Source organism: Bacillus sp. CECT 9360 (genome assembly GCF_918741275.1).
Classification (GTDB): Bacteria; Bacillota; Bacilli; order Bacillales; family DSM-1321; genus Peribacillus.
Map to the genome: position 1 here is coordinate 173,014 of NZ_CAKKNA010000003.1, position 57,671 is coordinate 230,684.

At 40.2% G+C, this 57,671-nt stretch carries 53 protein-coding genes, 1 tRNA gene, 1 other RNA gene, 1 pseudogene and 1 riboswitch (2 of these 57 only partly in view); of the genes and pseudogenes, 14 read left to right on the top strand and 42 right to left on the bottom strand.

What is annotated here, in order from left to right; genetic code table 11:
* The 5 genes in view from LQ216_RS04750 to LQ216_RS04770 are tightly spaced (at most 57 nt apart) and all read right to left on the bottom strand, a layout consistent with a single transcriptional unit that may run on beyond the window.
* A protein-coding gene (locus tag LQ216_RS04750; RefSeq protein ID WP_230127211.1) for an arsenic transporter crosses the window boundary here: on the bottom strand, positions 1 to 1,282 show its 5' portion. The gene continues 17 nt to the left of window position 1, outside the view; only the first 1,282 of its 1,299 coding nucleotides appear in the window; its start codon is at positions 1,280 to 1,282; its stop codon lies beyond the left edge, outside the window.
* Between the two features lie 5 nt (positions 1,283 to 1,287).
* Entirely contained in the window at positions 1,288 to 1,815 is a 528-nt protein-coding gene (locus tag LQ216_RS04755) for an arsinothricin resistance N-acetyltransferase ArsN1 family A (RefSeq protein WP_230127213.1), read from the bottom strand.
* A gap of 23 nt (positions 1,816 to 1,838) precedes the next feature.
* On the bottom strand, positions 1,839 to 2,036 hold the full coding sequence (locus LQ216_RS04760; RefSeq protein WP_230127215.1) for a hypothetical protein: 198 nt from the start codon (positions 2,034 to 2,036) through the stop codon (positions 1,839 to 1,841).
* Complete coding sequence (locus LQ216_RS04765) at positions 2,033 to 3,427, bottom strand: NAD(P)/FAD-dependent oxidoreductase (protein WP_230127217.1); 1,395 nt, start codon at positions 3,425 to 3,427, stop codon at positions 2,033 to 2,035. The genes LQ216_RS04760 and LQ216_RS04765 overlap by 4 nt, the downstream gene beginning before the upstream one ends.
* Before the next feature lie 57 nt (positions 3,428 to 3,484).
* Positions 3,485 to 3,802, bottom strand: coding sequence for a metalloregulator ArsR/SmtB family transcription factor (locus tag LQ216_RS04770; protein WP_290369224.1), 318 nt, complete (start codon positions 3,800 to 3,802; stop codon positions 3,485 to 3,487).
* A 195-nt stretch (positions 3,803 to 3,997) separates the two neighbouring features.
* Between LQ216_RS04770 and LQ216_RS04775 the strand changes: the two genes are divergently transcribed.
* Together LQ216_RS04775 and LQ216_RS04780 are read left to right on the top strand one after the other, a co-directional pair.
* Entirely contained in the window at positions 3,998 to 4,615 is a 618-nt protein-coding gene (locus tag LQ216_RS04775; RefSeq protein ID WP_230127219.1) for an RraA family protein, read from the top strand.
* A gap of 550 nt (positions 4,616 to 5,165) precedes the next feature.
* A complete protein-coding gene (locus tag LQ216_RS04780; protein ID WP_230127221.1) occupies positions 5,166 to 6,065 on the top strand; it encodes a YitT family protein in 900 nt (299 codons plus the stop codon).
* Positions 6,066 to 6,108: 43 nt separating this feature from the next.
* Here LQ216_RS04780 and LQ216_RS04785 read toward each other — a convergent pair whose 3' ends face one another.
* Positions 6,109 to 6,996, bottom strand: a complete 888-nt coding sequence (locus LQ216_RS04785; RefSeq protein ID WP_230127223.1) for a PhzF family phenazine biosynthesis protein — start codon at positions 6,994 to 6,996, stop codon at positions 6,109 to 6,111.
* Between the two features lie 392 nt (positions 6,997 to 7,388).
* On the opposite strand from LQ216_RS04785, the gene LQ216_RS04790 reads away from it, so the two are divergent.
* Together LQ216_RS04790 and LQ216_RS04795 are read left to right on the top strand one after the other, a co-directional pair.
* Complete coding sequence (locus LQ216_RS04790; RefSeq protein WP_290369230.1) at positions 7,389 to 7,769, top strand: MerR family transcriptional regulator; 381 nt, start codon at positions 7,389 to 7,391, stop codon at positions 7,767 to 7,769.
* 210 nt (positions 7,770 to 7,979) lie between these two features.
* Positions 7,980 to 9,275 carry a hemolysin family protein gene (locus tag LQ216_RS04795; protein WP_230127224.1) on the top strand — a complete coding sequence of 432 codons (1,296 nt, stop codon included), beginning with the start codon at positions 7,980 to 7,982 and terminating at the stop codon, positions 9,273 to 9,275.
* 60 nt (positions 9,276 to 9,335) lie between these two features.
* Here the strand turns inward: LQ216_RS04795 and LQ216_RS04800 are convergent, their stop codons facing one another.
* Both LQ216_RS04800 and LQ216_RS04805 read right to left on the bottom strand, forming a co-directional pair.
* Complete coding sequence (locus tag LQ216_RS04800; RefSeq protein ID WP_230127226.1) at positions 9,336 to 11,162, bottom strand: APC family permease; 1,827 nt, start codon at positions 11,160 to 11,162, stop codon at positions 9,336 to 9,338.
* 131 nt (positions 11,163 to 11,293) lie between these two features.
* Positions 11,294 to 11,443: riboswitch (cyclic di-AMP (ydaO/yuaA leader) on the bottom strand.
* A gap of 64 nt (positions 11,444 to 11,507) precedes the next feature.
* Positions 11,508 to 12,218 (bottom strand): peptidase E, encoded by a 711-nt coding sequence (locus LQ216_RS04805; RefSeq protein WP_230127228.1) that lies wholly within the window; start codon positions 12,216 to 12,218, stop codon positions 11,508 to 11,510.
* 175 nt (positions 12,219 to 12,393) lie between these two features.
* On the opposite strand from LQ216_RS04805, the gene LQ216_RS04810 reads away from it, so the two are divergent.
* Complete coding sequence (locus tag LQ216_RS04810; protein WP_230127230.1) at positions 12,394 to 13,725, top strand: amino acid permease; 1,332 nt, start codon at positions 12,394 to 12,396, stop codon at positions 13,723 to 13,725.
* Positions 13,726 to 13,803: 78 nt separating this feature from the next.
* On the opposite strand, the gene LQ216_RS04815 is transcribed toward LQ216_RS04810, so the two are convergent.
* The 5 genes from LQ216_RS04815 to LQ216_RS04835 form a co-directional block, all read right to left on the bottom strand.
* Entirely contained in the window at positions 13,804 to 14,133 is a 330-nt protein-coding gene (locus LQ216_RS04815) for a MerR family transcriptional regulator (protein WP_230127232.1), read from the bottom strand.
* 357 nt (positions 14,134 to 14,490) lie between these two features.
* Positions 14,491 to 14,847: a hypothetical protein gene (locus LQ216_RS04820; RefSeq protein WP_230127234.1), complete on the bottom strand. Its 357-nt coding sequence runs from the start codon at positions 14,845 to 14,847 to the stop codon at positions 14,491 to 14,493.
* A 139-nt stretch (positions 14,848 to 14,986) separates the two neighbouring features.
* A complete protein-coding gene (locus LQ216_RS04825) occupies positions 14,987 to 16,234 on the bottom strand; it encodes a DUF445 domain-containing protein (protein WP_230127236.1) in 1,248 nt (415 codons plus the stop codon).
* Positions 16,235 to 16,525: 291 nt separating this feature from the next.
* Positions 16,526 to 17,425 (bottom strand): aldo/keto reductase, encoded by a 900-nt coding sequence (locus LQ216_RS04830; protein WP_230127237.1) that lies wholly within the window; start codon positions 17,423 to 17,425, stop codon positions 16,526 to 16,528.
* A 142-nt stretch (positions 17,426 to 17,567) separates the two neighbouring features.
* On the bottom strand, positions 17,568 to 17,882 hold the full coding sequence (locus LQ216_RS04835; RefSeq protein ID WP_230127239.1) for an iron-sulfur cluster biosynthesis family protein: 315 nt from the start codon (positions 17,880 to 17,882) through the stop codon (positions 17,568 to 17,570).
* Positions 17,883 to 18,087: 205 nt separating this feature from the next.
* Here LQ216_RS04835 and LQ216_RS04840 point away from each other — a divergent pair, with 205 nt between their 5' ends.
* Positions 18,088 to 19,722 carry an alkaline phosphatase gene (locus LQ216_RS04840; RefSeq protein WP_230127495.1) on the top strand — a complete coding sequence of 545 codons (1,635 nt, stop codon included), beginning with the start codon at positions 18,088 to 18,090 and terminating at the stop codon, positions 19,720 to 19,722.
* Positions 19,723 to 19,901: 179 nt separating this feature from the next.
* Here the strand turns inward: LQ216_RS04840 and LQ216_RS04845 are convergent, their stop codons facing one another.
* Positions 19,902 to 21,659, bottom strand: coding sequence for a methyl-accepting chemotaxis protein (locus LQ216_RS04845; RefSeq protein ID WP_230127241.1), 1,758 nt, complete (start codon positions 21,657 to 21,659; stop codon positions 19,902 to 19,904).
* A 176-nt stretch (positions 21,660 to 21,835) separates the two neighbouring features.
* Complete coding sequence (locus LQ216_RS04850) at positions 21,836 to 22,372, bottom strand: PilZ domain-containing protein (RefSeq protein ID WP_230127244.1); 537 nt, start codon at positions 22,370 to 22,372, stop codon at positions 21,836 to 21,838.
* Between the two features lie 280 nt (positions 22,373 to 22,652).
* Between LQ216_RS04850 and LQ216_RS04855 the strand changes: the two genes are divergently transcribed.
* Together LQ216_RS04855 and LQ216_RS04860 are read left to right on the top strand one after the other, a co-directional pair.
* On the top strand, positions 22,653 to 23,198 hold the full coding sequence (locus LQ216_RS04855; protein ID WP_230127246.1) for a PadR family transcriptional regulator: 546 nt from the start codon (positions 22,653 to 22,655) through the stop codon (positions 23,196 to 23,198).
* Positions 23,199 to 23,213: 15 nt separating this feature from the next.
* Positions 23,214 to 23,681, top strand: coding sequence for a DUF4188 domain-containing protein (locus tag LQ216_RS04860; RefSeq protein ID WP_230127248.1), 468 nt, complete (start codon positions 23,214 to 23,216; stop codon positions 23,679 to 23,681).
* 8 nt (positions 23,682 to 23,689) lie between these two features.
* Here LQ216_RS04860 and LQ216_RS04865 read toward each other — a convergent pair whose 3' ends face one another.
* From LQ216_RS04865 to LQ216_RS04900, 8 genes are all read right to left on the bottom strand, one after another.
* Positions 23,690 to 24,289, bottom strand: a complete 600-nt coding sequence (locus LQ216_RS04865) for a response regulator transcription factor (protein ID WP_230127250.1) — start codon at positions 24,287 to 24,289, stop codon at positions 23,690 to 23,692.
* Positions 24,286 to 25,422, bottom strand: a complete 1,137-nt coding sequence (locus LQ216_RS04870; protein WP_230127252.1) for a sensor histidine kinase — start codon at positions 25,420 to 25,422, stop codon at positions 24,286 to 24,288. Before LQ216_RS04870 ends, LQ216_RS04865 begins: the two co-directional genes overlap by 4 nt.
* A 99-nt stretch (positions 25,423 to 25,521) precedes the next feature.
* Positions 25,522 to 26,511, bottom strand: coding sequence for a fatty acid desaturase (locus LQ216_RS04875; RefSeq protein WP_230127254.1), 990 nt, complete (start codon positions 26,509 to 26,511; stop codon positions 25,522 to 25,524).
* Positions 26,512 to 26,651: 140 nt separating this feature from the next.
* Positions 26,652 to 27,686, bottom strand: a complete 1,035-nt coding sequence (locus tag LQ216_RS04880) for a GGDEF domain-containing protein (RefSeq protein WP_230127256.1) — start codon at positions 27,684 to 27,686, stop codon at positions 26,652 to 26,654.
* A gap of 168 nt (positions 27,687 to 27,854) precedes the next feature.
* Positions 27,855 to 28,571, bottom strand: coding sequence for a trehalose operon repressor (treR, locus tag LQ216_RS04885; RefSeq protein ID WP_230127258.1), 717 nt, complete (start codon positions 28,569 to 28,571; stop codon positions 27,855 to 27,857).
* Between the two features lie 125 nt (positions 28,572 to 28,696).
* Positions 28,697 to 30,130 carry a PTS system trehalose-specific EIIBC component gene (treP, locus tag LQ216_RS04890; RefSeq protein WP_230127260.1) on the bottom strand — a complete coding sequence of 478 codons (1,434 nt, stop codon included), beginning with the start codon at positions 30,128 to 30,130 and terminating at the stop codon, positions 28,697 to 28,699.
* Between the two features lie 680 nt (positions 30,131 to 30,810).
* Positions 30,811 to 31,653, bottom strand: a complete 843-nt coding sequence (locus tag LQ216_RS04895; RefSeq protein ID WP_230127262.1) for an aldo/keto reductase — start codon at positions 31,651 to 31,653, stop codon at positions 30,811 to 30,813.
* 68 nt (positions 31,654 to 31,721) lie between these two features.
* Complete coding sequence (locus LQ216_RS04900) at positions 31,722 to 32,957, bottom strand: MFS transporter (protein WP_230127264.1); 1,236 nt, start codon at positions 32,955 to 32,957, stop codon at positions 31,722 to 31,724.
* A 295-nt stretch (positions 32,958 to 33,252) separates the two neighbouring features.
* Between LQ216_RS04900 and LQ216_RS04905 the strand changes: the two genes are divergently transcribed.
* From LQ216_RS04905 to LQ216_RS04915, 3 genes are all read left to right on the top strand, one after another.
* Entirely contained in the window at positions 33,253 to 33,579 is a 327-nt protein-coding gene (locus LQ216_RS04905) for a helix-turn-helix domain-containing protein (protein ID WP_230127266.1), read from the top strand.
* A 531-nt stretch (positions 33,580 to 34,110) separates the two neighbouring features.
* Positions 34,111 to 34,248, top strand: a complete 138-nt coding sequence (locus tag LQ216_RS04910; protein WP_230127268.1) for a hypothetical protein — start codon at positions 34,111 to 34,113, stop codon at positions 34,246 to 34,248.
* An 18-nt stretch (positions 34,249 to 34,266) separates the two neighbouring features.
* Positions 34,267 to 34,437, top strand: coding sequence for a Fur-regulated basic protein FbpA (locus LQ216_RS04915; protein ID WP_230127270.1), 171 nt, complete (start codon positions 34,267 to 34,269; stop codon positions 34,435 to 34,437).
* Positions 34,438 to 34,440: 3 nt separating this feature from the next.
* On the opposite strand, the gene LQ216_RS04920 is transcribed toward LQ216_RS04915, so the two are convergent.
* Together LQ216_RS04920 and LQ216_RS04925 are read right to left on the bottom strand one after the other, a co-directional pair.
* Positions 34,441 to 35,403, bottom strand: a complete 963-nt coding sequence (locus LQ216_RS04920; protein ID WP_230127272.1) for a nuclease-related domain-containing protein — start codon at positions 35,401 to 35,403, stop codon at positions 34,441 to 34,443.
* Between the two features lie 672 nt (positions 35,404 to 36,075).
* Positions 36,076 to 36,408: pseudogene (locus LQ216_RS04925) on the bottom strand (IS1595 family transposase); the annotation flags it as partial.
* A 140-nt stretch (positions 36,409 to 36,548) separates the two neighbouring features.
* Here LQ216_RS04925 and LQ216_RS04930 point away from each other — a divergent pair.
* A complete protein-coding gene (locus tag LQ216_RS04930; RefSeq protein WP_230127273.1) occupies positions 36,549 to 39,077 on the top strand; it encodes a DEAD/DEAH box helicase family protein in 2,529 nt (842 codons plus the stop codon).
* A 449-nt stretch (positions 39,078 to 39,526) separates the two neighbouring features.
* On the opposite strand, the gene ssrA is transcribed toward LQ216_RS04930, so the two are convergent.
* The 5 genes from ssrA to secG all read right to left on the bottom strand — a co-directional run bounded on the left by ssrA (position 39,527) and on the right by secG (position 44,340).
* Positions 39,527 to 39,865, bottom strand: a transfer-messenger RNA (tmRNA) gene (ssrA, locus tag LQ216_RS04935).
* Between the two features lie 131 nt (positions 39,866 to 39,996).
* A complete protein-coding gene (gene smpB, locus LQ216_RS04940) occupies positions 39,997 to 40,464 on the bottom strand; it encodes an SsrA-binding protein SmpB (protein ID WP_230127275.1) in 468 nt (155 codons plus the stop codon).
* An 80-nt stretch (positions 40,465 to 40,544) separates the two neighbouring features.
* Positions 40,545 to 42,899, bottom strand: coding sequence for a ribonuclease R (gene rnr, locus LQ216_RS04945; RefSeq protein WP_230127277.1), 2,355 nt, complete (start codon positions 42,897 to 42,899; stop codon positions 40,545 to 40,547).
* A gap of 72 nt (positions 42,900 to 42,971) precedes the next feature.
* Positions 42,972 to 43,712: a carboxylesterase gene (locus tag LQ216_RS04950; RefSeq protein WP_230127279.1), complete on the bottom strand. Its 741-nt coding sequence runs from the start codon at positions 43,710 to 43,712 to the stop codon at positions 42,972 to 42,974.
* 394 nt (positions 43,713 to 44,106) lie between these two features.
* Positions 44,107 to 44,340 (bottom strand): preprotein translocase subunit SecG, encoded by a 234-nt coding sequence (secG, locus tag LQ216_RS04955; RefSeq protein ID WP_230127281.1) that lies wholly within the window; start codon positions 44,338 to 44,340, stop codon positions 44,107 to 44,109.
* Between the two features lie 193 nt (positions 44,341 to 44,533).
* Here secG and LQ216_RS04960 point away from each other — a divergent pair, with 193 nt between their 5' ends.
* Complete coding sequence (locus LQ216_RS04960) at positions 44,534 to 45,307, top strand: M15 family metallopeptidase (protein ID WP_230127283.1); 774 nt, start codon at positions 44,534 to 44,536, stop codon at positions 45,305 to 45,307.
* A gap of 361 nt (positions 45,308 to 45,668) precedes the next feature.
* Here the strand turns inward: LQ216_RS04960 and eno are convergent, their stop codons facing one another.
* The 9 genes from eno to LQ216_RS05005 all read right to left on the bottom strand — a co-directional run bounded on the left by eno (position 45,669) and on the right by LQ216_RS05005 (position 54,732).
* On the bottom strand, positions 45,669 to 46,964 hold the full coding sequence (gene eno / locus LQ216_RS04965) for a phosphopyruvate hydratase (RefSeq protein ID WP_230127285.1): 1,296 nt from the start codon (positions 46,962 to 46,964) through the stop codon (positions 45,669 to 45,671).
* 27 nt (positions 46,965 to 46,991) lie between these two features.
* A complete protein-coding gene (gene gpmI / locus LQ216_RS04970; RefSeq protein WP_230127287.1) occupies positions 46,992 to 48,527 on the bottom strand; it encodes a 2,3-bisphosphoglycerate-independent phosphoglycerate mutase in 1,536 nt (511 codons plus the stop codon).
* Positions 48,520 to 49,281 (bottom strand): triose-phosphate isomerase, encoded by a 762-nt coding sequence (gene tpiA, locus LQ216_RS04975; protein ID WP_230127290.1) that lies wholly within the window; start codon positions 49,279 to 49,281, stop codon positions 48,520 to 48,522. The genes gpmI and tpiA overlap by 8 nt, the downstream gene beginning before the upstream one ends.
* 55 nt (positions 49,282 to 49,336) lie before the next feature.
* On the bottom strand, positions 49,337 to 50,521 hold the full coding sequence (locus LQ216_RS04980) for a phosphoglycerate kinase (RefSeq protein WP_230127292.1): 1,185 nt from the start codon (positions 50,519 to 50,521) through the stop codon (positions 49,337 to 49,339).
* Positions 50,522 to 50,698: 177 nt separating this feature from the next.
* Positions 50,699 to 51,706, bottom strand: a complete 1,008-nt coding sequence (gene gap, locus LQ216_RS04985; protein ID WP_230127294.1) for a type I glyceraldehyde-3-phosphate dehydrogenase — start codon at positions 51,704 to 51,706, stop codon at positions 50,699 to 50,701.
* A 55-nt stretch (positions 51,707 to 51,761) separates the two neighbouring features.
* Positions 51,762 to 52,784 carry a sugar-binding domain-containing protein gene (locus LQ216_RS04990; RefSeq protein ID WP_230127295.1) on the bottom strand — a complete coding sequence of 341 codons (1,023 nt, stop codon included), beginning with the start codon at positions 52,782 to 52,784 and terminating at the stop codon, positions 51,762 to 51,764.
* A 139-nt stretch (positions 52,785 to 52,923) separates the two neighbouring features.
* Positions 52,924 to 53,172 carry a glutaredoxin family protein gene (locus tag LQ216_RS04995; protein WP_230127297.1) on the bottom strand — a complete coding sequence of 83 codons (249 nt, stop codon included), beginning with the start codon at positions 53,170 to 53,172 and terminating at the stop codon, positions 52,924 to 52,926.
* A gap of 19 nt (positions 53,173 to 53,191) precedes the next feature.
* Entirely contained in the window at positions 53,192 to 54,490 is a 1,299-nt protein-coding gene (rpoN, locus tag LQ216_RS05000; RefSeq protein ID WP_230127299.1) for an RNA polymerase factor sigma-54, read from the bottom strand.
* A gap of 170 nt (positions 54,491 to 54,660) precedes the next feature.
* Positions 54,661 to 54,732: transfer RNA gene (locus tag LQ216_RS05005), tRNA-Arg, on the bottom strand.
* 255 nt (positions 54,733 to 54,987) lie between these two features.
* Here LQ216_RS05005 and clpP point away from each other — a divergent pair.
* Positions 54,988 to 55,587: an ATP-dependent Clp endopeptidase proteolytic subunit ClpP gene (clpP, locus tag LQ216_RS05010; RefSeq protein ID WP_230127301.1), complete on the top strand. Its 600-nt coding sequence runs from the start codon at positions 54,988 to 54,990 to the stop codon at positions 55,585 to 55,587.
* 63 nt (positions 55,588 to 55,650) lie between these two features.
* Here the strand turns inward: clpP and LQ216_RS05015 are convergent, their stop codons facing one another.
* The 3 genes from LQ216_RS05015 to LQ216_RS05025 form a co-directional block, all read right to left on the bottom strand.
* Positions 55,651 to 55,908 (bottom strand): HPr family phosphocarrier protein, encoded by a 258-nt coding sequence (locus LQ216_RS05015; RefSeq protein WP_230127303.1) that lies wholly within the window; start codon positions 55,906 to 55,908, stop codon positions 55,651 to 55,653.
* 29 nt (positions 55,909 to 55,937) lie between these two features.
* The gene (gene whiA, locus LQ216_RS05020) at positions 55,938 to 56,897 is read right to left on the bottom strand and encodes a DNA-binding protein WhiA (protein ID WP_230127305.1); all 960 of its coding nucleotides are present in this window, start codon (positions 56,895 to 56,897) and stop codon (positions 55,938 to 55,940) included.
* A gap of 67 nt (positions 56,898 to 56,964) precedes the next feature.
* A protein-coding gene (locus tag LQ216_RS05025; protein WP_290369225.1) for a YvcK family protein crosses the window boundary here: on the bottom strand, positions 56,965 to 57,671 show its 3' portion. 271 nt of this gene lie beyond the right edge of the window; the window shows 707 of its 978 coding nt (coding positions 272-978); its start codon lies beyond the right edge, outside the window; the stop codon is at positions 56,965 to 56,967.

Genomic DNA, 57,671 nt, shown 5'->3' on the forward strand with positions numbered 1-57,671 from the left:
ACCATACATACAGTCCAACAAGTGTAATGAACAATGTTGGAATAGTTAAGATAATTCCTGTTTTAAAATAAGTACCCCATGAGATTTTTACACCTTTTAATGATAATACATGTAACCACAATAACGTTGCTAATGAACCAATTGGCGTAATTTTTGGACCTAAGTCCGAACCAATCACATTAGCATATATAAGTGCTTCTCTAATTACTCCAGTTGTATTCGTATCGGAAATAGCAAGTGCGTCAATCATCACGGTTGGCATATTATTCATAACGGATGAGAGGATCGCTGCAATGAATCCCATCCCAATCGTGGCGGCGAACAAACCTTGATCGGCTGTCCGTTGAATGAGCGCAGCTAAAACATCCGTTAGCCCCTCATTTCGTAAGCTATACACAACCACGTACATCCCGATCGAGAAAAAGACAATGGCCCACGGTGCACCTTTTATCACAGTTTCAGTATTAACGGCAGGGCTTCTTCTAGCCATCAGAAGGAAAAAAATAGCGACAATACCCGCAATGATGGAGACAGGAATTCCTGTGAACTCACTGGCAAAATAACCGATAAGCAAAACCCCTAATACAATCCATGATAATTTAAACATCTTTTCATCCCGAATGGCTTCGACAGGCTTTTTCAAGTCTGATACATCATAATTTTTCGGTATACTCTTACGGAAGAAAAGGTATAAGACCAAGATACTCGCTGCTAGTGAGAACAAGTTGGGCACGATCATTCTTGAAGCAAACTCGACAAAACCAATACCGAAAAAGTCTGCAGATACAATATTTACAAGATTGCTTACAACTAAAGGCAGGGAAGTTGTATCCGCAATGAAACCACTAGCCATGATAAATGGGAAGACCATTTTTTCACTGAAATTCAAGTTGCGGACCATAGCTAAAACAATGGGTGTAAGAATAAGAGCCGCACCATCGTTTGCGAATAAGGCAGCAACTAATGCTCCCAAAATACTTACATACACAAACATTCTGACGCCATTTCCCTTAGCTGCACGAGCCATATGTAAAGCTGACCATTCAAAGAAACCAATTTCATCTAGAATAAGCGAAATAATGATAATGGCAATAAACGCTAACGTGGCATTCCATACAATTGATGTCACATCTAGTACATCACTAAAATCAACTACGCCGACAAGCAGAGCTAAAATAGCACCTCCACATGCCGACCAGCCAATACCTAACCCTTTCGGCTGCCAGATGACTAGCGTTAAAGTGGCTAAAAAGATTAGAATGGCTAAAATCGTAGAAACCATTATTGTTAAACCTCCGCTGTTTTGTCTTCTACCTGAGATATTATTTTTTCCATCGCAAGTACATCGACAAATTTACCTTCGAGAATTCCATGCTCTTTAAAAACTCCAACCTCCTGGTATCCTAAACGTCGATACAGGTTTTGTCCCAATGCATTGAAAGGGAAGGTGAAGAGAACAATTTTATGGAATTGGTTTTCCATCGCTTTTTCTTCCATGGATGATAATAGCACCTTTCCGATTCCCTTGCCACGTTCATCACGGTTTATGTAGATGGATAGATCTGCAACCCCTGCATAAGCACATCGATTATTATAAGGATTCAACGATGCCCATCCTACCACTTTGTTGCCGAGTTCTGCGACAATCACCTTGTACCTTTCCTGATGATCGTTGAACCAATCGTTCATATAAGCCACATCTTTTTTCTCTGTTTCTAATGTAGCGATGTGATCCTCAATCCCTTGGTTATAAATGTCCAGGATATACGGTACATCGGATAGTTCTGCTTCTCTGATAATTAGCGATTCACCCATAATCTTCTCTCCTCACCTCTCTATTATTGAACACATTCACTAACAGCTTTCATAAAATTTCCATAGGTGATTTCCCCTAATGAAGTATGGTCACCTTGAAAAAAACGGTCGAAAGTAAATTCTTTCGCTTCTTCCATGCTAAACTCTCTTCCACGAATAACCAAGTTAATATAGGCTGCAAAAAATTCACAGCCTAGATTCCCACTGCGGTGAACTCTCATTTTGGTATCTCCTTTTCATTAAAGCCAGGTGAAGCTACGCTGATAGGTATACTACAGGATGGTTTTTCAGGACCATCGAAAACAATCGGAGCGCAACATGATGAACTTTCACTTTGTACCAGTCTCGAATTATTTATACTGCATACGCCGGTTTCCGGCAAAATCAATTCAACTTTTGCTGATGATTCGACATCCCCTGAAATATAAGCAGCAATTGATCGAACTTGCTCATATCCGGTGGCCATAAGAAAGGTGGGTGCCCTTCCATAGCTTTTCATGCCCGCAATATAAAACCCATCTTCGTTGTGCCTTAGTTCTTTCTCTCCATGAGGGCGTACAGTACCACAGCTATGTACATTCGGGTCAATAAGCTGGGCAATCCCTTCAACACTTTCGGTTGTTTGATCAATACTTAGCCTAAGCTCGCGTAGGAACGAGAAATCCGGACGGTTGCCGGTATTTACAATGATTTCTTCAACATTTACCTCTTCTATTTGTCCCCCCGCCTCACCTATAAGTTTTATGTTGCCATTCTCTGATTCTATTACTTGTTGTACACGGAATGGTGTAATGACTCTGACCGTACCTGTATTAACAAGCTCATGAATTCGGGTCCCGAGTTCCCCTCGTGCTTCTAATTGGTCATTTGCTTCTCCACCATAAGCTTCTTCGGCATTTCGTTTTCTCATAATCCAAATAAGTTCAGTTTGCGGGTCATTTTCTTTTAGTTTAGCAAGGTCAATTAAGGTATTAAGGGCTGAGTGTCCTCCGCCTATAACAGCAATACGCTTACCTTTGTATTGATTTCCGGCCTCGCCTTTTACATTTGGAATACCATAATAAATATGTTCGCCTAAAACTCTCTCTCGGCTAGTCCAAACTCCCTCGGAATTAACCGGATTAGGATTGCTCCATGTACCTGTGGCATCAATAACTGCCTTTGCCTCGATACGTTCGGTTACATTATTTTTTTCAACATAAAGAATAAATGGCTGTTCCGCGCGTTGATCTGTTTTCATTTTATCGATGCCTTTTCTGCTGATAGAAACTACTTTTGTATTCAAAGATAGGACAGGTGCTATCTCTGGTAATGCGGCCAAAGGTTCTAGATACTCATTTATGATTTCCTTCCCAAGCGGCAAATCATCTTTATTTGGCGCTTTCCAATTATGTCTTAGCAGCAATTCCCTCGATGCCTGATCAACGTTAAATTCCCATGGAGAGAATAATCGGACATGTTCCCACTTCCGGATATTATCGGCAATTCTCGAGCCAGCCTCAAGTAAAATGAATTTTTTTCCTCGAAGAGCTAAATGTGAGGCCGCAGCTAACCCTATAGGACCAGCACCAATAATAGCAACAGGCAACTCTTTAGATATAGCTTTATCCATCTGTCATTCCTCCTATCTTTTAATCAAAAAAGTTTGATTTATAGGTTGATAAAATAATTATCTTCGAAATAGACAACAAAGTTCCTCCGACAATAGATGCTCCACTTCTTGGTTATTTAAGGAATAATAACTCCATGTTCCTCTTGTTTCTTTTTCAATAAGTCCGGCATCCAATAGTATTTTTAAATGATAGGAAAGTTTGGACTGAGGCATATCGATGAGAGGGATCAGATCGCATACGCATATCTTTCCCTTTTCTGTCAGAATGTTCATGATATGAAGACGTTTTTTATCGGAAAGAGCTTTAAACTTTGATTCATACTTTTCGAAAGCTGAATCCAGACTGATATCCAACAAAGGAATTTCGTTATTCAATGTTTTCACTCCTTCATCAACTTTTCTTGATTTAAGGAAAATATATATCATCAAGAAAATTATGGCAAACGAATTAATCAAAAAAATTGGATATGAATATTTTTTATTGTAGTTTATAGGATTTATTTATTATTCTCCATCATCATACAGGTTGTATAATAAAGATATTCAAAATTTTTCAAAAAGGAGAATTATATGGAATCCATTATTAATGAGTTTAGAAGTATACCGACAACTTGTATTTCTGATGCAATGCAGGGCCTTAACAATCTTGACCCTGCCATTAAACCTTTAAAAGAGGAATACAGATTTGCAGGGAGGGCTTTGACTGTAAAAACTGCGGTTGGCGATAATCTCGCCGTATTGAAGGCAATAAGAGAAGCTAAGCCAGGCGATGTAGTCATCGTCGATGTAAAAGGGGACCAATATCGGGCGGTAGCAGGAGATTTTGTCGTCGGAATGGCCCAAACCATGGGTATTAGTGCATTAGTCGTCGACGGAGTAATAAGGGATATTGTTGCCATTAAAGAGTTGGATTTCCCTGTCTTCAGCAGAGGGACAACCGTGGCTTCTAGTGGGAAAGCGGGGAACGGGGAAATCAATGTACCAATCTCGTGTGGCAGCGTTTCGGTTCAACCGGGAGACATTATTGTAGGGGATGCGGACGGTGTTATCGCCATCCCGCAATCGATTGAACAAGAGGTCTTGAAGAAGTCGTTGGACAAGCTGGCGAAGGATGAAGAACGAGAAAATAAGATTTCCGGAAATCCTGAAGAAATAAGAAAGTACATAGATGGGATGCTGGCGAAATAATATCCCTGATCGGTAAAGTCAAATTACAGAGACCGGAAAATCCTGCATCCAATCGTCAAAAGATTAATGCGAATTTTTTTATTATCCAAACTGCGGGGTTTATTATCCAAACCCGGAATTTATCATCCAAACTGCAGACTTATTATCCCTATCCAAAAACGGACTTCCAACAAGTCCGTTTTTCAATCTCCTTGGCTTGACGTCGAAAATCCATTTTATTTTTAAGCTACTTAATAGTTTTATTTTCTTATATCTTGATATAATCATATTAGATATTTCTTCGATAATCAGAAGGTCCCCCTTTTTTCACACATCCTGGTTTAAAAATCGATTTTATGCAGGACATTAAGCTAAAGAATATAATGAAGGATCATAGCATATTTTCTTTAGCGAAAAGTAAAAAGGACTTCTAGAATTTATACTTTACGCACATTTATAAGAATGGATGATTTTTTATCACCGAAAAATATTACCCATCCTCTTTTCATGCAGCATATCGCTCCCTAATGCAAAATTTTTTTCAGAAAACTAATTAATCAAGAGGTGGACAATGATCAATACAATTCAACAACAAGAAGGTTTAACGAAAAAGCAGCATCGCCGACGTTCAAAAATTTTACTTTTGCGGAGGATCTTGCTTATTACGTTTGGTGCTATTTTAATGGCAGTGGGCCTTGAAATCTTCCTTGTACCCAATCAGGTCATTGACGGTGGAGTGACAGGTATATCGATTATGCTCTCCTCCATCACAGACTGGGGAATCGGTGTGTTCTTATTTATTTTAAACTTGCCTTTTATCTTTATTGGCTACAAACAGATCGGAAAAACATTTGCTTTATCGACTTTCTATGGAATCATCATCCTTTCGATATCTACGACAATACTTCATCCGGTACCACCTTTTACCGATGATCTGCTTTTGGCCACCGTATTCGGTGGGATTGCGATTGGAGTTGGAATCGGTATCGTTATTCGAAACGGCGGCTCTCTTGATGGAACCGAGGTATTGGCCATCCTTGCCAATAACAAGCTCCCGTTCTCAGTTGGGGAGATCATCATGTTCATCAATATTTTCATTCTTGGCAGTGCTGGTTTTGTATTCTCTTGGGATAGAGCCATGTATTCACTTATTGCCTATTTTATTGCTTTTAAAGCAATCGATGTTACAATTACTGGTTTAGAAGAGTCAAAATCCGTTTGGATCATCAGCGACCATTATCAGGATATTGGTGATGCCATACTGCATCGCTTGGGCCGCGGAGTTACTTACTTAAATGGAGAAGGCGCTTTTTCAGGAGACGATAAAAAAGTCATTTTTTGCGTAATCACCCGATTGGAAGAAGCCAAGCTAAAAGATATTGTAGATGAGGCTGATCCAAATGCCTTTTTATCAATAGCAGATATTGCTGAAGTGAAAGGCGGACGTTTCAAAAAGAAAGGCATTCATTAAGTATAGCTAGAGGCCAACTCAGATATATTGGCCCCTAGCTTATTTAAATGGTAACTTCAAATTCTTTCACATACACAGCCTTCCCTGTAATCTCTACCTCAAATGACCCATTCTTTTTCGTAACTGTTACGTGCACTCTTCCATCTCTCCCCATTTCAAGACCTTGCTCTATAACCAAGTCTAACTGTTTATCAAATTCATTGGTTATATAGGTTGCAAAGTAAGCCCCCATTACTCCTGAGGCAGTTCCAGTCACCGGATCTTCAATCGTACCGGAAAACGGCGATGAGAAATGGCGGGCATGCATATGTGCAAGATTATCATAGGTTTCCAAACAGAACGGATGGACAGATGCTTTTGGCATTTCTTTTAAGATGTTTGGAAAAAGCTGATTATTGGGTTTCATTCTTTTAAAAGCACTGAGTTTTCTAATTGGAATTAATAATGTCCATATCCCTGTGCTTCCGTACAAAATAGGGAAATCCGGCTCAATATCACTTGCTTTTAGGCCGATTGAAGTTGCGAGCTCTATAACAGAGCCGTGGAATTCTTGAAACTGTGGAGTTGCCTGTTTCATCGTAATAGCTGGACCATCGTCCAGAGACTGAATCCTTATTGGCAATATTCCTGCTTTCGTTTCAATCGTTAAGTTATTTTTTTTTAATAGGCCTTTAGACTTTAAGGCATAAATCGTCGCCATTGTTGCGTGGCCGCACAGGTCCATTTCATGCCCCGGAGTAAAATAACGAATCGTGATATCAGCTGCATCCGAACGAATAGGAAAAGATGTTTCATTAAAGCCCACTTTGAATGCGATCTCTTGCATTTCTTTCTCTGTCAGGCCGCTTCCTTCTAAAACAATCCCCGCCGGATTCCCTTTATTCGGCAGATTGCTAAAAGCATCGTATTGATAAACCTTTACAGTTTTCACCTAAACATCCCCTAATCGACATCTATATAAGTTGAATTAATAATTTAATTTTGGCTCATTCATGTGAAACCAGAGTTTCACATGCCTTTCAGCAAAGCTGAAAGGTTGCTCCAACGGGATAGGCCGTGGAGAAAGCTCGCTTTCTCCACGGCCTATTCCGTTGGAGCTTAAATGAGCCAAAAATTTATTAATGCGTAATCTTTAGTTGAACTTATATAGAAATTAATATAGATAAATTTCTAGATCATTCGTAAAATACCTTTTTCTTTAAAGTGAAACATTTTAAGTCTAAGTCTAATATTTTGTAATGAGTTTAGTATTTCCATATGATATAACAAAACCATCACGTTCTAGTTAAGGGGGGGGATCTCCATGGGGCTGCGGGACTAAGAATTGGGGAATTCGCTGAATTAGCTAACGTTACTAAGCGAACCATTGACTATTACACTCGGATTGGATTATTAAAAGCTGAACGTTCCAGTTCAAATTACCGGTACTATAGCATGGAGGCAATTTCCCGCCTTCGCTATATCGAAGAATTAAAGAAAAAACATTTATCGCTGAATGAAATTAAAGCGGAAATAAAACAACAAGAAACTGAAAGCCTGGATTTAGATGAGCTTAAAGACAGAATAAAGGATTTGGAACAAGACGTATCCGCCATTGCTTCCTTATTAAAGGAAAAAGGAATCCAAAATCCTGACATGATCAAAAAACATCTTTCCCACGAGACCATGACACTCATTCAGTCTTTGTTGATGTTATTAGTATAAGGGAACAAACATAAAATGATTTTCCTTAAATGGATCTTCTTTTATTGTTAGCGTTAGGTCTAACAATTTGTGGACCATTCAGAGTAAACCGCTTTAATGTCACTTTTTGAATGAATTAAGTTTGTGACAATCTTCTTTCAGGGTAATCAAGAAGAAGACTAATATTTTGTACCACATGGAGGTGAACGCCTTACTTAGTAAGGCTACTTTTTGAATATTGTTAATATAATCTTATTGATCGTGTTAATTGCTTTGACCGCATTTTTCGTAGCAACCGAATTTGCGATTATCAGAATTAGAAGCTCAAGGATAGAACAACTTATACTTGAGGGCAAGACAGGAGCCGTTGCTGCAAAAAGGGTAACTTCACATTTGGATGAATATTTATCCGCCTGCCAATTAGGAATTACTGTTACAGCACTGGGAATTGGTTGGCTGGGCGAACCCACAATAGCAGATTTCTTGGAACCGATTTTCCTTAATTATAATATCGGGGAAAATACATCCCATATCATTGCTCTAATTATCGCTTTTTCCCTCGTAACATTTTTGCATGTGGTAGTGGGTGAACTTGCTCCGAAAACGGTGGCTATCCAAAAGTCTGAGGCTGTTACTCTTGCATTCTCTAAACCAATTATTTTGTTTTATAAAATCATGTATCCCTTTATTTGGGTTCTGAATGGATCAGCCCGTTTCATAGTAGGTCTGTTTGGATTGAAACCAGCTTCAGAGCATGAGTTGGCGCATTCGGAAGAGGAACTCCGTTTTCTTCTTTCTGAGAGTTATAAAAGCGGGGAAATTAATCAAAATGAACTAAAATATGTAAACAATATCTTTGAATTCGATGAACGAATCGCTAAAGAAATCATGGTGCCCCGCACTGAAATCATCAGCTTTTCGATCGATGACAATCTTGATAACATCCTGGCAACCATTCGGGACGAAAAGTATACCCGGTACCCAGTAGTTGACGGCGATAAAGATAATATATTAGGGATCGTTAATATTAAAGAAATACTCACAGCTAAGATTTCGAGAGAATCTTTGATGGAGGAAATCCCGTTAAAGCCGTTTATTAAACCGATTATCCGCGTCATTGAAACGATACCGATTCACGACTTATTGGTTAAAATGCAAAAAGAACAGACCCATATGGCCGTTCTTTTTGATGAATATGGTGGAACATCAGGCATTGTGACAGTTGAGGATATCCTTGAAGAGATTGTCGGCGAAATCCGCGATGAATTTGACGCAGATGAAATCTCAGATGTTCGTAAACTAAATCAAAATCATTACATCTTTAACTCCAAAGTGTTAATCAACGAGGTGAATGACACCCTCGGAATCCATATATCTGAAGAAGATGTCGATACGCTCGGAGGATGGTTCCTAACCCACAGCTATGATGTCAAACTTGGTGATGAATTAAAAGCAGAAAGTTATACCTTCAAAGTTAAAGAGGTAGACGGCCACCATATCTCGTTTATTGAAGTTAAAAAAATCTAAATTATTCTTTATCAAAAAGGGCCCCCTCGTATGAAATCTACGAAGGGGGCCCCCTTTTTATTATTTCTTTAGATGATAAGGTACGGTCGTCACAATTATATTCCTTCTATAAAGGAGATAGGCACGAATTAATAAACTGGATTGATTGTGAAGAATATTATGCCAGCCTTTTTTCGGGATAAATTGCGGGATGATTACCGTTACCCGGTATTTCGATTCCCTGGCTTTTTTTTCCACTTTGTCTATAAATTTAGTCAGCGGTTGAATGATGCTTCGATAAGATGAGTGTAAGGTGACAAGCCTAACATCTGGCTGCCATTTATTCCATCGCTCTTCAAATCGTTTTTCATCTTCCCTATCAAAAGCAACGTATACAGCTATAATCTGATTGGCTGACAGGGATTTTGTATAATTCAATGAGTTTTCAACCACATGAGTAATCCCAGCAACAGGCACAATAACGATGTTCCCCTCAATCGGGACAGCCGGTTCACAACTTTGTATACTCAATTGTTCACCAACGGATTGATAATGCTTTTTCACCCGGTGAAAGGCAAAAACAATCAGTGGCAAAAAGATTAATACGGGCCATACCTGGCCGAACTTTGTCAAAAAGAAAATCATCATGACGGTAAAGCTAATCAAGGCCCCAACAAAGTTGATCGCTAATTTAACCATCCATCCCTTCGGTTTTTCACGGATCCATTTTACAAGCATTCCTGTCTGCGATAGAGTGAATGGAATGAACACTCCAACTGCATAGAGAGGAATAAGCTGTTCGGTTTGTCCGTTAAAAACAACAATCAAAAGGATAGATGTGACTCCCAGCGTAATGATTCCATTTGAGTAGCCCAATCGATCTCCTCTGATCGTGAACATTCTAGGAATGTACTTATCTCTCGCCAGATTGAACGCAAGTAAAGGAAAGGCAGAGTATCCGGTATTAGCAGCAAGGACCAGGATTAACGCTGTTGTACCTTGTATAAAGAAATACATGAGGTTCCTTCCAAAAGTTTCAGATGCAATCTGGGATATGACCGTTTCTTCTACTTGAGGAGAAATTCCGTAATAATACGCTAAGACAACAATCCCTGAAAATAATACGGCAAGCAAGCCACCCATAGCAAGCAATGTTTTGGATGCATTATTTGGAGCCGGATCCTTGAAATTCGGAATGGCATTGGATATGGCTTCAACCCCGGTTAACGCAGAACTTCCGGATGCAAACGCCCTTAATAATAAAAACAAAGTGATGCCTGCAACCGGTGTGCCGATTGGAGCATGCAGATCCGGCGAGACATCACCGGTAATGATTTTATACAACCCTACACCGATTAAGATAAATAGCGCCAAAACAAATAGATAGACCGGGTATGCCAGAATAGAAGCCGACTCGGTTATCCCCCTTAGGTTTAGAATTGTAATGAAAACGACCAGTATGCTGGCAATCCCTACATTATGGTTGTGCATTGCAGGAAATGCCGAAGTAATAGCATCGGTGCCGGCTGAGACACTCACCGCAACGGTCAGAATATAATCGACCAGAAGAGAGCCGCCTGCTATCAACCCCGGATTCTCTCCGAGATTTTCCTTAGACACCACATATGCTCCGCCGCCCTGTGAATAAGAAAATATAATTTGCCTGTATGAAAGAATAAGAGCCGTCAAGAGTAAGAGCACTCCGATTGCAATCGGAATCGAATACCAAAAAGCAACTGTGCCTACTGTAATTAAAACGAGCAAGATCTGTTCCGGACCGTAAGCAACTGATGAAAGAGCATCCGAAGAAAGGATAGCCAGTGCTTTCCGTTTATTTAATTTTTGTTCCCCTAGTTCTGTTGATTTTAATGGCCGACCGATTAAAAATCTTTTTAATGCGGATATCATAATCCCATCACCATCATTCTGTTTTTGTATGTTTCCTGCTGATTAAACAAATTCCCCAACAACAAAAAGCCCACAAGGCACAGTAAACAGCCTAGTGGACAATTAAGCAATTTTTGTCTCACCAGCTCCATATCCACTCTCAAGAACGCTTACGGAGTTAGCTGTCGGATTCGGGCCAAAAGAGTAGCCCTACCTACGTTAATAGGATTCACCCCAGGTGAAAAAAGTCACCTTAAAAAGTGGGTCCCCCGCTCCAAAAAAGGATTAAGCGATATAGAAATCTGAAACTGATGATAACTATACTCCTGTGTACAAAATTTGTAAATAACTATTTTTTTAATTCTTTTAAGGCTTGTTTCCCTGACCTAAATAATGTGTTTCAATCACTTCTTCTACTAATTTATCCTTAACTTTCATGACTCTAAAAGCCTTTGCATCTTGTCTGGAGCTTACGGCCCTTTTAAACCCTCCTTCTATAAAATGGAGAGCAACCCCATCATCCGCCGCTATACCGCCCTTGATTTCTTCAGAAAGAATCAGCCTATGGTATGATGGCCTTCGCTCCGATTCTCCATCATAGTGAGGGCAATTGCTTCCTTGCAAAAACCCTAAACAAGTAATGGATGAGAGACCGTCCCCATAGGAATCCGTCACTCCTTCTTCAAACCAGCAAAGCGAGCCGGCACTAATTCCAGCGAGGATGATTCCACGCTCATATGCCTTTTTTAAAATGAGATCCAACCCCCATTCCTTCCAAACCGCCAAAAGATTCTTCGTATTTCCGCCACCGACATATATGATGTCTTTTTCCATTATATAATCCTCTATATTTCTTGTTGGTGGCCTGAACAATGAAAGATGTGATGGTTCACAGTCCATTTTCTCAAAGAAATCATAAAATCTCGCTATATAATCTTCTGAATCGCCACTCGCAGTGGGGATAAAACAAATTTTCGGACTTGGCTTTTTTGCTTGGTCAAGAATATAGGTATCCATTAATGGATTGTCAGGCTCCATTGAAAACCCGCCACCCCCTAAAGCAATGATCTGTCTCATTTTCCACACCTCCCTTTATTTCCTATAGAAATTCTATAACGACTCGAGGAATCCTGTTTTAATGACACATGTTGACATCTTCCATTAATATGTTATTTTAATATAATGTACTTTAACACCCAAAAGCACGAAAGTGTGTATAGATAACGATTTTAAGAAAGGCAGGAATACCCATATGGAAGAAAGGCATCATGATTTACAAAAGGGGTTATTGCCCAGGCATGTGATGTTTATTGCACTGGCGGGCATGATTGGAACCGGTATTTTTAAAGGCAGCTCAGATACATTAAATATGGCAGGCCCAAGTGTCGTCTTTGCCTATTTAGCCGGGGGGATCCTACTATTCATTGTCATGGCTGCTTTAGGAGAAATGGCGATGGCTTTTCCGGACTCAAACGTTCAAAACCTTGTTAATAAAGCGTTTGGTTTTCGGATATCCTTTGTCGTTGGATGGCTCTATTGGTTTAATTGGATCATTGTAATCATTGTCGAATTGCTGGCAGCAGGAAGCTTCTTGCAATACTGGTACCCCTCTGTTCCGTTATGGCTGTTCAGCTTACTTTGTGCTGCGGTAGTAATCGGGATTAATTTGTTTCATGTAAAATTTTATGGAGAACTTGAGTTTTGGTTTGCAGGAATTAAGATAATTGCAATTATTGCTTTTATTGTTCTAGGACTTCTGATCATATTAGGTATTTTTCCCAGCTCCACTCCCGATCCCTTCTCAAACTATACGGCACATGGCGGATTTTTCCCTAATGGGCTCAACGGAATTTTTAGCGCGCTATTGGTTGTTATGTTTTCCTATGGGGGCGCTGAATTAATTGGGGTGGCCGTGACAGAAACGAGAGATGCTAAGAAGGTGCTCCCCAAAATAATCAAAGGGGCCGTTTGGCGGGTTATCTTTTTTTACATCCTTCCGATTCTTATCATCTGCGGGATCATGCCCTGGAACCAAGTTTCGGGCGAAGACAGTCCTTTCGTTCAGGTTTTCAGTTTATCAGGACTCCCCGGGGCCGCTCATATTATGAATTTCGTTCTGTTAACAGCTGTACTTTCAGCCGCTAACTCGGGCATCTACGCCACATCTCGAACATTGTATTCAATGGCCCAAAGCGGAGAAGCGCCAAAAGGCTTGTTGCAAACAACTAAAAAAGGCATTCCTCTCAAAGGAATTCTGCTAGCTGCAACATGCCTATTGATCGGTGTGTTCTTGGCTTATATGTCACCCGAACGAATCATAAGTTATTTAATGACTATTCCGGGTTTTACGGTTCTTCTGTTATGGATAAGTATTTGTTCAGCTCAACTAAAGCTCCGGACGGGGTACAAAGAACAACCTGACTTCCGGGTGAAATGGCATCCATATACGACCTTATTTGCGATCGTCTCGTTATCGCTTATCTTTCTTGCTTTTATTTTTAATCCAAATAATCTCATCGGATCTGCCGTCTGTCTGGTGACTGTATCAATACTTGCAATACTCTCGTTCATTGTCCGAAAATGAAAAGGAAAAAGTCTTAAAAAACACTTTGAAACCTTATTCAAAGTGTTTTTACTTTTTTAGATATCTGCCATGTTTATTTCATTTTTTTCGCATGCCAAATTGGGCATTCAACTGGCCTCTGAGCATTCTTTCACGGGTTGTTCGCCGATCTTCCTTCTTGCCCTCTCTTATCATTTCCTGCCTGATTTCGTATGTTTGTACACCATCTTCTATTTTATTCGCGATATCCATTAAGGCTTCAACATCGGCAAAAGAGTACTTGCGGTTACCCTTTTCCGCTCTTTCGGGAAAAATGAGATTTCTTTCTTCATAATATCGAATCTGCCTTTCGGACAGACCCGTTAACTCGCTGACCACTCCTATTGAAATCACCTTTTTATCTTTATAAGATGCATCTCCGCTTCCCATATCATCACCTCGGACAGAAAGTTTATTAAAAAAAGGTTTACATTCTAAATATTCGAATAATTTATGTTAGGTAATATAACATAAAAATTCCATAATGAACATATGTCCAAAGAATTATCCGTACTTTTTTATAAAAATACGCTCAAAAAACGAAAACCATGTTAGATATTCTGACAAACATAATAATGATTCATACTTATAATTCTAATAACTCCCGATTACGGAATTAATCCTTCTTTTTACGGGATAATCCAAATTTTTACGGAATAAATGAAAATTTTACGGAATTATCAAGAAGAGGGTAAGGTCCCCGTCCATTTTTAGGCGGAGAACCTTACCCTCTTTTAATGAACATAACTATTCATCCAGCTTATAACGAATATAATCATAGTTCGAGGTAGGAATCACTTTCTTAACATTTCCTTCCCGGTCTTCATAGAGCTCATACTCCCGGTACGTTTCCACAAGATATCCGTCTACCTCTTCACGATCGACTAGTCTTTGATCCAGCTGTAGTATCAAATTTTCTTCAGATGCATTCTTTTTTTCTCCAGGTGTGGCCATGGTGGTTTCATTAATAGCACCACCCGCTTGTCCAAGTAATATAGGTTCTGTGTCATACAAAGTTTTCACATAATCAGATTCAAAATAAGCTACTGGAACCAAAACCATAGCAAGTAAAAGCAGAGGGTAAATCTTCACTTTTTTTTTCAAAGATATTTCTTCCTTCCTTGTCCTATCGTGATTTCTATCTATTCTATGTACGGTTATTTAGGGAAATGTCGGGATCATTCAATTTCTTTAAAAGCGCAAAAAAGCCTCTCAGCATAATGAGAGACTTCTTTAAATACAATTATACGAGCATTGTAAATCCTGTTAAGAATAACCCGATAATAAATCCGCAAACCGCTCCGTTTACCCTGATCCATTGCAGATCTTTTCCAACACTGTTTTCAATCATCTCTATGAGCATCTTATCATCCAGCTTATCCAGGTTTTCCTCTACAAGCTTGCCAATTTTCGAGTGATTGCCTTCAATAAGAACGCTAGCTTGTTCCTGAATCCAGTCTTCAACCCGAGTGATTTTTTGTTCATCCGTCTTTATCTCATTTAATAAATTTGTGATAAGCGGAAGGAAATATTCATCCATGAATCGGCTGTCCTGGACAAAGGACAATGCGTGCTGACGAACTTTTTCGACGATACCAGTTACCTGATCAGCCGGTTCCCAATCTGAAATAAGACGATCCTTCAGATTTTGTATTTCTCCTACTAATGGCTTGTTCTCTCCTATATTCCGTAATGCCGCGCGAAGCCGCAAGAGAATTGCCTCGCGATTTGTATCGTCTTCCTGACGCAGGCTTGCTATATTGTTCAGCAAAAGGTTCTGGAGAATATTCCCGAGCTTCTCCTCGTTCACCATGCTTTGAAAGGACTTAAGCGCAAACTGAAAAATCCCGTCTACCTCAATTTTATTGATCGCATTTAGAGCAAAGCTCCCAAGTTGATAATTACGGTTTTCTTGGACTAACCATTCTTCCGCTTTTAACAGTAAAAGATCAAACGCCTGCTTGTCATAACTGCTCAGCAGTGCTTGATTGGCAGCAGACTGAAGAAGCCCGCGCACTTCAAGTGAAGTGAGTGACTCCTTTAGCTGTTTCTCAATAAAGGGCACTACCCAATTGATGTCAATATGATGGATCAATCGAGTTAAAGTCTGTACGATTCCCTTTTTCAAATAATCAGAGTGAAGCTCTTTTTCGGTAATGTTCAGCAATTTCTCTGTAAAATGGATCTGTTTTAATTTATCTTTAATACTTTCTTTTGAAAGCCAGTCGTTTTCTATCGTGGATACTAACGCCTTTGTCACCCGTTTTCGATTTTTTGGCAAAAGCGCCGTGTGAGGAATAGGAACTCCCATTGGATGCCGGAATAAAGCCGTCACGGCAAACCAATCAGCCAATCCCCCTATGAGACCCGCCTCAAAGCCGCCTTGTATTAAATTTATAATGAAAGGCCCTTCAAAAGGAAGAGTGGAAATAAACCCCGTCCCCATGACGGCCAGTGAAATACCTGCTAAGTGCTTTGAATTTTTAGGCATACGATTCATTCATCCTTTGTGTAAATAAATATATTATACCCGAATGGTATATGATACTCTACTAATTACAACGCCTAACAAAAGAAGAACCGGACGTGCACAACACGACCGGTTCTTCTTTATCTTTGTCCGTCTATTTTTGATCCACTATCAAACTTACACTTTTACCGTCTTTTTGTTCACCATAATGTTTTTTATCATGAACGATTAACGATAAGCCCGATAATTCTTATGATGCTTGATGGGCAAATAAATATTCCCTCAGCAGGGAACATCCGAGGGGACAAATATTCATTTAATATCCAAAGGCATCTTCTGACGAGGTTTAGGAAAAATGTCATCAATCCGGTTTAGTTCTTTATCGGTTAATTCAATTGTCGCCGCTTTGGCATTCTCCAAAACATGTTGTTCCTGGACCGCTTTAGGTATGGCGATTACTTGATTCGTCCGTATCGTCCAGGCAAGAGCGATTTGCAGCGGTTCCACATTATGCTTTTCTGCAAGGTCGACCATGACCGGATCGCTCAATAAACGGTTTCTTAAAGAACCGCCTTGAGCAAGGGGACTATACGCCATAATCGGGACATCGTGTTCTTTTTGCCAGGGGAGAAGATCAAAATCAATTCCTCTGGAACCTAGATGGTATAACACCTGGTTCGTCACACATTTTTGCCCGCCCGGGGTGTTCCATAACTCTTCCATATCATCGGTGTCAAAATTAGAAACTCCCCACTTTAAGATCTTGCCTTCTTTCTTCAGCTGTTCCATTCCTGCAATCGTTTCCTCTAAAGGAATATTCCCTCTCCAGTGCAGAAGGTATAGATCTAAATGGTCTGTTCCCAACCGTTTTAAACTGTTTTCACACGCTGTTGAAATCTTCTGTAATCCTGAATTGTGCGGATACACTTTCGATACTAGAAAGACATCCCCTCTCATCCCTTTTATCGCTTCGCCTACTAGTCGTTCAGACCCACCATTTCCATACATTTCAGCCGTGTCAATCAGCTGCATACCCAATTCGATTCCAAGTTGCAAGGCTTTGATTTCCTTGCTTTTCGCTTGAGGGTCCTCTCCCATGTACCACGTCCCTTGCCCTAAGCATGGAAGTGATGTTCCGTCAGACAAAGTCACTCTGCGCTTTTCAAGACGATCTTTTATTTCGGCTACGTTGTTTTTATCCGGTAAATTCATTTTGCATCAAGTCCTTTCACATCGCTGGACATTTTCGGTCATCAAGTAGGGTTAGGGTTCCCTACTCCAGAAGATAAAAACCAGAAAAACGGTGGTAGGTAGGTGTCCTCACTTGGGGGATTGCACATATAGAGCAGCTTGCTCATCTTGCCATTTTAAGATTATAACGATAGACTTCTTCGTCAGATGAAAGCTTAAATCCCAGAGAAGGATTGAAATCTAAAGAGATTTTGTGATACAGATGTTTTTGGCTTTCTTTCGACACTAAGATGGGAATATTCTCAATGACAAACAAATCATCATCGGTTTGCTTTTTATCGATTTTAAGATGATGTTCGGCATATAAAGAACAGCTGCCAACAAATATCGCTTCTATTCTGACACCTTCATTTTCCTTAAAGTCATATTTTTTTAATTCCGCTGCTGCGGGTGGTTTTATCATTACTTCCATCATCATCACCCTTTCTTCATACTTTAACTATACCCCTTCCTCATGAAAATAATGGGTAAAAATATATGTAATTTTATTTCAGTTAAATGAAATGAAATAAAAATTACATATATTTTTAACGTAAGGAAAATAGTAACTTAACATTCCTCCTTTATTATTAATTTGTTGTTAGAAAATTCTAATTTCCTTGGAGGGAAAAAGATTGAACAAAATGGGCAAAAAAGTAGCAGGGTTTACTTTGGCTGGGGCAGTTGCTATTTCATCACTGGGATTGGCCGCCAAAAAGGAAGATGTTCAAGCAAAGGATAGAAAAAAAGAACCGACTAATGTCATCATGATGGTCATGGATGGGACTAGTGCCGGTGCCACTACCCTCTCAAGATGGTATAAAGGCGAAAATCTCGCTATCGACGAAATGGTGGCAGGCGGCGTTAGAACCCACTCCGCAGAGTCGGCCATCACTGACTCAGCACCAGCGGCAACAGCACTGGCTACTGGAAATAAATCCAACGATAAATTCGTTGGTGTCCTGCCTGCAGTGGTCAATTCACCGGGGGTTAAGCCGGTTTCCGCAAAAGATGCTCATAAACCGGTTGCAAATGTTTTGGAAGGTGCCAAACAACAAGGGAAAGCAACGGGTATCATTTCAACTTCCGAAATCCAACATGCGACACCGGCAGGCTTCTCTGCTCATGTGACACATAGAAGCAATTACGGGGATATTGCTGAACAGCAAGTCTATCAAAATATCGATGTAGTGTTAGGCGGAGGAAAAGAATCTCTTTCTCCTGGAACTACAAAAAATGCTAGAAAAGATGGCGAAGACCTCTTAACGGTACTTCAAAAGAACAAATATGATATCGTTGAAAATCGCAATGATCTCTTAAATTCAAAATCAAATAAAATTTGGGGAAGCTTTGCCCCAAGCGCACTTGCTTATGATTTTGACCGGGAAACAACCAAACCAAGCGAGCCTACTTTAGCAGACATGACAGGTAAGGCGATTCATACATTGGATAAAGATAAAGACGGTTTCTTCTTATTCGTGGAAGGAAGCAAGGTTGACTGGGCAGCGCACGCAAACGATTCGGTTGGAATGATTAGTGATGTATTAGCATTTGACGCGGCTGTAGAGAAGGCAGTTGATTTTGCGAAAAAGGATGGAAACACAATGGTCATCGCAGTGAGTGACCACGGAAACAGCGGAATTACAATGGGTAACCAAAATACAAATGCAACCTATCCGGAAACTCCTGTGTCAGCGTATATCGACCCATTAAAGAAAGCAAAAATGACGGTTGAAGGTGCATTAAGCCAACTCAAATCAGACAAATCGAACCTTAAAGAAGTAGCAGCATTATATGGTCTGGATAACTTGACCTCTGAAGAAGAAGCAACCTTAAATTCTTCTAAAAACCTTGCTTCAGACATGGTAAAAATGCTCGCGAACCGTGCAAATATCGGCTTTACAACGGGCGGACATACAGGTGAAGACGTATTCCTATATTCTTACGGACCTTCCAGACCAATCGGACTGCTTGAAAACACGGACATTGCCAAAAAGATGGCACAATTCATGGGCTTTGATTTAAATCAATTAACGAAGAAACTTTATGTTAATGGCAAAGACGCATTAGAGAAAAAAGGCTACACAACCCGCATTGATGTGACAGATCCAAATAACGTAGTTCTGATTGCAGAAAAAGGAAAACAAAAAGTACAATTCCCGGCAAATAAAAACATCATGATCCAAAGTTCTAATCAACAAAAAACGGTAAACACCATCAATGTGTATAATGGAAAAGACTTCTATATTTCTGAAAGTGCATTGAAGCTTGTGAAATAAGCACTCTCTTCATAGTATGCATGACAAGGGGCTGTCCCGAAAGTAGAAATTTAGCCGACATCTGGATAAAAGCAAAACCCAAGAATACTGTTAAATCAGCATTCTTGGGTTTTTAATTTGGTACATTTTAATCTTAAATGGACTTTTTAGACAGACACTTGTCCATTTTTCTCCCTTTACTAGATCTTAAATTGCCTTGCAAGGCTTTGCAGTTCTTGTGCGGTTTGGGCCAACGTGACTGTCGCAGCGCTTACTTCTTCAATGGATGCAGTTTGCTCTTCCGTGGCAGAGGCAACCTCGTGAGTATATCCACTTGTCTTGGCTGTTATCTCATTGACACCAACCATCGTTTCCACTAAGTTACTAGTTCCTTCGTTAATTTGATTCATGGAGCTTGTTACGTCTTTCAGTCGGTCTACGACTTGAACAACAGCAGTCCCAATCTCCCCGAAAGAGCTCCCCGCAGTATTGACTAATTCTGTTCCTGTCTTCAAGGCATTTTCACCATTTTTCGTCGACTCTACCGCCTTGTTGATACTAGCCTGGATATCTTTTATCAATCCATTGATTTGCTGTGTCGATTCACTGGATTGCTCTGCCAATTTGCGGACTTCATCAGCTACAACGGCAAAACCTTTGCCATGCTCCCCAGCTCTGGCAGCCTCAATTGCCGCATTGAGAGCTAGTAAGTTCGTTTGCTCCGCAATGCCTTTAATCAGCGATACAATTTTTTCAATTTCAGATGACTTCTCATGTAATAGTTGGATGACACTTCCCGTTTCAGCAGTATTACTATTAATTATTCCCATTTGTGTAATTGCTTGCTTTACAATTTCCTTCCCTTTCTCTGATTGCTCCAAAGAGAAATTCGTGGCTTCGGTTACACGTTCAACCTGATCTGAAATTTCTAACATATCATTCGAGATTTCCTTAGTAAATTGTGTTGATTTTTCAACTCTGTTTGTTTGTTCTTCAGCACCTGCCGCCACGTCCTGCATCGATCCGGCAATTTGCTCTGTTGCTTTAGATGTTTCATCTGCGTTCGCACTTAGCTGTTCAGAGGAAGCTGCTACTTGTTCAGAAGTTTCAACAACATTCATGATTAAGTCTTTTAAATTTTCTACCATCTTGTTAAAGCTGTCCGCCAACGACCCAACCTCGTCATTGCTTTTCACTTTCACTTTCTCTATCGTCAAATCACCCTCGGCCACAAGTGTCATCTCATGGGCTATTTCCCTTATTGGATTTGCGATGCGTCCCGAAAAGAACCATGCGACCACCGAGCCAACGACCAACGAAATCCCTAATGTAATTAATAAGACATATAAAATGGAATTGGCGCCGCTATTAAAATCCATCATATATGTCCCCGCAGAGACCACCCATCCCCAATTCTCTTCTTTTTTTGCAAATGTTACTTTAGGCTTGATGCTATCAGGATCATTAGGCAACGGCCATTGATAATAGGCATATCCATCGCCTTTAAATGCAGCGTCAACAATTTCTTCCCCAACATTTACTCCATTGGGATCTACAGAGTCAAATAGATTATTACCTTCTGAGTTTGGATGAGCCAGTAGTTCTCCCTTCTCATCCATCGCAAAAAAGTAGCCGTATTCGCCCATGTTTATGCTTTTATCAATCTCTCTTTTACCATCAGTACCTTTTTCACCAATGAGTGCAACCTTAGCCCTCTCTTGCGCTTCCTCTAAAGAAAGGGCTCCTTTTTCAACTTCTTGATTAAGATTTTCTATTAATTTAATAGCCATATTCACATTATTGGTTAAGTTTGTTTCGCCAAGTTGGTCTAGATTAGCTTTACTGGATTGATAGCCAGTAATACCGATTACCAATGATGGAAGCGCTAACAAAATTAAACATAAAAAAATGAGCTTTGTTTTCAGCGTAGTTACGATATTTTTAACTTTTAGGTTCATAACGCAATCCTCCGATGCTTTAATTTAGGACTATTTTCTTAGTAAATAATACCTAATTTTAATATAACAAATTTTCAGATTATTGCAAAGGGGGGGAGAAATATCGCCTATTGCCACTAAAAAAACCAAACAAAGCTGCTCAAGGCATCTTGCTTGGTTTTACGAACAATATAAAACTAAAAAATCTCTTCAAACTGTTTTCTTCTTCCCGCTTCGATATTATTTAAAATGATACTTAAATCGGCAATCGTTTCTTTTTTTAATTCAAAAAATTCAAATCCGTATCTTAGCTCCCCGTTAAGGTGATCCTCTCTTCTTACGATCTTGCCCATGAGATTAAATTCTCTGTCTCCCAATGTAAAATATATTTCTCCGATAATTTCATATTTTACAGGCAGCTCATACGTTGAGACAAACTTTACTCCGGTAACACTTATATTTTCTACCTGGCCAATAAAACGCTTGTTGCGTAATGATTCATACTTTTCATTGCCAAAGTCAACAATTTTAACGGTACATTCTATGTACGGGACTAATACCCTATGTGCTCTTTTTTGGATGGAATACTCTATTGCAGATTCATTACTTCCTTTTTTCGGATAGTTGTTTGTAGTATGGTATAAGTTCAAATTCTTTAATTTCTTTTCACTGCGTAAATATAATACTAGTAGTAATACAATCAGAAATGCTTCAAATAATATGAGATAATGCACTTCTTCACCCCCTACAAACCAAGTTCGCCTCTCACATACAAAAGGGATGAATCCAAAAAATTGTGGAGTCATCTCTTTGACTGAGTTCTTTATCATCAAACCATTTACCTAATTTATACAGTAAATATGTCTAAAAGTCTAGGAGAAAAATAAATTTTCTAACATTAATAAAATAAAATCTTATGAAGAGCTCCTCTTATTTGGGCTTTTTTCATTTTCTTAAAAATCCTCTTCCTGATTCTCGTTTTATTTGTATCAAAAAGATATAAGGTGTGATTTCATGACTAAAGAAAACCATACAAAGTATGCGGTCCTCGGCTTGCTCACCACAGGATGTCATACCGGATATTCGATTAAACAGATGATTCATGGCAGATTAAATCATTTCTGGAAGATTAGTTACGGGCAAATTTATCCAACCCTAAAGCATTTAGTTGACGAAGATCTTGCGACAGTTATGAATTCCACTCAAGATGGCAAGCCGGATAAAAAGGAGTACCATATCACACAGAAAGGAGAGCTCGCCTTACAATCGTGGCTTCAAACACCGATTAATGATATTCCTACCGAAAAGAACGAATTATTACTGAAGCTATTTTTCAGCCGCCATCAAAGCATCGATATAACCATCAATCATATCAACACGTACTATGAAAAGCTTCGTCTACGTTTTAATACCTATGAAGACATTACAAAAATGATTTCCGAAAACCTATCGGAAAAGGCCGATGCGCAATTTTGGCTCATCACATTGGATTATGGCAAAAGAATGACCCAGTCTGCTATAGAGTGGTGTGAGGATGCGATGAAGAAACTAGAGGAATAAAAGGAGGAGATTCATATGGGCAAAAGAATTTTTCCAGGCCGTTACACGGCTGATCATGAGGGCGAAATCGTTATATTCATCATTGGGATGCGCGTGAACAAATGGTGGGCCATCCATAAATGGGGGCCTGTGTTCAAATCGATGCCTCCTATGATACGTGAGCTTTTTATAAATCAAGAACATGGATGTTTGTCCATGGAGACCTTTTGGGGATTGCGATCTACATTAGTGGTTCAGTATTGGCGTTCAACTGAAGATTTACTTTCTTATGCGAAAGGACAAAAGCATTTAACCTCATGGGAACATTTCAATAAAAAAGCAGGAAATAATGACGCAGTAGGAATTTATCACGAAACCTATGTCGTTCCCAAGGGCCAGTATGAATCCATCTATGGATATATGCCAAAATTCGGGCTTGCCAGGGTCTCTGGACACAAAGCGATTACACCTTCCTTGAATTCAGCCCGACGACTCAAAGCATAAAAAGAAAACTACTTAAACCATCCCTTTTCTTTGGATTGAGTAATCGCTTCTATCCGGTTCTTCACTTCCAGCTTATCTAAGATCATTGAAATATAATTACGCACCGTTCCTGTTTTTAGCTTTAGTTGATCAGCAATTTCTTTTGTGTTTTTTCCATCGGCAATCAGTTCTAATACTTCCCGCTCCCGGTCGGTAAGAGGATTTTCTTCACTGTATATATCATCCATGAGTTCCGGTGCGTAGATTCTCTTGCCTGCCTTAACGATGCGGATTGAACTCGCCAGCTCTTCACTAGGGCCATCCTTTAATAAATAGCCGCTTACCCCTGCTTTTAACGCGCGTTGGAAGTAACCTGAACGGGCAAAAGTTGTTAGGATGATGACTTTACAACCTAGCCCTCTCAGTTCTTCTGCCGCCTCAAGTCCACTTTTTCCTGGCATTTCAATATCCATGATACACACATCCGGCTGATATCGCTGTACAAGATTAATGGCTTCTTCTCCATTACTTGCCTTTCCAACGACCTCCATATCCTCTTCCAAATTGAGCAATGAACCTAAGGCTCCCAATAGCATTCGCTGATCTTCAGCAATGACAATTCGAATCATTTAAGCTCCTCCTTATCTGTCTGCTTTACATCGTTTGGGACTTTTATGAGTAATGTTGTCCCTTCTCGAGCGATAATCCCGAGGCTGCCGTTGACGAATTCAAGCCGTTCCCTCATTCCTATCAGACCGTTCCCTTTTGTAAAGTCGTTTTCCGTCACGCTACCGACTCCGTTGTCCCTAACGGTAATGACAATTTCGTTCCACGATTGCCCGATCGTGATATGGCATATTGAGGCGCCGCTGTGTTTGACAACATTGGTCACCGCTTCTTTCAGACACATACTTAGAATATTCTCGGTCAACAAGGAAACATTCGTTAAAGCTATTTCTTCATCGCCTACAAACTCAATTTCAGCTGCTTTAAGGATTTGTTTGACGCGAATGATTTCTTCTTTCAATCGGATGCCACGCATTTGCGACACCATCTTCCTTACTTCATTCAATGCTGTTCTAGCGGTCTGCTGAACATCTTTCAATTCATCTCGTGCTTGCTCGGGATCTTTGTAAACTAATTTACTGGCCAAATCGCTCTTCAGTCCAATAAGAGAAAGCTTTTGTCCCAGTGTATCATGAAGATCACGGGCTATACGCTGTCGTTCCTCAAGCTTCCCCAACTCCGAAATCCGATTGTTGGCATCTTCGAGTTTTTCTTCAAGCTGTCCCATCTCATTCCGATTGCGAATACTAAAAGGTAGAAGGATGACACTTATCCAAATGATAACGACAAAGGGCAACTGTTTTAAGAACTGTTCCTCCTGCAGAACGACGTTTAAGTTGATCGAGACGGATGTGCTTACTAAATGAACAATGTACAATGTGATAAAGGGATAGCGACCCTTAATATTACCGATAAAATAGGCAATATAAAAGGCAAAATAGATGTAGTTGAACAGGCTCGTCGATGCAACCGAGATACCAATCAATAGAATCGTCCATATATAAACGGCCCATCCGTTTGATATAAAAGCTACTCCGTAAAAGAAAAAGAATAAGATTGTCAATAAAATCCCCACGATTATTTCATTCGTGGAGGAAGATTCGAATATGAAATAGAATGGTAAAATACTCAGGACAGCCCATATATAGGGAGCTATCCCGGTACTTTTCAGGAATATCATATACCTTTTTAGCATGTGCGAAACCTCTTTTTCGGTATTAGATATTAAAACACTTTGCTATCTTATCACACTCATATCTCTGTCTTGAGATAATCGTGATTCTTTTCATTTAGCTTACGACTTGATTTCTTTAAATCCCACGAATTTCTTCTTTTGCTCATCCCATAGGCGAAATTTAAGGGAACTCAAGCTGGTTGCCAGGCTGATAGTCGGTACATTCTGCAAAGGCTGAGTGTTATTGTGTGCCGCTTCAAGCTTGTAGTTAGGGACTCTGGGACTTAAATGGTGTACGTGATGATAACCGATATTTCCCGTGAGCCACTGTAGTAATTTCGGTAGCTTGTAGTAAGAACTTCCTTCAACCGCTGCTTTAACATACTCCCAGTCTTTATTCTCTTCAAAATAGGCATCCTCAAATGTATGTTGCACGTAAAAAAGCCAGATCCCTGCAGCGCCTGAAATCCAAAATATCGGCACTTGTACTAAAAGGAATGATTCCCACCCGAGGGTCAGTCCTAACAAAACGACCAATGTAACGATAGCGACGTTTGTTAGATAGGTATTAAGCCGCTCCTTCAATCTTGCACCCTTTCTGTTAAATCTATTTGTAATCAGGAATACGTAGATTGGACCTATGCCAAACATAACAATCGGGTTCCGGTATAACCGATAAGCCAGTCGTGTCCAAGTGGACGCTTCCTTATATTCATCCACCGTTAGCACCCATATATCACCGGTACCCCGCTTATCCAAGTTACTGCTTGTTGCATGGTGCACTGAGTGTTCGTGCTGCCATTGGCTATAAGGGAAAACAGTTAGAATACCTGTGATCGTTCCAAGGATTCTGTTGGCCTTCCGGTTTTTAAAGAAAGAGTAATGGCAGCAATCATGAAAAATAATGAAAATCCGCACCAAAAACCCCGCTGCAATTACGGCTAGTCCCAGCGTTAAGAAATAAGAAATGGACAGACTCTGATAAGCAAGAAACCATAACATAAAAAACGGAACCATCGTGTTAATGAGTTGCCTTACACTGTTCCTTGTTTCTGATTTTTCATAAGGGGCTACATACTTCCTTAAGCTTTTCGCATTTTTTTCGCTCATGTTTATCTATTTCCCTTCCAGATTTATTGTTATGCTTAATTATAAAGACATAAAAAAGACTTTTGAAGACATATGTGTCATGTAAGATACATGATAAATGTCATGTCTTAGAGGGGAACGAGGCAAATGAATCATAATCGTTACAAAGCAGATACTTGGTTCCGACCGTTTTCTTTCGATAAGTAGAGGGCAGAATCGGCGCGAACAAGCAAAGAACGTTTATCATCACCTTGTTCATATGTCGCCACTCCAAAACTGGCCGTAACCGTTTGTATATCCAAAAAAAGATGAGCTTCAATAATCGACCGCATTCTCTCAGCCTCTTCTTCAACCTTGGTCTCGCCCGTTACAATCATAATAAATTCCTCTCCACCCCATCTTCCTAGGAAATGATGCTCCTTTTTGTTCGCTCTTAATAGTGATGAAATTTCTTTCAATACCGAATCGCCAATATCATGCCCGTACTTATCATTAATCGATTTAAAATGATCTATATCAAGCAACACAATCGAAAAACCCTTCCCATTAGGTTTATTAAATTGCTTATTCAATATTTGATCGATTTTACGTCTATTTGGCAGGCCGGTTAAATAATCTGTACTAGCGATACTTTCCAGTTCCTGATTTTTTAGAAATACCTTAAAAAGTTCTTGGAAATAAAACATCGCAAAAATAAACACGTATTGGGAAATGAAAAAGTTGAAGAGAATTCTGGTTGTATCGTCAGAATAATCAAATTTCCAATATGCGAAAAAGATCATCAATAAATTTACCGTTTGGATGCTTAATGCATAAATTAAAGCTTTTTTCTTAGGGATCGATATAAAAATGGCAATGAATAAAAAGGGAGCCCAAAACAAAAACGTACCTGAATCTAACACATCTTCACGAGGAATTTCAACGAATAAAATATGGCGCAGATATATAAAAAGAATGATTGGTACTAGACCAAGCGTAATAAGTTCAACCGTCCTAAGCGAACTCTTCTTTATCATTAATAACACAGACCCAATTATAAACCAAGATAACATAAGGTAGTCTTTTAACTTGTCTTCAAAGTGTAAAGGTGAATCATTATGTTTGTAGTGAAACTGATTGATTAATAGAGATAAGCTAAACAAAGGAAATACCACTAAATATATTCTTCTTTTCAGCTGTTGGAATTCTCTTAACATAAAGCAGACTCCTCTTATTCCCAAAATGATTTTAGGTCTTTAGTAGTATGTTTATACCATTATACAACAACTAGTTTATGTAAAGTGATTTTTATTAATAAACAAAAACTCGCCATATTGACGAGTTCAATCCGAGAGTATTCATGATTCACTCATTTTTAACGAGTCTCACATACGTGTTCTGCGCGCAAAATCAACAAAGCGAAATTTATCAGGTCGATGCCTGGATTCCGTATATTGAAAAAGGCTCGCATTATCTAAGTAAACATAATTTTTGATAACGACAACATTATGAAATCCTTCCAGATCTAAAAGGGCCCGGTCCTCGGCAGAAGGTTCTTCAACGACAATCTCTTTTTTTGCGAAGCTAATATTTAAGTTTAAGTCATTCTCCAGATAATCATAAATAGAGTTTTCGCAAATATCTTTTGTCAATGTCGACACGTACTTCTTATTCAGGTAATCTTTGTCTAAAATGATTTTTTTGCCGCCTATCTCCCTCGTTCTGATTACCTTCCACACCTGATCTTTGTTTGACAGTTGAAGCTGCTGCTTGATAAATTCGTCGGGCTTTATTAAAGTCAGTTCATTGACAATCGTTTGCGGTTTGTTGCCCATTTTCTCAGCCAGTTCTTTAAAACTCACGAGACCGGAAACAGGGAAATCAAACTTACTGATGTCTATCACAATGGACCCTTTTCCTCTTACCTTTTGAATATATCCGTTTTGCGAAAGCAGGTTTAACGCTTTTCTGATCGTCTCCCTTGATGTGCTGTAGCTTTCTTTTAATTCATGTTCAGACGGGAGAAGAGTGGCAGGCGGAATCTCTCCGCTCTCTATTTTTGCTACAAGGTCACTATAGATTGTTAGAAACTTGTTTGTCATAAAAAAGAATCCCCAATCATTGATTATATATTTATATCTGGAATGCTACTTACATTATAGTATAAAAAATAAATTGTTTATAAAGAAAAGGAGGGAAACAAGTCCCCTCCTTTTAAACTCATTTCTTATTTTCTCTTAAAAGAGATTTTCCCCATGTTTGTTTTAGCAAACACGATTGTCAATACGAACGGAACAACAATCGCTACAACCATAGCTACAGCAAACATTGCGATATGCTGGGACTGGATGGATAGAATTCCTGGCAGTCCGCCAACCCCAATTGAGTTAGCCATAACATTGCTTCCTACTGATACGACAGCTGCAACGAGGGAACCTATCATGGCAGCCAAGAACGGGTAGCCATATTTCAAGTTAATACCGAACATAGCCGGTTCTGTTACCCCTAGGTAACAAGAAATAGCAGCTGGAATGGAAACCTGCTTTTCTTCTTCGTTCTTTCTATTGATATAGATCATTGCGAGAACCGCAGACCCCTGAGCAATATTGGACAATGCAATCATTGGCCACAGATTTGTCCCGCCAAGCTCACTCATCAGCTGAAGATCAATTGCGTTGGTCATATGGTGTAAACCCGTTATAACAAGCGGTGCATATGCAAATCCAAAGATAGCTGCAAATAACCAGCCAAAAGCAGATGTTAATCCGGAATAAACAATATCAGAGATGAACTTTCCGATTTCCCAGCCGATAGGGCCAAGGATTGTGTGCGCAATTAATACTGTTGGAATTAGTGCAAAAAACGGTACAACAATCATTGAGATTGAATTTGGCACAATGTCACGAAGCTTTCGTTCTAATACAGCCAAAAGAAGTCCTGCAAAGATTGCTGGAATAACCTGCGCCTGGTAGCCGATCATATCAATCTGGGCAAAACCGAAATCCCAGAAAGGTATATCTGCAGCTTTAGCGCCAGCAACACCATAAGCATTAAGCAACTGCGGTGATACAAGTGTGATACCGAGAACGATCCCAAGAATTTGAGATGTTCCCATTTTCTTTGTAATCGCCCATGTGATTCCGACTGGGAGGAAGTGGAATATCGCTTCACCAATCAGCCATAAGAAAGAATGGACTCCGGCCCAGAACTGGGAAATTTCGATCAGTGCCTTTGTATCATTTTCAAACATTTTAATGTCACCGATTACATTTCTGAATCCAAGAATCAGACCACCGACGACAAGCGCTGGAATTAATGGCGTAAAGATATCCGCAAGATGGCCAATCATTCTTTGCAGCCAGTTCATATTTTGCTTTGCGGCAACTTTTGCTTCTTCCTTAGAAGTGCCATCAATGTTCGCTAGTTTGACAAAATCGTTATAAAAAGATGAAACTTCATTCCCGATAATAACCTGGAATTGGCCTGCTTGTGTGAAAGTACCTTTAACCAGTGGAATGGATTCTATCTTTTCTACGTTAGCTTGATCTGGATCATTTAACACAAAGCGCATTCTGGTTGCACAATGGGTAACGGCGGCAATGTTTTCTTTGCCTCCAATGTGCTCCAGCAAGTCTTTAGAAGGATCTGTATACTTACTCATTTCTTAACCCCCTGATAAATTGGGATACCCAATTTTCTATTATCTTAATAATCAAACCCTTATTTACACAGAAACTGTTTACGCTTTCAAAAATCGATTTCCTGTATATACAAGTTTCTGTTTACGCTTTCATTTTAGCCTGTATATACATGCTTGTCAACCGAAAAAAAACTAACTTTATTAAAAATATAATATGGAATCAATGCCTGTGGATGATTCCTTGTTTAAATCAAGGTATTTCAGAGTGAAACGAAGAGCCAACGATTCGTAATTCACGGATTATCCGCTGCAAATAATAGGCATGGCCTTTTATTTTGATAGGATTTCCTTTAGGTACTCCGTGGAAAAGGATCAGCTGAATGACAAGCACTTCCCCCCATCCCTTATAAAAACCTTGCTATTGTATTTGGCAATTAAAAAATGCTGTTTATGGCAGTATGTTTTTTGAATGTGAAAAACCTGAAAATATGCAAGGAATGAATAAAAGCTTGCATATTTTCAGGTTTTTAGTAATTTAGGATATTCAACAAAAGCACCCAGTTAATTTAATAAAAAACCGTATTAGTTTAATAAGAAACTGATTAATAATTGTTCAGGAAAATAATAGGGTACAACTGAATTTAGTACGTACCCTACTCTATCTCAATTATCATTAAGAGAAGTTGCCACAAATGGAATTATTAAAAATCAAAGTTATCTGGATTTGGCCCTATACGGTGATTTTCGTTTATTCCATCGATTTTTTTCATATCTTCATCGGATAAGCTAAAATCAAATACTGTTGCATTTTCAACTATACGATGCTCTTTTGTGGATTTCGGAATCGTAATTACTCCGTTTTGTAAGTCCCAACGTAAAATGACCTGAGCAACAGATTTGGTATACTTTCTTGCAATCTCTTTTAGGATTTCATTATCTAACAACTCACCTTGCATCAATGGAGACCAAGCTTCCAGTTGAATTCCTTGTTCCCGACAAAACGACTGAAGCTCTTTTTGAGTTAAACGCGGGTGGTATTCAACTTGATTTATCACTGGTTTAATTTCTGCGTCTTTCATCAGATCTTCAAGATGGTGAATTTGAAAATTACTTACTCCAATTGCTTTGACGCGCCCTTCTTTATAAATCGTTTCCAATGATTCCCAGGCTTCTTTATACTTACTTTCTACAGGCCAGTGAATCAGGTATAAATCTAAGTAATCTAAACCAAGTTTTGTTAAACTCGCATTATAGGCTGCTATTGTGGATTCGTATCCTAAATCAGCATTCCAGACTTTCGTTGTCACAAATAAATCTTCTCTAGAAATACCAGCTTCTTTGATTCCTTCATGGATCCCTTTTCCAACGCCTTCTTCATTTCCATATATGGCTGCTGTATCAATACTGCGATAACCGTGTTTAATAGCTGTTTTAACAGCATTAACTAACTCTGGCCCTTCTTCTACTTTAAATACCCCTAGACCAAACCAAGGCATTTCCACTCCGTTGTTCAAAGTTGTCGTATCTTGTAAATTTTTAGCCATTATAAATGTCCCCCTTAATAATCAGTAAAACATCATTGCATTATTTATTTTGATATTTATAAATTACTCTACTGTAGAGACACCTCCTTCTTTGATGATGGTTGTCTCTCCTCCTTTTTTTCCAAAGCAGAGCTCCAAAACGTGAGAAGGACAGCTCCAAACACCATTACACCACCAATCCATGGAGTATGGATTAACCCGATAGAATCTCCGATAAGCCCTCCAACAAAAGCACCTATTGCTATTCCGACGTTAAATGCGGCGATATTTAATGCTGATGCGACATCTACTGCTGAAGGTACATATCTTTCAGCTAATTGAACGACATAAATCTGTAATCCTGGAACGTTCATAAATGCTAGTAAACCTAAAAAGAATATAGTAATAATTCCCGCCAATTTGAATGGTGCTGTAAACGTTAAGATAACGAGCACGATTGCTTGAATTAGGAACATCCATAATAAAGCCTTTAAGGGATTTTTATTGGCGACTTTCCCACCAATTGTGTTCCCTATAGCTACTGCAACACCATATACAAGCAAGATGACACTAACAGCACTTGGTGCGAATCCTGTAATATTTTCTAAAATAGGTGCAAGGTAAGTAAACGCTACAAAAGTACCGCCATATCCTAAAGCTGTAATAGCAAATGCCAGGAGTAATGGACCGTTAGTTAGGATTTTAAAGTTATCGCTTAATTTTGCCGGCGGTGCTTGTTTAAGATTTTTAGGAACCAGAATGGCACTGGCAATAATAGCAATTACACCTAGAATTGCGACAGCCCAGAACGTTGATCTCCATCCAAATGCTTGGCCAACAAATGTACCTAGTGGAACACCTGTTACTGTTGCAACTGTTAAACCTGTGAACATAAATGCTATGGCACTTGCCCGTTTGTGTTCAGGCACTAAATCTGCTGCAATCGTTGATCCGATTGAGAAGAATACCCCGTGAGAAAATGCAGTAATAAACCGTGCCACTAATAATAATCCGAAACTTGTTGATAAAGCAGCAACTGAGTTACCGGCAATAAAGATAACCATCAATATCATTAATAACGTTTTTCTATTCATTTTGTTTGTTAAAGCCGTAAGGATTGGTGCTCCAATAGCGACACCCATTGCATAACCGGATATTAATAAACCAGCTAAAGTAATTGAAATATTTAAATCATCAGCTAATGAGGAAAGCAATCCAACAGGTACGAATTCAGTCGTACCAATTCCAAATGCACTGATTGCTAATGCCATTAATGCGGCAGTGCCGCCTTTTTTTTCTTGCGTATTTATAGCAGTTGAACTCATAAAAGAATCCTCCTTGTATATTTTTAAGATGTGTATGATTCATAAACAGAGTGACTAGGCGCCTTTCAAATTTTTATCACACTGCCTTATGAACGTTATTATGAATCATCACAAACAGAAATAATAGTACGTACTTAAAAGTAATGTAGGAACTTTTAAGTACCTATGGTCTTTTTTCACCTTTTGTTTTCTGCTTGTGTATGTTATTATGATTGCACCACTCCAAATTGGAAAGTACGCACTTTAAAGTAATGTAGGTACCTTTTAGTGCCTAAAGAATAGAGGAGGAACAAAAATGGCTTATAATATTCCCGTAGAGGCCACACTGGATGTTATCGGAGGAAAGTGGAAAGTCGTCATCATGTGTCACTTGATCAAAGGAGAAAAACGAACAAGTGAGTTGAAAAAGCTTATGCCTGGCATCACACAAAAAATGCTGACCCAGCAACTCAGGGAACTGGAAGCAGATGGCGTGGTAAACCGACGGGTTTTTGACCAGGTTCCACCGAAGGTTATTTACTCTCTAACCGAATATGGCTGGTCTCTTCGTCCCATTCTGGATGCGATGTGCAATTGGGGAGAAGGGCACATTGAATTGACGGGTCAGGAAGTTGCACAATAAATATCAATAAAAAAAAGGGATTCAGATGCTAAAAAGCAATGAATCCCTTTTTGTATCTAACCTTGTTAATACAATAAGCACAGCTTAGCAATTATGTATAAATATAAGCATCTATACACTTCCGTTTTAAGTAATGATTCAAGGTGATTAATAAACATACTGCCAAAACATACATCATTTAAAAGCCAGAAACAGCTATTCATAAGATTCCCTGACATACCTCTAATCTTTGTAAAAAAACCATGTTAATTTATCTGACATGTTTGCTGAATCCTTTTAAAAAATTATTTATGATGGGAAAAATAGTGAAGGAGGTAAAAAATTTAGAGTGCCTTTATTGATTGAGCTGTCCATCATCGCCGCATTTCTCCTGCTCGGTAACAGCATTTTTTATCTGATTCAGCTTCCAGTATCGGGCAGTATAGTTGGGGAGCATTAGGATGCATTGCCATGACCGCCCCTGCAATCCTCCTCTCCTGTATACTTCCTTTCCTCCTGCTCATCATTTAAAAAAGAAAGAAGGCCTGAAAGATGGAACAGCGAAAAGAAATCCTGTTAGCCCAAAAAATAATCCAATTGGATATATTGAGAGATCAGCTGTATGAAGAGTTAATCAAAACCCTGGGATCCCGAGGACATGAGTTACTAAGAATTATGCAAAATAAATAAAAAAAGGAGTGTATCAACATGTCCATTCAACTTCGGAACGCGATTGATAAATTAAGACAATGTTATATTGATAAGCTGCTGCATGCCGGTGTTTTTAAAGAAGGGGATGCCCAGCTTTATCAGCTTACTGTTAGTGAATTGGAGAGTTTGTGCAGGAAGGTGAATAGGCTGAATGAGGAAATGAAATGAGAATTAAAATTGTAAATAGTACACTCTTCCCTTATTCGTACCTGCACAAGATAAGTTCATCGTTCGAAGCAGTCTTGTTGCAAGTGAAGGAGATGAAATCAGTAAGAAGTCTCTTGCCTCATTGTTTGTAATTGTAGAACCTAGGAGGAGGGAAAAGTCCTTTAACGCGAAAACGTGAGCGTCTTTAGATGGAAAGCTACACTTGGGACAGAACCAGTTGGCATACCTCCTTTCTAGTGGAAGATAATCACACTCAGGGCAAAGGACTCCTCTTAGTATTTCTTCCTTCCTAATCTGAAATTGATCTAAAATAGGAAAATCTCCTGGGGTATGCTGTTTCTTAAAAATGTTGATTAACTTCTTTATTTCCTTTTCAGTAAGGAGTTGTTCTTTATAAAGTTCTTTTAATTGATGAATTTTTTTGGGGAGAAAATCATGACGAATAACCTTTTCAAAAATAGTGGAATTTTCCGGTGAGGTCTGTATTTGAGTATATGGATTACTGATGACAACCAAGGAGAGAACCGGAATGTCTTTTAGACGGTTTTTAGCCAACCATCTTTTCAATTGAAACTCCTGGCGGTCTGTCTGAAGTAATGGATCGGGGAAGGTTGACTCTTGACCATCTTGAGTACGGATAAGTTGATGGAAATTAGGATCAAAATAGATGGTACCCGCAATATTTTTAACTTCTAGAATCAGAAGAAAGTTTTGCGTTATAACTAATGTGTCAATTTGGAAAAAGTAGGATTGGTCTTGTAGACGAAGATCGTGGAAAATATAGAGGTCTTTATCTGAAAGAAGGCCCAATGGAAAATCAAGTGCATTCTCGCCCTTATACCCTGATAATTTTTTCATAAGACTTTCTCTAATGATAGGGACTTTCTGATGATTCGAAGGGATTCTGCGGAGTAATGCTTGAGATTTTAGAACAGATAGGGGCAATTCTCGTTTTTTTACTATCATTTCAACACTCCTTGTCTGGTATTGTCATCTAACTTTCGACAAAGGGTGAAAGAATCCTGCTCTCATCTCTCGAAATTTTGGAGATTTCTGAGTGTTTTACATTTATTATCAACTTTCGCAATTTATTATCGACTTTTGAGTTTTATTATCAACTTTTGAAATATATTATCGACTTTAACAAATTTATTATCAACTTTTTCAATATATCGATTTCTAGACAAAAGTCTCCAAAATTCGACATAAACAATAATGGACTTTCCAGCGTAGGCAAGTCCTTATAAAAGTTGAATGCATCCCTAATTTGATATCATGGCACTCGATATGCTATCGCTTTTAGTAACCAGGCGATCGCATGAACGGTATTTTAAATCGAGGAGGACCAATGTTCACTCCTCGGTTTGCGGTATTCTTATATATACTCCTATCATGCTTGATTTTGACCAAACTGTAAATTACTTTCTAATTTTTTTAGCGAGTGTATTTCTTACGATTGGCGCTACTTTATTTGCTAACAAATCTATCGCTTTTTCTACATTTGCTAATGATTGTCCACCCATATCAAATTGTCCCATATAACGGCTATGGCAAAATAACTCATGTTGATATAAGATTTTTTCAGCTAATTCCTCTGCACTGCCAACTGCTAATATTTGATTGGATGCTCTTTGCAGGTGTTAACTTTGCACCAATCATTTCTTCAACTTTGGTTTTAACAATACGCCCCATACAAGCCACTTTGGAAACAGTTGCTTTTGTTCGATCCCTGGCAACAAGAACGCAAACCTGCTCTTGGCTGATTCCTCTGTTTTTGGAGCTGCCGCCACGTTTACGAGGTTTTCTACCTGAAATGCCACGTTGACCTTTTTGGGAGTATAAGAAGTAGGTCTCATCAACCTCAACAATACCTTCAAATTGTTCGAAATCAATTTGTTTAAGTGCGTTCAACAATTTGTGTCTCCAATAAAAAAGCGTAACCCAAGTAACCGCTATGATTTCAGCCGATTTTCAATAAAAGGATTTTTTATACAAGATTCTATTAAGTATTTTAGTTATAAATTGTAATTCTAAAACCATACTCCAAAATTACCTATATTACCTATTCTACCCATAATAAAGTGGTATACTTTTACAAAAGGGGGATTAGTATGGTTGATTTTAAAAAACGGCTTACTAGGAAAACAATTGAAAAAAAGATTCATCCAAGTGATATTTATTCAAATCTAGATAGGGCCAGCGACAAAGGACCTTTAAGACCCGTACAAGAGAAAATCTTAGACAAATGGTATGACAATTTCCAAAATAAAAAAGATGTTATTTTAAAACTGCATACTGGACAGGGAAAAACATTAACGGGATTACTTATGCTACAGTCAAAGCTAAACCAAGATAAAGGTCCAGCATTATATCTTTGCCATAATAAACAACTAGTTGAACAAACTTGCCAGCAAGCAGAAAGCTTTGGAATTAATTATACGACTATAGACGGTGACATACCAGATGATTTCATTGACGGGAAAAGTATATTAATAACTCATGTTCAAAAATTGTTTAATGGTGAAACTAAATTTGGGTTAGGCTCTAAATCTCTGCCAGTTTCTACAATATTGTTAGATGATGCACATGCTTGTATAGATGTAATAAAAAAGGCATTTAAAATTGAATTAAAACAAGAATCGAATGCATATCAGGAAATATTCGCTCTGTTTACTTCAGAATTACAAAATCAAGGAGCAGGAACCTTTGCTGATATTACTCGTAAAAAATACGATGCACTAGCGGCTATACCTTATTGGGTATGGCAAGATATGCATACAGAAGTTTCTGATATATTATCAAAATACAGTGATCAGTCCCATATCAAGTTTGCATGGCCAATAATTAAAGATATGATTAAAGATTGTCAATGTTTTATTTCCGGGAAAAGTATGGAGATTATTCCCTATGCGAATCCTCTTTACATGATTGGAAGCTATCATAAAGCTGAACACAGAATCTTTATGTCCGCAACAATCACAGATGATGCTTTCTTTATTAGAGGACTGGGTATATCATCAGATACTATCCGTAATCCTTTATACTTAGAAGACGAAGGCTGGTCAGGCGAAAAAATGATATTAATTCCTTCCTTAATTGATCCTTCATTAGACAGGACTGAGGTAGTTAATTTTTTTGCAAAACCTCCGTCTAATCCTGCTAAGCGGAAATTTGGTACCGTAGCCCTTGTACCTAGTTTCAATACAACTAAGGATTGGGAGAAGTATGATGCTACCATAGCAAAAAAAGAAACAGTAGTTAACGAAATAGAAAAACTTAAAGATAAAAAATTTGCTAAAACGTTAGTCATAGTAAATAGGTATGATGGAATTGATTTACCTGATAATACATGCAGAATATTAGTTTTTGATTCAAGACCCTATTTCGAATCATTATACGATAGATATTTAGAAGCGTGCAGGGCGAACAGTGATTATATTTCCATAAAACTTGCACAAACAATTGAACAAGGTCTCGGTAGGGCGGTAAGAGGAGAAAAGGATTATTGTGTGATTGTTATTACTGGAACAGAATTAGTTCGAGCAATTCGCAGCAAAAAATCTAGAGATAATTTTTCATTACAGACAAGAACACAAATAGAAATTGGTCTTGAAATTGCCGAGTTTGCAAAAGAAGAGATTAAGGACGGAGTTAAACCTCTACAAGCCCTAATAAAGTTATTAGGTCAGTCACTGAAAAGAGACGAGGGTTGGAAGGAATTTTATACTGAAAACATGGATGGTATTAAACCAGACAATGAGTCATCTAAAATGTTGGAAATACTTGAATTAGAAAAAAAAGCGGAAGAAAAATATGGTGAAGGTAATTATCAAGGTGCAGTTCAAATAGTACAGACGATAATTGATAAACACGTTACATCCGAAGAGGATAAGGGATGGTACCTACAAGAAATGGCCAGGCTAATCTATCCATTTTCGAAAATTGATTCAAACAAATATCAAGTTATTGCTCACAGAAGAAATAAATTACTTTTCAAGCCAAAAGAAGGAATGGAAATAACAAAGATTTCACCTGTTAGTTTAAAAAGGATTGAAAACATAAGAAAGTGGATTCACTCTTTTGATAACTATGATGATCTATATCTAGAATTGGACGATATTTTAAATAGGTTTAAATTCGGAGTTAATTCTGACAAATTTGAGCAGGCAGTTGATGAACTTGCAAAAGTGTTAGGGTTTCCTAGCCAACGCCCGGATAAGGAATGGAAAGAAGGCCCTGATAATCTTTGGAAAATAGGAGACAATAACTTTCTTCTAATCGAATGTAAAAATAATGTTAACATAGAAAGAAATGAAATAAATAAAGATGAAACCGGGCAAATGAACAACGCTTGTGCCTGGTTTGAAAGGGTTTATAATGAAATCCCTGTGAAAAACATCATTATTATTTCAACTAAGAATGTTTCAAGGGCTGCGGGATTCAACAAACCTGTAGAAGTGATGAGGGAAAATAAATTGAGATTATTATCTGATAACATTAGAAAATTTTATCGAGAATTTAAGGGACTAGACCTGAATGATTTATCGGAAGTTAGAATTCAAGAATTAATAAGTTTATATAAGTTAACAAGTAATGATTTCCTTAATGACACATATTCTGAACAACCAAGACAACATTAATCATTTATTTTAAAAAAAGGGCTGCTGGCAGCCCTTTTTTTAAAATAAAAATTAACCATAAATGGTCCACACTAAAAATAAAGCATAAACTGTCCTATTAGACAATTTATGCTTTAACTTACACCAGCAAATGCTGGTCTGTAGTCCACTATGTAAGTGGAGACGGTGGGACGTGCGTTTCCATGCTTTCGACATGGCACTGACTATATCTTGAACCTGTTTTTCACAGGCCCTCCGGCGTATTATGCGAAATGTGATTTTGCATAAATGAATCATGCAGGATTCCGCATCCTAGTACTACCGTTATCACGGCAGCCTATAAGTCGATACACGGCTGTTGGATTGCTCCACATACCGCTCGGCATTGCCTTATCGCACTTAAGCGACTTAGGTTTCACCGATAAAGCCGGATTTTCACTTGTATGTTGCCATACAAGGCGACTAATTACTAATCGAACCCACGTCCAGACATAACGGCACTTAAGCTTCTACGAGTGTAGTCGATATATTCGCATTTCGCGAACTCGTTAGCCTATCGACAGGCGGCAGAGCAGCTAGTCTGGTTGTTCTCTTCCTTCATCCTCAGACGGTGGAATCCGGCGTAGCCCACTTAGAGTGAGTCCCTTACCCTACCACATGGGCAATGGAGGGAGGAACCGCAATCAACTGTTATTAAGCAGCGAAAGCGAGGTTGTTGTTTTGTTTGCCAGTTATAGGCGTTGACGTTTTAACGAGGCCGATCCCCTCGACTCGCAACTTAAGCTCGAACTATCCCTGTCGAATCCGTAACGTCCCCATGATAAAAATGGAGCGTACGAGAACGAATAGTCAGCTATATTGCTGATATTCAGTTGTCATCGGTACATTACTTATTATAGCATAATCACAGCAAAATTCAATTGTAAGGTCCTGTAAAACCCTACATCTTCTGGTTATCGCGGAAGGCACGCTCGATATCGCGTTTCGCTTCCTTCTGCTTTAAATCCTCGCGCTTATCGTATTGTTTTTTTCCTTTGCCGAGCCCGATTAACACCTTGGCGAAGCCATTTTTCAAATAAACCTTCAAAGGAACGATCGTGTATCCCTCCTCTTTTGTCTCACCAATCAGTTTACTAATCTGCTTGCGGTGCAGCAAAAGCTTACGGGTACGAAGCGGTTCATGGTTATAGCGGTTCCCCTGCTCATAATGGCTGATATGCATGTTATGAAGGTACACTTCACCGCTCTCTATCTTGGCAAAGGAATCCCTCATTTGGACTTTGCCGGCACGGATGGACTTGATCTCAGTACCCTGTAGCACGATCCCGGATTCAAAGGTTTCTTCAATAAAATAATCGTGATTCGCTTTTTTGTTTTGTGCGACTTGTTTGCCTTCTCCTTTTGGCATCCTCATTCTCCCCTCACCGCAGAATTGTATTAAATAGATTACTGAAAGAGAGCCTGCAAAAGAGGCCCTCATCATCAGAACTATCTTTTTCTCGGTTTCTTTTTATTACGCTTGGCAGAAGGTGCGTTTTCATAAAACTTCTTCTTTTTTCTCGGTTTTTTATCTGAAGAAGTTCCGCCTTCTCCCGAACCGCTCTTGCCTCTGCCACCACCGCCATCACCTTTGCGGCGGGTTCTATTACTCGGTGATGCTTTAAAGATTCGTTTTTCGCCCATTTCACGGCTGCGCACATTTTTCATCCCGATGATTTCGAAATCCACGGCCCGCTCGTCTTTATTAACGTTTGATACACGGATAGAGATTTCATCCCCGATCCTGAAAACCTTTGCGGTGCGTTCCCCAATCATCGCCAGCTGGCGCTCGTCGAAGCGATAATAATCATCGGACATCGCACTGACATGAACAAGACCCTCAATCGTATTCGGTAGTTCGACAAACATCCCGAAGTTCGTGACAGAGCTGATCATCCCGTCGTATTCCTCACCGATCTTATCAAGCATGTATTCCGCCTTTTTCAAATCGTTTGTTTCACGCTCAGCATCAACAGCCCGGCGTTCTCGTTTCGATGTGTGATCAGCAATTTCCCGCATGCGCGCATTCCATTTTTCACGTGTGGTATTATCCAGCTTGCCTTCTATTAGGTATGTCCTAATCAAACGGTGGACAATTAAGTCCGGATAGCGGCGGATTGGTGACGTGAAGTGTGTATAATAGTCTGTCGATAACCCAAAGTGCCCGAGACTTTCGGGGTCATATTTCGCCTGCTGCATCGAACGGAGCATGACAGTGGAAATAACCATTTCCTCTGGCTTGCCCGCTACCGCCTCAACAATCTCCTGAAGCGCCCGCGGATGGACGGAATTAGCCTTACCCCTTACAATATAGCCAAAGTTCGTAATGAACTCAAAGAAACGCTGAAGTTTTTCTTCTTTTGGATCTTCGTGGATCCGGTACAGGAACGGAACTTCCATCCAATGAAAATGTTCGGCAACCGTTTCGTTGGCAGCAAGCATGAACTCTTCAATCAGACGTTCGGCAACAGATCGTTCCCTTAAAACGACTTCAGTTGGATGGCCATCCTCATCGACTAAAAGCTTGGCTTCTTTAAAGTCAAAGTCAATAGCTCCTCGGTTCATCCGTTTATTTCGAAGGATCTCCGCAAGCTTCTCCATTTCTTCAAACATTGGAATCAATGGTTCATAACGCTGTTGAAGCTCTTCATTCTTATCAACGAGAATTTTATTCACGTCGCTATAAGTCATCCGTTCCGTCGTCTTGATAACACTCTGGAAAATATCATGTTTCACGACTTCACCTTGTGCGTTAATTTCCATTTCACAAGAAAGGGTAAAACGGTTTACTTTTGGGTTCAATGAGCAAATTCCATTCGAAAGACGGTGCGGGATCATCGGGATAACTCGGTCAATGAGATAAACACTTGTACCACGCTCAAAAGCTTCCTGGTCGATGGCCGAGTTTTCTGTTACATAATGGCTAACATCCGCTATATGGACACCAAGCTTGTAATTGCCATTTTCAAGTCTTGTTACGGTTACGGCATCATCCAAATCTTTCGCATCCGCTCCGTCAATTGTAACGATTGTTTGATCGCGCAGGTCTCTCCGGTCCGTAATTTGGCTTTCATCGATGGTCTCAGGTGTATCATTTGCCTGCTGCAATACATCATCAGGAAACTCCATCGGCAGGCCATGCTTATGAATAACAGAAAGAATATCAACTCCCGGATCATTTTTATGTCCGAGAATTTCAATGACCTCTCCCTCAGCGCTCACCCGTCCTTCCGGGTATGATGTAAGCCGGACAACCACTTTATGTCCTTCCACCGCTCCTTGTGACACTTCTTTCGGAATAAAGATATCATTGGCGATTTTCTTATCATCCGCTATGACAAAACCGAAGTTCTTGCTTTCCACATATGTACCGACTACCTCAGTCACTCCGTGTTCCACAATCTTTTCTACTGTTCCTTCTCTTCTTGAACCTGAACTTTCTGAAGATACTCTTACTAACACGATATCGCCGTGCATCGCATTCTTTGTTTCGGTCGGCGGGATAAAGATATCATCCGCACCTGGTTCATCCTCAGGTGTTACGAAGGCGAATCCTTTTGCATGACCCGTCAGCTTACCGCGAATCAGATTCATTTTCTGCGGCAGGCCGTAGCGATTGCTTCTTGTCCTGACAACGAGACCTTTTTCTTCCATTTTTACAAGCGCTTTAACGAATTCCTTGAAATCGATAGAATCTTCTATTCCTAGCGCTTCTTCAAGCTCCTGGACTGTTAATGGCTTGTAAGCTTCCTCCTTCATATAAGAAAGGAGCCTATCCATATGGTTTTGGATATTTTCTTCCATGTTAATAACCCTCCTTAACGGGTAATTTTAAATGCGTATAGATAATGAAGGAGAAAGCTTGCTTTAGAAAAATTACTCAGCCCAATCCAGACTTTCTAGAAACTGATAAACATCTTCATTAAGTTGCTCTCGTTCTTTATCTATAGTAATGACATGTCCGGATTCTTCATACCATTTTAAATCCTTTATGTCTGATTCCACTCCATTATAAATGATGTTGGCGCTGTCTGTATTGATCATCCGATCGAGCCTGGCCTGCGCAATGAATACCGGGGCATAAATATGATCCACATGTTCGCGAACATCGGAAATAAGCTCCTGAAGTCCCTTTAACGTATCCATCGGCTCGAAGAGTTCCATTTCTTTTTCGATTTGATCAGGTGTTTTTTCTTCACGTTTTTTAAATTCTCTGGCGTACTTCAAAACTCCTTTATACATCGTCTCTTCGCTTTTGAAATACATCGGCGCACACATTGGTACGATACCCTTTATAGGAACAGTGTAACCTAATTTAAGGGAAAATACGCCTCCTAGCGAAAGTCCGGCAACTGCAATTTCATCATGACCCTTATTCCTTAGAAAATCATAGCCCATCATGGCGTCCTTCCACCAATCACTTGGCCCTGTCTTAACTAGTTCCTCCGGCGGTACCCCATGACCCTTGAAATGCGGCGCATGGCATGTATAGCCCCTCTTCTCCAAATAACGGCCAAGTATCCGTACGTCAGAGGAATTTCCTGTGAATCCGTGCAGAAGCAAAACCGCCCGTTTGCCCCCTTCGAAGGTAAAAGGCTGCGGCAGATTTATTTTCATAGTAAAAACCCCTTTTTCAGCTTCTTGATGAAAATCTAATCAATCCGTTTGATTAATAAACGGCAATACACATATTTTATCCGCGAAGCTCTGTTTAAAACCTTATACATAGGTCACCCTTTTATTAAAGCAAACTCTTGCGATGGATTCCATTTGTTAGCTTATAATTAGGCTCTGTTAAATTCCATTGTTGATTTTCAAATGGTCATGGAATCTACTCGCTTTCCGCGGACGAACTGGCAAGCCTCCTCACTCGTACCTCGCTGCGGGGTCTTGCCAGCCCGTTTTTCCGCAGGAGTCTCGCAGATTCCCTTCCCAAAAACAACATTATCGTTTAACAGAGCCTATAATTAAAAAAAGCCCGGCAGGCAGCCAGGCTGGTGTTCGCATATAATTACAAGCCAACATAAGTTACAAGCAACGTTAAAATAAAGAAAAGAACCGACAAAACAATTGTGGCGCGATGCAGAACCAAATCAAGGCCGCGAGCTTTCTGTTTTCCAAACAGCTGTTCAGCTCCTCCGGCAATAGATCCGGACAAACCAGCGCTTTTTGCGGATTGAAGCAATACACATACGATCAGCGCGATACAAACGATAACTAATAATGTAACTAGAAATGCGTGCATACAGTTAAACCTCCCGATTACCATAAAACATTATTTCCATTTTACCATACCATCAGCACCATTACAACACTTTCCGAACCTTCTTGAAATCATCTCCTTGCTTCATCAAAATGATAATAGGCATCAACGTATACGATTCAAACCGTATGGTGAAAATATACTAATACTAGTAAATAGTCAGGAGTCATAAATTATGAAAAAGTATATCATGACGTTGGCCTCTATTTTTTCGATGCTGTTTTTGACTGAATCCGGGATAGATCATCTTTCATATGCGGAACAGAAAAATATGAAACAGATTAATGAACTGACCATAATGAATGAAGGTAGAAACTCTTTCGCTGTTGAGTATCAAAAAGTGATGGATGGGAACCCCACGGCCCCCCGCCCTAATAATGTTCCTGTTCTTGTTAACAAGGAATATGCCCTGCCCGATCATTATAAGCCGACTGATCTAATTTATCCGGATGTTCCTTTTCTTGCAGATGAAAAAGATGAAAAACGGATGATGCGAAAAGAAGCAGCCTATGCGCTGGAAGAATTGTTTCAGGCCGCAAAAAAAGAGGGAGTAAATTTAGCAGGCGTTTCAGCCTACCGTTCTTATTCAACTCAGAAAGAGATTTTTACAAGCAATGTAGAAAAAGACGGCTTTGAAATTGCCTCAACATATAGTGCATTCCCTGGAACAAGCGAGCACGAAACTGGACTGGCAATTGATATCAGTGACAGTAAAGGTGTTTGTCCAGCCATTGATTGTTTTGGCGATACAAAAGAATCAAATTGGCTCGCGGATCATGCCCACGAACACGGTTTTATCGTCCGCTATCTGGAAGGTAAACAGGATATTACCGGTTACAAATATGAACCCTGGCATCTGAGATATGTAGGGACCAGCATAGCAACTGAAATGACAAATAGGGGAATTACCTTAGAAGAGTACACGAATGCAATGCCTGTGACGAACTGATATCCGGGAGCGTTTATACATCTTAGTTTTCGGTATATCTCAGATTTCGGTCATATATCTCGGATTTCGGTCATATATCTCAGATTTCAGTCATATATCTCAGATTTCGGTCATATATCTCATATTTCGGTCATATATCTCGGATTTCGGTCATATATCTCGGATTTCGGTCATATATCTCGGATTTCGGTCATATATCTCAGATTTCGGTCATATATCTCGGATTTCGGTCATATATCTCGGATTTCGGTCATATATCTCGGATTTCGGTCATATATCTCAGATTTCAGTCATATATCTCGGATTTCGGTCATAAAAAAATCTGCCTCTCGTCAGAGGCAGATTTTTTCGTTTTATAATCTTATTTTTTCAAGTTGTAGAAAGACTTCAATCCAGCATATACAGCCAATTCATCAAGTTCGTCCTCGATGCGGAGCAATTGGTTGTATTTTGCGATGCGGTCTGTACGGGACATGGAGCCGGTCTTGATTTGACCCGCGTTAGTAGCAACAGCAATGTCAGCAATTGTTGCGTCTTCTGTTTCACCAGAACGGTGAGATACTACAGCCGTGTAGCCCGCGCGTTTAGCCATCTCGATTGCCTCAAACGTTTCAGTCAATGTTCCGATTTGGTTAACCTTAATCAGGATCGAGTTGCCGACGCCTTTTTCGATTCCTTCTGCTAGCTTCTTCGTATTGGTTACGAATAAATCATCCCCAACCAATTGAACCTTTTTGCCAAGGCGCTCCGTTAAGAGCTTATGGCCTTCCCAGTCATTCTCGTCAAGTCCGTCTTCAATCGAAAGGATCGGGAATTCATTCACCAATTCTTCATAGAAGCTGACCATTTCTTCAGAGCTGACCCCTGTCCGGCCTTCACCAGCAAGGTCATATTTTCCAGTTTCTTTGTTAAAGAACTCAGAAGAGGCAACGTCCATGCCTAGATAAATATCTTTTCCAGGTTCATAACCCGCTTTTTTGATTGCTTCGATGATTACTTCAAGAGCCTCACGGTTTGAACCAAGGTTCGGAGCAAAGCCACCTTCATCACCTACTGCCGTGTTCAAGCCTTTCGAGGAAAGAACTGATTTTAAGTTATGGAATACTTCCGCACCCATACGGACGGCTTCCTTGAATGTAGGAGCTCCTACAGGAAGGATCATGAATTCCTGGAAGTCCACATTATTGTCAGCATGTGAGCCGCCATTGATGATGTTCATCATTGGAGTTGGTAATTGCTTGGCGTTGAATCCGCCGAGGTAACGGTATAAAGGTAGGCTTACAGATTCAGCAGCCGCGTGAGCACACGCCATGGAAACGCCTAGAATTGCGTTAGCGCCCAATTTCCCTTTGTTTTCTGTTCCGTCTAATTCAATCATCGTCCGGTCGATACCGACTTGATCCGTAACATCCATGCCGATGATCGCTTCTGAGATGATATCATTTACGTTTTCAACTGCTTTTTGAACACCTTTTCCGAGATAACGTGATTTGTCGCCGTCACGTAGCTCCACCGCTTCATATTCACCAGTGGAAGCACCAGATGGCACCATAGCGCGTCCAAAGAAACCGGACTCCGTCATCACTTCTACTTCAACAGTTGGGTTACCGCGGGAATCAAGTACTTCACGTGCGTATACATGTTCGATAAATGGCATAAAAATCTCTCCTTTTTAATTTCTTTTTTATTTATTAATTAAAGATGTCCCTGTCATTTCAACAGGCTTATCCACGTTCAACAAGTCGAGTATTGTTGGAGCTAAATCTCCAAGGATGCCGCCCGTTCTTAATGTTACCCCATTTTTCGTAACAATGATAGGCACTGGATTAGTTGTGTGAGCCGTCATTGGCGACCCCTCCATTGTCATAACCTCATCCGCATTGCCGTGATCCGCAGTGATGATTGCTGTTCCGCCTTTTTCAAGAATCAAATCGACAATTTTGCCAAGGCATTCGTCAACGGTTTCTATCGCCTTAATGGTCGGCTCCAGCATTCCTGAATGGCCAACCATATCCGGATTGGCAAAGTTCAGGAGGATCGCGTCAAATTTGTCGTTCTGAATCTGTTCCATCAGTGCATCCGTCACTTCATAAGCACTCATTTCAGGCTGCAAATCATATGTCGCCACCTTTGGCGAATTAATCAAAATTCGCTCTTCTCCCGGAAATTGCGCTTCCCGGCCACCACTCATAAAGAAGGTGACATGCGGATATTTTTCCGTTTCCGCGATTCTAAGCTGTGTCAGATTGTTTTGTGATAAAACCTCACCAAGCGTATTATCCAAATTGGCTGGTTGGAAAGCAACGTATCCATCTACTGTTTCCGAAAAATGCGTCAAACATACAAAATGAAGTTTTATTGGATGTCCAGGACCCCGATCAAAGGAGCGGAAGTCTTGATTTGTAAAAGTATTCGATATTTGGATGGCCCGGTCCGGGCGGAAATTATAGAAAATAACGGCATCCTTATCCGTGATGGTCGCAACAGGCTTTCCATCTTCAGATGTAATGACCGAAGGAATGACAAATTCATCAAAGATTCCGTTCTTATATGAATCTTCTACGCATTCTAGGGCGGAGGAGTACGCAGGACCATCGCCGTAAACCATGGAACGGTAAGACTTCTCAACACGTTCCCAGCGGTTATCGCGGTCCATCGAATAATAACGTCCGGATATTGTGGCGAACCTGCCTACACCGATTTCCTTCATTTTAGCTTCAGCTTCCTCGATGAATCCCTTTGCGGTTTGCGGACCTACATCACGGCCGTCCAAAAACCCATGAACATAGACATTTTTCACGCCTTCTTTTGCTGCGAGCTTCAAAAGGGCATACATGTGCTGAATATGACTATGCACCCCTCCATTTGACAGCAATCCAAAGAGGTGCAGATTGCTTCCTTTTTCTTTGGCATGCTTCATGGCGTTTAAGAACGTTTCGTTTTCTTCAAACTCGCCATCCCGAATCGCTACATTCACCCGGGTCAAACTTTGATAAACAATTCGGCCGGCACCAATATTTAAGTGCCCAACCTCTGAGTTTCCCATTTGTCCTTCAGGTAAGCCGACCGCTTCACCGCTTGCCGCTAATTGAGCGTTTGGATACGTGTTCCAAAAGCGGTCGAAGTTCGGCTTTTTTGCCTGGCTGACGGCATTCCCTTTGGTTTCGTTACGGCAGCCGAAGCCATCCAGGATAATTAACGCTACCGGGGACTTAGCCATTTTTTCCAGCCTCCAGCAATTGAAGGAAAGACCCGGCTTCAAGACTTGCACCGCCGACCAACGCGCCATCGATATCAGGCTGTGACATATATTCTTGAATATTGGAAGGCTTTACGCTGCCTCCGTATTGAATGCGGACGCTATCTGCTGCTTGCTGTGAAAATTGTGAAGCGACAACAGAACGGATATGCGCGCAAACTTCATTCGCATCCTCAGCTGTTGAAGATTTTCCGGTTCCGATAGCCCAGATCGGTTCGTAAGCAATAACCGTCTGCTTTACTTGTTCTTCAGATAACCCTTCTAACCCTTTTTTAATTTGGTTTCCGACAAGTTTATTGGTTTTTCCGCTCTCACGCTCTTCCAGGGTTTCACCGCAGCATACAATCGGTATTAAATGATGACTAAAAGCTGCTTTGGTTTTCTTATTTACTGTTTCATCGGTTTCATTGAACATTTCACGGCGTTCGGAATGGCCAATAATGACATACTTGACTCCGATATCCGCCAGTGCAACCGGGCTGATTTCGCCAGTAAATGCGCCGCTTTCTTCAAAGTGCATATTTTGGGCGCCGATTTCTACATCACTTCTTTCGGAACCTGTAACAAGTTCATTCAAAAAGAGGGCAGGCGCACAAATAACAGATTCCATTGCTTCCTTTGAAGGGACGAGGCTATCTACTTCTTCTAAAAAACTTCTTGCTTCTGAAAGGTTTTTATTCATTTTCCAGTTACCAGCGATGATTGGTGTACGCATGTGTACCATCCTTTCTTTTTCATCATAATGGGTGTTCATTTAATGATTCATACCACTATTTATCATTCAAGGCCACGACGCCCGGCAATTGCTTGCCTTCCATGAATTCAAGCGATGCACCACCACCAGTTGAAATATGCGACATCTTGTCTGCAAGGTTGAATTTTTCTACCGCAGCAGCTGAATCTCCACCACCAATGATGCTGTATGTATCACCAGCTTCAGCGAGTGCTTCTGCCACTCTCTTCGTTCCACCTGCAAACTTATCTATCTCAAATACACCCATAGGCCCGTTCCAAATAACAAGCTTGGAGCTCTTGATCACGTCTGCATAAATATCCCTTGTTTTAGGGCCGATATCAAGTGCTTCCCAGTCAGCGGGAATAGAATTGATTGCGACTTCTTTTGTATTCGCATCATTGGAGAAGTCGTCAGCTACCACTACATCAACTGGCATGTATAGCTTGACTCCTTTTTCTTCGGCTTTATTTATATAGAAATTGGCCAAGTCGATTTTATCTTCTTCGAGAAGGGATTTACCGATTTCATGTCCTTGTGCTTTCACGAATGTGTAAGCAAGACCGCCGCCGATAATTAAGTTATCTACTTTTTCAAGCAGGTTTTCGATTACACCAATTTTATCTTTTACTTTCGCTCCGCCAATGATGGCAGTGAAAGGACGTTCAGGATTGGATAACGCTTTGCCGAGAACTTCCAGCTCTTTTTCCATCAACAAACCTGAGACAGCGGGAAGGTGTTTGGCGATTCCTTCAGTGGAGGCATGGGCGCGATGGGCCGCTCCGAATGCGTCATTCACATATACATCCGCAAGATCGGCAAAAGATTTAGCCAATTCCGGGTCATTCTTTTCTTCACCAGGGTAGAAACGGACATTTTCCAGCAATAATACGTCACCGTTATTGAGCTTTTCGATTTCGGATTTTGCGATATCGCCATAAGCCTCATTAGACTTTGCCACATTTCTCTCCAATAACTCGCTTAATCTTTTGGCGACAGGAGTAAGACGCATTTCTTCAACAACTTGTCCCTTAGGCCGCCCTAGATGGCTTGCTAATATTAGCTTCGCTCCCTGTTCAGAAAGATATTGAATCGTAGGGATCGCTGCGCGGATTCTTGTGTCATCCGTAACATTGCCATTCTCCATTGGAACATTAAAATCCACACGGCAAAAAACGCGTTTCCCTCTCACATCGATATCCTTGATAGACTTTTTATTCATGACCGAAGAACCTCCTTTGGATTTTAAGGGTGGGGGATTATTTCATCCATTTTTACCTTAAAAGGGGAGAGGGCATATATCCCATCTCCCCTTTTTCTTTTTCATTATAGTCTCTTTGAGCCCGCTAATCCAAATTATACATTGGGTCCCTTGTGACTTTTTAGTTAAGCTAAGAAATTATAGTCCTTTTGAAGCGATGTAATCAACAAGGTCAACAACACGGTTAGAGTAACCCGTTTCGTTATCATACCAAGAAAGAACTTTTACCATGTTGCCTTCCATAACCATTGTGGAAAGAGCATCGATAGAAGATGAGTAACGGCTGCCGTTGTAGTCGGTAGATACCAGTGGAAGCTCGTTGTACTCAAGAATCCCTTTCAATTCACCTTCAGCTGCTGTTTTAAAAGCTGCGTTTACTTCTTCAGCAGTTACATTTTTTTCAAGCTCAGCAACAAGGTCAACAACGGATACGTTTGGTGTAGGAACACGCATAGCCATACCGTTTAATTTTCCTTTTAATTCAGGCAATACAAGCGCAACTGCTTTTGCAGCACCTGTAGTTGTCGGAATGATGTTCTCCGCTGCTGCACGCGCACGACGGTAGTCTTTATGCGGAAGATCAAGAATTTGCTGATCGTTTGTATAAGAGTGAACAGTAGTCATCATACCGCGTTTGATGCCGAATTGGTCGTTAAGCACTTTTGCGAAAGGAGCCAAACAGTTTGTAGTACAAGAAGCATTTGAAATAACATGATGGTTAGCAGGCTCGTATTTCTCGTTGTTCACGCCCATAACGATTGTAATATCTTCATCATTCGCTGGAGCGGAGATGATTACTTTCTTTGCGCCGGCTTCAAGATGCTTCGCTGCGTCTGCGCGCTTTGTGAAACGTCCTGTAGATTCTACAACCACTTCTACACCAAGATCTCCCCAGCCTAATTGTGCAGGATCACGCTCAGCTAAAACTTTTATCTTATGCCCTTCTACCAATAGGTAGTCACCGTCTACAGATACCTTTTCATTTAATGTTCCGTGAACAGTATCATACTGCAATAGGTGCGCCAGCATGTTTGCATCTGTCAAATCGTTTATTGCCACTATTTCTACGTTTGGATTGCGCAAAGCCGCACGGAATACGTTACGTCCTATACGTCCAAATCCATTAATACCAACTTTAACTGCCATGATTAGTTCCTCCTTATAGTTAAGAAAAAAATAAAACATTTATTTAAAAGGGATATTACCCCTTTAATAACTCTTTTGCTGCCGCTTCATCCGTTATCAAAACCGTAGAAGAAGGCGCAGTCTTCATATAAGAACGGATTGCCTTTGCCTTTGATTTCCCTCCGGCTACCGCAATTACACTTCTTGCATCCTTTAGATCATCAAGCTGAATGCCGACTGTTTGCACTTTATGGACAACATCACCATTTTCATTGAAATAATACCCGAACGCTTCTCCAACAGCATTCCCCTCCGTGATTACTTTCATAATCTCAGGGCTAGTTTTTCTTCGTTCGGCCATTGCCAATGCGTCCCCTACACCATGGATGACAATATTAGCTGATTGGATAAGTGAGATTACTTCCTTGATGGTTGGATCTTTCATAAAGGATTTGTAGGCCTCTTTGCTGACTTGATCGGGAATATAAAGAACCCTATACGCGGCATTCGTCTTTTCTGCCATCTTCGAAACAATCATATTGGCCTGGTTGTGAACATCTTCCCCAAGTCCACCGCGTGCAGGCACAAAAACCAAATCCTTGCCATCAAGGGCAGGTGTCAGCATGTTTGCGACCTCGGCTATTGTAGAGCCTCCTGTTACAGCGATGATATTTTCTCCAATAAACTCCTGTTTCATACGGTTTGCACACGCTTTGCCCAATTCGCTTTTGACCCATGGCAATTGGTCGCTGTCACCAGCAACGATGATCACCTGTTGCAACTTCAGTTTCCGCTTTAATTCTTGTTCCATTAAGTCTATACCCGTTACCTCACGCATTATTCCCTCTAATTTCTCGAGAATATCCTCACCTTCGACAGAAAGCTGCATACCGGAAGTGAACACATGAATAAGCTGTTGCTCTTTCAAAAAGTCAACCTCGCTTCTTAGCGTTCTTTCCGTTAGATTCAAGCTGACCGCCAAGCTTCTCCGGCCAACCGGCTGCATAATTTTGATATAACGCAGGATATCATATCGTTTTTGCATAACCGCCATCAAATCGGGTAATAATTTTCTTTGTACATCAAGCAATGAGCGCATGTAACCAAACCCCTTGCATTTATATTGGGACTTCAATTGTCCCGGTTAGACAATTAGTGTCCCACTTACGGCAAAAAAATATTCCTGCTACGATTTCATTCTAGCAGGAACGGATATCTACTTCAACCAATAAGCTTAATTATTTTTTCAAAATCCCGTGAAGGCTGGTTTTATCCAGATTACCGTATTGAATAATTTCTCCCTGCCACTCAAGCACCGGAATCATCAAGCCAAAGCGTTCAAGTAAATCGTCATCGGAATAAATATCAATCTCTTTATAGGAAATACCGATTTCATCCACTAATTCATCTAATATCTTTTTGGCCTTATCGCAGAGAGAACACTTCTCCCTTGTATAAAGCAATAACTCTTCTCTCTTCAAGTTCATTCATCCTTTGCCGTTACCCTTAATCGTATCTCTTTCTTTTTGACGAAGATGGAATGCCCAGCTGATCACGGTATTTGGCCACCGTCCGCCTTGATAGGATAATCCCTGCTTCTGCCTGTAATAAATGAGAGATATCCTGATCTGAGATCGGTTTTCGTTTATCTTCCGCCTGTATGGCTTGCGCTACCTCTTTTTTCGCTTTGCGCGCGGAAATATCCTTTTCTGTTGTCGATTGCAATGTCGATGTAAAGAATGCCCTCATTTCTAAAGTACCGAACGGAGCCCTAACATACTTATCCTTAACCACCCTGCTGACTGTTGACTCATGGATTTCCAGGTCCAAAGCAATTTCTTTCATCGTCATCGGAATTAAAAAGGACATCCCTTTATAAAAGCACTCAGATTGTTTCTCTACAATTTTTGCCATAACTTTCAGGATGGTTTCTTTTCTTTGTTGAATGCTCCGCTCGATCCATTGAAACTCCTGCCATTTTTCCTGCAGAAAACGGTCAACCTGCTGATCATTATGCTGTTTCATTTCTTTCAGATAAGACTCATTTGAGCTTATCCTCGGCCCATTTTTATCGAGGTTTGAGACAATGAATCCCCCATTCCTCAACTCTACAGCAACATCGGGAATAATATAAGTCGCTTTATCATGATCATACAACGATCCCGGCCGCGGATTTAATGTTTGGATAAAGTCCGATACACTTTGAATCTCTTTTAAAGATACGTGCAGCTTCCCCGATAGTTCTTTCCATTTTTTCTCCGCGAATAAAAGAAAATACTCTTCCAGAATTTTCTCGGCCAATTTATGTTTTGCTATTCTTGCTTGAATTAAAAGGCATTCCTGCAGGTTTCTTGCACCGATCCCAAAAGGTTCAAGCTGGTGAATTAGCTTAAGGCATTCCGCCACCTCTTCCACCCGACTTCCCGTCACTTCAGCAATGTCCTCCGATGTCACCCTCACATACCCATTGTCATCCATATTGCGAATGAATTGCAGGAAAATATTTACCCTAGTTTTCGATAACTTCTTAACATTCAATTGTGATAATAAGTGTTTTTCAAGCGTCCATTGCTCCCCGCCGATTTGTTCGATCCAATACTTTGGATCCTGCCCATTTCCCCTTCGCTGTATAGAAAGTGATTGCGGGTAATCCAGGGAAATCAGAGGATTCTCTAATGCCTTGCTTTCCAGAAAAGCTGTCAGCTCCTGTGAGGAATATTGTAAAAGGGCAATGGCCTGGCTCAATTCCTGGGTCATCGCTAATTTTAACGTTTGCTGTTGAAAAAGTCCCACTCTCATATTCATGACTTCTCCCCCCGTTTGTTTTCATTTTACAATATACGGAGATAAACGTGTATAAAAAGCTTTGAAAACGCTTACTAAATTATTTTTTTACTAACCCTATGATAAGTAATATATGAGAGAAGGCGCAAAAAACCCGCCTGCCAATTAAAAAAGGCAGGCGGGTTTAAGGATGCCCTCGACAGGAATCGAACCTGTATTTCAAGCTTCGGAGGCTTACGTGCTATCCGTTGCACCACGAGGGCATATGAAGGACAAACGTATAATTAAACACGAATTTCATTATATGTCAGATTTCATCTGTTTGCAAGTAGCCAAACTGTTTTAAATTCAATCATTATGGGTATTATGGATAAAGTGATTAATTTCACCTTTGGAAAATGTCGAACAAATTATCTAGAGACCAGATTGTTTTGTTTGACCTAAATTGACCAAAAGGTGTATCATACATACATAGAGTAAAACCTATAATCATTCTCTTCATAAGGAGGAAATAATGCATGAACTTAATTCCTACAGTTATTGAACAAACAAGCCGCGGGGAACGTGCTTACGATATTTATTCCCGTCTACTAAAAGATCGTATTATTATGCTCGGCAGCGGCATTGACGATAATGTCTCTAATTCCATTGTTGCCCAGCTGCTGTTTCTAGAAGCGGAAAACCCTGAAAAAGATATCACGTTGTACATCAATTCTCCGGGCGGAAGCATCACCGCAGGAATGGCCATTTACGATACGATGCAATATATTAAACCGAACGTCTCTACGATTTGCATTGGAATGGCTGCCTCCATGGGTGCATTCCTACTTGCTGCCGGTGAAAAAGGAAAACGCTACGCCCTTCCAAGCAGTGAAGTCATGATTCACCAGCCCCTTGGCGGAGCACAAGGGCAGGCGACAGAAATTGAAATCGCCGCGCGCCGCATTCTCTTCTTGCGTGATAAATTAAATAAAATTCTTTCTGAACGTACTGGCCAGCCGCTTGAAGTAATTGAGCGCGACACAGAACGCGATAACTTTATGATTGCCGAGAAAGCGATGGAATATGGATTAATCGACAAGGTGATCTCCCACAACATTGATAACGAGAAAAAGTAATAAGAAGAAAATAAAAGGATACCTGCCGATCTTCAGATAGATTGGCAGGTATCCTTTTATTATTTATATATCCTGTTCAATGAACGCTTGCAGTGCTTCAACCGCTTCCTGTTCATCCTTGCCCTCTACAACCAGTTTAATGACAGAACCTGTGCTTACAGCGAGGCTCATTAGACCCATTATACTTTTTGCATTTACTTTTTTTCCGTCCTTCTCCAGAAATACCTCCGATTGAAACCGGGTGGCTTCCTGGACAAAAAGGGCAGCCGGACGGGCCTGCAATCCGCTTTTCAAGCGAACCTCCACTTGTTTCTCGACCATTTCTGTATCCCCTCCTTAAATGATAATCTTTATATTTTTTGTGACGCAGCCATTTCCCCGGTTCTAAGCTTGTCGGCGATTTCATCAATCTTCCGTAAACGGTGATTAATCCCTGATTTGCTTATGTTTCCGCCAGATACCATTTCTCCTAGTTCCTTCAAGGTAACCTCTTGGAATGCCACTCTCAATTCGGCAATTTCCCGTAGCTTATCCGGCAATATGCCGAGGCCGACCGTATCATCTATATATCGGATGTTTTCAACTTGCCTTACAGAAGCGCCAATGGTCTTATTCAGATTAGCAGTTTCACAGTTCACCAAACGGTTCACCGAATTTCGCATATCACGGACGATCCGCACATCCTCAAAGCGCAATAAAGCCTTGTGAGCACCAATTATATTTAAGTATTCAGCGATTTTTTCCGCTTCTTTTAAATACGTAATATAGCCTTTTTTTCGCTCCAGTGTTTTAGCTTTTAGCCCAAAACCATTCATCAATTCGCATAGGGCGTCATTGTGCTCTTTATAAAGCGAGAATACTTCCAGGTGGTAGGATGAAGTTTCCGGATTATTGACCGAACCTCCCGCGAGAAAGGCTCCTCTTAAATACGCACGCTTGCAGCATTTCTTGCCGACCAATTCTTTTGAAATAGTATGCTGGATCGAAAAACCGTCCTCTAATATTTTTAAATCAGTTAAGATGGTTTGTCCGCCTGAAGAAAGTCTCACGATATACACATTATTTTTTTTCAGCTTCATTTTTTTGCGGACAAGCAATTCTACTTGGACCGCCTCATAGTTTTTCTTTAGCAGCGTGTAGATCCTTCTTGCAATTGCCGCATTTTCTGTTTGAATATCGACAACAAGCTTTCGATTGGAAAACGAGAGCGAGCCGTTCATTCGAATGAGCGCACATAATTCAGCTTTGCCGCAGCAATCTTTTTCTTCCAATGTTGTCAGCTCTTTTTTAGTTTCTGAAGCAAAAGACACGAAATCCCACCTCCAATCGAAAATTACGTTATGCTGGCTCAGTTTTCTTAAGTTTTATACGATTTAATCAACGGTTGGTTTCATCTAAAAGCATATTATATAGAATCCGCGCTACTTTTTTTGTATCGTGACGGATTGCATTACGGTCGTAGCTATATATTTTATCTACCACGGTATCTAAACCAAGATCCGTTAAACTGTCTAAGTCAAACCGGACCGGCTGGGCATCCTCTTCCTTATACCGTCGCAAGACCGTATCCGGAATGGCTTCATTGTTTACAAGGATGCTTGAGATGAAATGACAGCTCATATGATCATAAATCGCCTTCACATGATCGCTGGCTGTGTAATTCAAGGTCTCCCCTGCCTGGGTCATTAAATTACAAATGTAAACCTTCTTTGCCTTTGATTTGCAAACCTCTTCCCCAAGACCGGGAACTAACAGGTTTGGAAGGATACTCGTATATAGGCTACCCGGACCGATGACGATCAGGTCAGCTTGTTTAATTTCCTGAATGGTTTCACGCAGTGGTTGAATGTCAATGGGTGACAGGAAAACCCTTTTAATCTTCTTCCCCGAATCCGGGATTTTTGATTCTCCTGTTACAACACTGCCATCCTCCATCTCAGCGTTAAGAATCACACTTTGATTGGCCGCCGGAAGAACCTTACCCCTGACATTGAGTACTTTGCTCATTTCCTGGATCGCATGGACAAAATCACCTGTGATCGACGTCATGGCCGCAATGATCAGGTTACCAAGGGAATGTCCGG

Coding starts and splice junctions, on each gene's coding strand:
- LQ216_RS04755 (WP_230127213.1), bottom strand. CDS start 1,815: ATGGGTGAATCGCTAATTATCAGAGAAGCAGAACTATCCGATGTACCG.
- LQ216_RS04760 (WP_230127215.1), bottom strand. CDS start 2,036: ATGAGAGTTCACCGCAGTGGGAATCTAGGCTGTGAATTTTTTGCAGCC.
- LQ216_RS04765 (WP_230127217.1), bottom strand. CDS start 3,427: ATGGATAAAGCTATATCTAAAGAGTTGCCTGTTGCTATTATTGGTGCT.
- LQ216_RS04775 (WP_230127219.1), top strand. CDS start 3,998: ATGGAATCCATTATTAATGAGTTTAGAAGTATACCGACAACTTGTATT.
- LQ216_RS04780 (WP_230127221.1), top strand. CDS start 5,166: ATGATCAATACAATTCAACAACAAGAAGGTTTAACGAAAAAGCAGCAT.
- LQ216_RS04800 (WP_230127226.1), bottom strand. CDS start 11,162: ATGATATCCGCATTAAAAAGATTTTTAATCGGTCGGCCATTAAAATCA.
- LQ216_RS04805 (WP_230127228.1), bottom strand. CDS start 12,218: ATGAGACAGATCATTGCTTTAGGGGGTGGCGGGTTTTCAATGGAGCCT.
- LQ216_RS04810 (WP_230127230.1), top strand. CDS start 12,394: ATGGAAGAAAGGCATCATGATTTACAAAAGGGGTTATTGCCCAGGCAT.
- LQ216_RS04815 (WP_230127232.1), bottom strand. CDS start 14,133: ATGGGAAGCGGAGATGCATCTTATAAAGATAAAAAGGTGATTTCAATA.
- LQ216_RS04825 (WP_230127236.1), bottom strand. CDS start 16,234: ATGCCTAAAAATTCAAAGCACTTAGCAGGTATTTCACTGGCCGTCATG.
- LQ216_RS04830 (WP_230127237.1), bottom strand. CDS start 17,425: ATGAATTTACCGGATAAAAACAACGTAGCCGAAATAAAAGATCGTCTT.
- LQ216_RS04835 (WP_230127239.1), bottom strand. CDS start 17,882: ATGATGATGGAAGTAATGATAAAACCACCCGCAGCAGCGGAATTAAAA.
- LQ216_RS04840 (WP_230127495.1), top strand. CDS start 18,088: ATGGGCAAAAAAGTAGCAGGGTTTACTTTGGCTGGGGCAGTTGCTATT.
- LQ216_RS04845 (WP_230127241.1), bottom strand. CDS start 21,659: ATGAACCTAAAAGTTAAAAATATCGTAACTACGCTGAAAACAAAGCTC.
- LQ216_RS04855 (WP_230127246.1), top strand. CDS start 22,653: ATGACTAAAGAAAACCATACAAAGTATGCGGTCCTCGGCTTGCTCACC.
- LQ216_RS04860 (WP_230127248.1), top strand. CDS start 23,214: ATGGGCAAAAGAATTTTTCCAGGCCGTTACACGGCTGATCATGAGGGC.
- LQ216_RS04865 (WP_230127250.1), bottom strand. CDS start 24,289: ATGATTCGAATTGTCATTGCTGAAGATCAGCGAATGCTATTGGGAGCC.
- LQ216_RS04870 (WP_230127252.1), bottom strand. CDS start 25,422: ATGCTAAAAAGGTATATGATATTCCTGAAAAGTACCGGGATAGCTCCC.
- LQ216_RS04875 (WP_230127254.1), bottom strand. CDS start 26,511: ATGAGCGAAAAAAATGCGAAAAGCTTAAGGAAGTATGTAGCCCCTTAT.
- LQ216_RS04880 (WP_230127256.1), bottom strand. CDS start 27,686: ATGTTAAGAGAATTCCAACAGCTGAAAAGAAGAATATATTTAGTGGTA.
- treR (WP_230127258.1), bottom strand. CDS start 28,571: ATGACAAACAAGTTTCTAACAATCTATAGTGACCTTGTAGCAAAAATA.
- treP (WP_230127260.1), bottom strand. CDS start 30,130: ATGAGTAAGTATACAGATCCTTCTAAAGACTTGCTGGAGCACATTGGA.
- LQ216_RS04895 (WP_230127262.1), bottom strand. CDS start 31,653: ATGGCTAAAAATTTACAAGATACGACAACTTTGAACAACGGAGTGGAA.
- LQ216_RS04900 (WP_230127264.1), bottom strand. CDS start 32,957: ATGAGTTCAACTGCTATAAATACGCAAGAAAAAAAAGGCGGCACTGCC.
- LQ216_RS04905 (WP_230127266.1), top strand. CDS start 33,253: ATGGCTTATAATATTCCCGTAGAGGCCACACTGGATGTTATCGGAGGA.
- LQ216_RS04910 (WP_230127268.1), top strand. CDS start 34,111: ATGGAACAGCGAAAAGAAATCCTGTTAGCCCAAAAAATAATCCAATTG.
- LQ216_RS04915 (WP_230127270.1), top strand. CDS start 34,267: ATGTCCATTCAACTTCGGAACGCGATTGATAAATTAAGACAATGTTAT.
- LQ216_RS04920 (WP_230127272.1), bottom strand. CDS start 35,403: ATGATAGTAAAAAAACGAGAATTGCCCCTATCTGTTCTAAAATCTCAA.
- LQ216_RS04930 (WP_230127273.1), top strand. CDS start 36,549: ATGGTTGATTTTAAAAAACGGCTTACTAGGAAAACAATTGAAAAAAAG.
- smpB (WP_230127275.1), bottom strand. CDS start 40,464: ATGCCAAAAGGAGAAGGCAAACAAGTCGCACAAAACAAAAAAGCGAAT.
- rnr (WP_230127277.1), bottom strand. CDS start 42,899: ATGGAAGAAAATATCCAAAACCATATGGATAGGCTCCTTTCTTATATG.
- LQ216_RS04950 (WP_230127279.1), bottom strand. CDS start 43,712: ATGAAAATAAATCTGCCGCAGCCTTTTACCTTCGAAGGGGGCAAACGG.
- secG (WP_230127281.1), bottom strand. CDS start 44,340: ATGCACGCATTTCTAGTTACATTATTAGTTATCGTTTGTATCGCGCTG.
- LQ216_RS04960 (WP_230127283.1), top strand. CDS start 44,534: ATGAAAAAGTATATCATGACGTTGGCCTCTATTTTTTCGATGCTGTTT.
- eno (WP_230127285.1), bottom strand. CDS start 46,964: ATGCCATTTATCGAACATGTATACGCACGTGAAGTACTTGATTCCCGC.
- gpmI (WP_230127287.1), bottom strand. CDS start 48,527: ATGGCTAAGTCCCCGGTAGCGTTAATTATCCTGGATGGCTTCGGCTGC.
- tpiA (WP_230127290.1), bottom strand. CDS start 49,281: ATGCGTACACCAATCATCGCTGGTAACTGGAAAATGAATAAAAACCTT.
- LQ216_RS04980 (WP_230127292.1), bottom strand. CDS start 50,521: ATGAATAAAAAGTCTATCAAGGATATCGATGTGAGAGGGAAACGCGTT.
- gap (WP_230127294.1), bottom strand. CDS start 51,706: ATGGCAGTTAAAGTTGGTATTAATGGATTTGGACGTATAGGACGTAAC.
- LQ216_RS04990 (WP_230127295.1), bottom strand. CDS start 52,784: ATGCGCTCATTGCTTGATGTACAAAGAAAATTATTACCCGATTTGATG.
- LQ216_RS04995 (WP_230127297.1), bottom strand. CDS start 53,172: ATGAACTTGAAGAGAGAAGAGTTATTGCTTTATACAAGGGAGAAGTGT.
- rpoN (WP_230127299.1), bottom strand. CDS start 54,490: ATGAATATGAGAGTGGGACTTTTTCAACAGCAAACGTTAAAATTAGCG.
- clpP (WP_230127301.1), top strand. CDS start 54,988: ATGAACTTAATTCCTACAGTTATTGAACAAACAAGCCGCGGGGAACGT.
- LQ216_RS05015 (WP_230127303.1), bottom strand. CDS start 55,908: ATGGTCGAGAAACAAGTGGAGGTTCGCTTGAAAAGCGGATTGCAGGCC.